Annotated in this window: 49 protein-coding genes, 1 riboswitch and 1 other annotated feature (1 of these 51 running past the window's edge); of the genes, 11 read left to right on the top strand and 38 right to left on the bottom strand. The window is 32.7% G+C overall.

The features are described from left to right. The 16 genes from infC to IDG66_RS08635 all read right to left on the bottom strand — a co-directional run. A protein-coding gene (gene infC, locus IDG66_RS08710) for a translation initiation factor IF-3 (protein ID WP_001791162.1) crosses the window boundary here: on the bottom strand, positions 1-20 show its start. The gene continues 508 nt to the left of window position 1, outside the view; 20 of the gene's 528 nt are visible here — the first part of the coding sequence; the start codon lies at positions 18-20; its stop codon lies off the left edge, out of view. A 28-nt stretch (positions 21-48) separates the two neighbouring features. Further along, positions 49-174: a sequence feature (ribosomal protein L20 leader region), on the bottom strand. Positions 175-248: 74 nt separating this feature from the next. Beyond that, positions 249-1,742 carry an amino acid permease gene (locus IDG66_RS08705; RefSeq protein WP_000049154.1) on the bottom strand — a complete coding sequence of 498 codons (1,494 nt, stop codon included), beginning with the start codon at positions 1,740-1,742 and terminating at the stop codon, positions 249-251. A gap of 144 nt (positions 1,743-1,886) precedes the next feature. Beyond that, a riboswitch (Lysine riboswitch) is annotated at positions 1,887-2,062 on the bottom strand. Positions 2,063-2,167: 105 nt separating this feature from the next. Continuing rightward, entirely contained in the window at positions 2,168-4,105 is a 1,938-nt protein-coding gene (gene thrS, locus IDG66_RS08700) for a threonine--tRNA ligase (RefSeq protein ID WP_000435132.1), read from the bottom strand. A 196-nt stretch (positions 4,106-4,301) separates the two neighbouring features. After that, positions 4,302-4,424 carry a hypothetical protein gene (locus tag IDG66_RS08695; protein ID WP_001790562.1) on the bottom strand — a complete coding sequence of 41 codons (123 nt, stop codon included), beginning with the start codon at positions 4,422-4,424 and terminating at the stop codon, positions 4,302-4,304. 92 nt (positions 4,425-4,516) lie between these two features. Next, the gene (gene dnaI, locus IDG66_RS08690; protein ID WP_000808624.1) at positions 4,517-5,437 is read right to left on the bottom strand and encodes a primosomal protein DnaI; all 921 of its coding nucleotides are present in this window, start codon (positions 5,435-5,437) and stop codon (positions 4,517-4,519) included. Then, on the bottom strand, positions 5,437-6,837 hold the full coding sequence (locus IDG66_RS08685; RefSeq protein WP_000533493.1) for a replication initiation and membrane attachment family protein: 1,401 nt from the start codon (positions 6,835-6,837) through the stop codon (positions 5,437-5,439). Before IDG66_RS08685 ends, dnaI begins: the two co-directional genes overlap by 1 nt. Next, the gene (nrdR, locus tag IDG66_RS08680) at positions 6,838-7,308 is read right to left on the bottom strand and encodes a transcriptional regulator NrdR (protein WP_000650082.1); all 471 of its coding nucleotides are present in this window, start codon (positions 7,306-7,308) and stop codon (positions 6,838-6,840) included. A gap of 210 nt (positions 7,309-7,518) precedes the next feature. After that, positions 7,519-8,544 (bottom strand): type I glyceraldehyde-3-phosphate dehydrogenase, encoded by a 1,026-nt coding sequence (gene gap, locus IDG66_RS08675; RefSeq protein ID WP_000106141.1) that lies wholly within the window; start codon positions 8,542-8,544, stop codon positions 7,519-7,521. 169 nt (positions 8,545-8,713) lie between these two features. Beyond that, the gene (gene coaE / locus IDG66_RS08670) at positions 8,714-9,337 is read right to left on the bottom strand and encodes a dephospho-CoA kinase (RefSeq protein WP_001127167.1); all 624 of its coding nucleotides are present in this window, start codon (positions 9,335-9,337) and stop codon (positions 8,714-8,716) included. A gap of 15 nt (positions 9,338-9,352) precedes the next feature. Further along, on the bottom strand, positions 9,353-10,225 hold the full coding sequence (gene mutM / locus IDG66_RS08665) for a bifunctional DNA-formamidopyrimidine glycosylase/DNA-(apurinic or apyrimidinic site) lyase (RefSeq protein WP_001114452.1): 873 nt from the start codon (positions 10,223-10,225) through the stop codon (positions 9,353-9,355). Between the two features lie 15 nt (positions 10,226-10,240). Then, positions 10,241-12,871 carry a DNA polymerase I gene (gene polA / locus IDG66_RS08660; protein WP_001038308.1) on the bottom strand — a complete coding sequence of 877 codons (2,631 nt, stop codon included), beginning with the start codon at positions 12,869-12,871 and terminating at the stop codon, positions 10,241-10,243. Positions 12,872-13,164: 293 nt separating this feature from the next. Next, positions 13,165-14,652: a hypothetical protein gene (locus IDG66_RS08655; protein WP_000849439.1), complete on the bottom strand. Its 1,488-nt coding sequence runs from the start codon at positions 14,650-14,652 to the stop codon at positions 13,165-13,167. 498 nt (positions 14,653-15,150) lie between these two features. Then, positions 15,151-16,812 carry a two-component system histidine kinase PnpS gene (gene pnpS / locus IDG66_RS08650; RefSeq protein WP_078055714.1) on the bottom strand — a complete coding sequence of 554 codons (1,662 nt, stop codon included), beginning with the start codon at positions 16,810-16,812 and terminating at the stop codon, positions 15,151-15,153. Further along, entirely contained in the window at positions 16,812-17,516 is a 705-nt protein-coding gene (locus IDG66_RS08645; RefSeq protein WP_000080029.1) for a response regulator transcription factor, read from the bottom strand. Before IDG66_RS08645 ends, pnpS begins: the two co-directional genes overlap by 1 nt. 389 nt (positions 17,517-17,905) lie before the next feature. Next, the gene (gene icd, locus IDG66_RS08640) at positions 17,906-19,174 is read right to left on the bottom strand and encodes an NADP-dependent isocitrate dehydrogenase (RefSeq protein WP_000123164.1); all 1,269 of its coding nucleotides are present in this window, start codon (positions 19,172-19,174) and stop codon (positions 17,906-17,908) included. A gap of 48 nt (positions 19,175-19,222) precedes the next feature. Beyond that, positions 19,223-20,344 (bottom strand): citrate synthase, encoded by a 1,122-nt coding sequence (locus IDG66_RS08635; protein ID WP_000829167.1) that lies wholly within the window; start codon positions 20,342-20,344, stop codon positions 19,223-19,225. Between the two features lie 347 nt (positions 20,345-20,691). Between IDG66_RS08635 and IDG66_RS08630 the strand changes: the two genes are divergently transcribed. Further along, positions 20,692-22,053, top strand: coding sequence for an amino acid permease (locus IDG66_RS08630; protein WP_000818525.1), 1,362 nt, complete (start codon positions 20,692-20,694; stop codon positions 22,051-22,053). 347 nt (positions 22,054-22,400) lie between these two features. Here the strand turns inward: IDG66_RS08630 and pyk are convergent, their stop codons facing one another. The 8 genes from pyk to IDG66_RS08590 form a co-directional block, all read right to left on the bottom strand. After that, positions 22,401-24,158, bottom strand: coding sequence for a pyruvate kinase (pyk, locus tag IDG66_RS08625; protein ID WP_001232648.1), 1,758 nt, complete (start codon positions 24,156-24,158; stop codon positions 22,401-22,403). A gap of 21 nt (positions 24,159-24,179) precedes the next feature. Beyond that, a complete protein-coding gene (gene pfkA, locus IDG66_RS08620; RefSeq protein ID WP_000717561.1) occupies positions 24,180-25,148 on the bottom strand; it encodes a 6-phosphofructokinase in 969 nt (322 codons plus the stop codon). 268 nt (positions 25,149-25,416) lie between these two features. Further along, entirely contained in the window at positions 25,417-26,361 is a 945-nt protein-coding gene (locus tag IDG66_RS08615; protein WP_000883645.1) for an acetyl-CoA carboxylase carboxyltransferase subunit alpha, read from the bottom strand. Further along, complete coding sequence (gene accD, locus IDG66_RS08610; protein ID WP_000471572.1) at positions 26,361-27,218, bottom strand: acetyl-CoA carboxylase, carboxyltransferase subunit beta; 858 nt, start codon at positions 27,216-27,218, stop codon at positions 26,361-26,363. Before accD ends, IDG66_RS08615 begins: the two co-directional genes overlap by 1 nt. Before the next feature lie 194 nt (positions 27,219-27,412). Continuing rightward, positions 27,413-28,642, bottom strand: coding sequence for an NADP-dependent malic enzyme (gene ystJ, locus IDG66_RS08605; protein ID WP_000058389.1), 1,230 nt, complete (start codon positions 28,640-28,642; stop codon positions 27,413-27,415). A gap of 449 nt (positions 28,643-29,091) precedes the next feature. Next, positions 29,092-32,289, bottom strand: a complete 3,198-nt coding sequence (locus tag IDG66_RS08600) for a DNA polymerase III subunit alpha (protein WP_000226910.1) — start codon at positions 32,287-32,289, stop codon at positions 29,092-29,094. 20 nt (positions 32,290-32,309) lie between these two features. Beyond that, positions 32,310-33,251: a pApA hydrolase Pde2 gene (gene pde2, locus IDG66_RS08595; protein WP_000626074.1), complete on the bottom strand. Its 942-nt coding sequence runs from the start codon at positions 33,249-33,251 to the stop codon at positions 32,310-32,312. Positions 33,252-33,704: 453 nt separating this feature from the next. After that, positions 33,705-35,003: a CBS domain-containing protein gene (locus IDG66_RS08590; RefSeq protein ID WP_000160435.1), complete on the bottom strand. Its 1,299-nt coding sequence runs from the start codon at positions 35,001-35,003 to the stop codon at positions 33,705-33,707. 204 nt (positions 35,004-35,207) lie between these two features. Here IDG66_RS08590 and IDG66_RS08585 point away from each other — a divergent pair, with 204 nt between their 5' ends. Further along, a complete protein-coding gene (locus tag IDG66_RS08585) occupies positions 35,208-35,621 on the top strand; it encodes a universal stress protein (RefSeq protein ID WP_000277602.1) in 414 nt (137 codons plus the stop codon). 304 nt (positions 35,622-35,925) lie between these two features. Here IDG66_RS08585 and IDG66_RS08580 read toward each other — a convergent pair whose 3' ends face one another. Then, positions 35,926-36,615 carry a metal-dependent hydrolase gene (locus tag IDG66_RS08580; protein ID WP_000777188.1) on the bottom strand — a complete coding sequence of 230 codons (690 nt, stop codon included), beginning with the start codon at positions 36,613-36,615 and terminating at the stop codon, positions 35,926-35,928. A 174-nt stretch (positions 36,616-36,789) separates the two neighbouring features. Here IDG66_RS08580 and IDG66_RS08575 point away from each other — a divergent pair, with 174 nt between their 5' ends. Further along, entirely contained in the window at positions 36,790-37,845 is a 1,056-nt protein-coding gene (locus IDG66_RS08575; protein WP_000161666.1) for a M24 family metallopeptidase, read from the top strand. 93 nt (positions 37,846-37,938) lie between these two features. On the opposite strand, the gene IDG66_RS08570 is transcribed toward IDG66_RS08575, so the two are convergent. After that, the gene (locus IDG66_RS08570; RefSeq protein ID WP_001789984.1) at positions 37,939-38,037 is read right to left on the bottom strand and encodes a hypothetical protein; all 99 of its coding nucleotides are present in this window, start codon (positions 38,035-38,037) and stop codon (positions 37,939-37,941) included. Between the two features lie 123 nt (positions 38,038-38,160). Beyond that, on the bottom strand, positions 38,161-39,279 hold the full coding sequence (gene ald / locus IDG66_RS08565) for an alanine dehydrogenase (protein WP_000689998.1): 1,119 nt from the start codon (positions 39,277-39,279) through the stop codon (positions 38,161-38,163). 140 nt (positions 39,280-39,419) lie between these two features. On the opposite strand from ald, the gene IDG66_RS08560 reads away from it, so the two are divergent. Continuing rightward, complete coding sequence (locus IDG66_RS08560; protein WP_000634175.1) at positions 39,420-39,920, top strand: universal stress protein; 501 nt, start codon at positions 39,420-39,422, stop codon at positions 39,918-39,920. Between the two features lie 245 nt (positions 39,921-40,165). On the opposite strand, the gene IDG66_RS08555 is transcribed toward IDG66_RS08560, so the two are convergent. From IDG66_RS08555 to IDG66_RS08530, 6 genes are all read right to left on the bottom strand, one after another. Continuing rightward, positions 40,166-41,368 (bottom strand): acetate kinase, encoded by a 1,203-nt coding sequence (locus IDG66_RS08555; protein WP_000040069.1) that lies wholly within the window; start codon positions 41,366-41,368, stop codon positions 40,166-40,168. Positions 41,369-41,455: 87 nt separating this feature from the next. Continuing rightward, complete coding sequence (locus tag IDG66_RS08550) at positions 41,456-42,403, bottom strand: class I SAM-dependent methyltransferase (RefSeq protein WP_000840574.1); 948 nt, start codon at positions 42,401-42,403, stop codon at positions 41,456-41,458. A gap of 122 nt (positions 42,404-42,525) precedes the next feature. After that, positions 42,526-43,020: a thiol peroxidase gene (tpx, locus tag IDG66_RS08545; RefSeq protein WP_000136253.1), complete on the bottom strand. Its 495-nt coding sequence runs from the start codon at positions 43,018-43,020 to the stop codon at positions 42,526-42,528. A 97-nt stretch (positions 43,021-43,117) separates the two neighbouring features. Further along, positions 43,118-43,888, bottom strand: coding sequence for a sulfite exporter TauE/SafE family protein (locus IDG66_RS08540; protein WP_000365324.1), 771 nt, complete (start codon positions 43,886-43,888; stop codon positions 43,118-43,120). Positions 43,889-43,931: 43 nt separating this feature from the next. After that, positions 43,932-45,155 (bottom strand): tRNA uracil 4-sulfurtransferase ThiI, encoded by a 1,224-nt coding sequence (gene thiI, locus IDG66_RS08535; protein ID WP_000872657.1) that lies wholly within the window; start codon positions 45,153-45,155, stop codon positions 43,932-43,934. Continuing rightward, entirely contained in the window at positions 45,155-46,303 is a 1,149-nt protein-coding gene (locus tag IDG66_RS08530; protein WP_072419834.1) for a cysteine desulfurase family protein, read from the bottom strand. Before IDG66_RS08530 ends, thiI begins: the two co-directional genes overlap by 1 nt. Positions 46,304-46,451: 148 nt before the next feature. On the opposite strand from IDG66_RS08530, the gene IDG66_RS08525 reads away from it, so the two are divergent. Further along, complete coding sequence (locus IDG66_RS08525; protein WP_001789981.1) at positions 46,452-46,592, top strand: hypothetical protein; 141 nt, start codon at positions 46,452-46,454, stop codon at positions 46,590-46,592. Between the two features lie 73 nt (positions 46,593-46,665). Here the strand turns inward: IDG66_RS08525 and ezrA are convergent, their stop codons facing one another. Continuing rightward, positions 46,666-48,360: a septation ring formation regulator EzrA gene (gene ezrA / locus IDG66_RS08520; protein ID WP_000244865.1), complete on the bottom strand. Its 1,695-nt coding sequence runs from the start codon at positions 48,358-48,360 to the stop codon at positions 46,666-46,668. Positions 48,361-48,496: 136 nt separating this feature from the next. On the opposite strand from ezrA, the gene IDG66_RS08515 reads away from it, so the two are divergent. Continuing rightward, positions 48,497-48,961, top strand: a complete 465-nt coding sequence (locus tag IDG66_RS08515) for a GAF domain-containing protein (protein ID WP_000207848.1) — start codon at positions 48,497-48,499, stop codon at positions 48,959-48,961. Between the two features lie 243 nt (positions 48,962-49,204). Then, positions 49,205-49,807, top strand: coding sequence for a 30S ribosomal protein S4 (rpsD, locus tag IDG66_RS08510; protein ID WP_000090512.1), 603 nt, complete (start codon positions 49,205-49,207; stop codon positions 49,805-49,807). A 215-nt stretch (positions 49,808-50,022) separates the two neighbouring features. On the opposite strand, the gene IDG66_RS08505 is transcribed toward rpsD, so the two are convergent. Then, positions 50,023-50,766 carry a glycerophosphodiester phosphodiesterase gene (locus tag IDG66_RS08505; protein WP_000174285.1) on the bottom strand — a complete coding sequence of 248 codons (744 nt, stop codon included), beginning with the start codon at positions 50,764-50,766 and terminating at the stop codon, positions 50,023-50,025. Positions 50,767-50,845: 79 nt separating this feature from the next. Between IDG66_RS08505 and IDG66_RS08500 the strand changes: the two genes are divergently transcribed. The 4 genes from IDG66_RS08500 to IDG66_RS08485 all read left to right on the top strand — a co-directional run bounded on the left by IDG66_RS08500 (position 50,846) and on the right by IDG66_RS08485 (position 54,346). Beyond that, the gene (locus IDG66_RS08500; RefSeq protein WP_000553929.1) at positions 50,846-51,292 is read left to right on the top strand and encodes an OsmC family protein; all 447 of its coding nucleotides are present in this window, start codon (positions 50,846-50,848) and stop codon (positions 51,290-51,292) included. A gap of 113 nt (positions 51,293-51,405) precedes the next feature. Next, positions 51,406-52,566, top strand: coding sequence for a pyridoxal-phosphate-dependent aminotransferase family protein (locus IDG66_RS08495; RefSeq protein WP_000291417.1), 1,161 nt, complete (start codon positions 51,406-51,408; stop codon positions 52,564-52,566). Beyond that, positions 52,553-54,157, top strand: a complete 1,605-nt coding sequence (serA, locus tag IDG66_RS08490) for a phosphoglycerate dehydrogenase (RefSeq protein WP_000808850.1) — start codon at positions 52,553-52,555, stop codon at positions 54,155-54,157. Before IDG66_RS08495 ends, serA begins: the two co-directional genes overlap by 14 nt. Before the next feature lie 93 nt (positions 54,158-54,250). After that, on the top strand, positions 54,251-54,346 hold the full coding sequence (locus IDG66_RS08485) for a hypothetical protein (RefSeq protein WP_031789489.1): 96 nt from the start codon (positions 54,251-54,253) through the stop codon (positions 54,344-54,346). On the opposite strand, the gene IDG66_RS08480 is transcribed toward IDG66_RS08485, so the two are convergent. From IDG66_RS08480 to IDG66_RS08470, 3 genes are all read right to left on the bottom strand, one after another. Continuing rightward, positions 54,307-55,437, bottom strand: coding sequence for an HAD family hydrolase (locus IDG66_RS08480; RefSeq protein ID WP_000721707.1), 1,131 nt, complete (start codon positions 55,435-55,437; stop codon positions 54,307-54,309). The two genes, IDG66_RS08485 and IDG66_RS08480, sit on opposite strands and share 40 nt — an antisense overlap. 106 nt (positions 55,438-55,543) lie before the next feature. Continuing rightward, positions 55,544-57,010: an N-acetylglucosamine-specific PTS transporter subunit IIBC gene (gene nagE, locus IDG66_RS08475; RefSeq protein ID WP_000276362.1), complete on the bottom strand. Its 1,467-nt coding sequence runs from the start codon at positions 57,008-57,010 to the stop codon at positions 55,544-55,546. 127 nt (positions 57,011-57,137) lie between these two features. After that, positions 57,138-57,671, bottom strand: a 534-nt coding sequence (locus tag IDG66_RS08470; RefSeq protein ID WP_179328766.1) for a lysophospholipid acyltransferase family protein, incomplete at its 5' end; no start/stop codon positions are given.

The raw sequence follows: 57,671 nt of genomic DNA, 5'->3' as shown, positions 1-57,671 counted from the left end.
TCTTTTGCTATGGTTGACACCTCCAAAATTTTTACGAAATTTGCACCAAGCAAAAAGGAAGAGCAGGTATAAAATACCCGCTCTTCCTTATACACAGTTATGTGTAATGTGATTAACCTGCCAACTGCTTTATGCGTCGCTACAGGTGAGAAGCGGGTGCTTCTACTTGGTTCGTTTCGTATTCAACGTTGTTAATCATATCAACAATTCACATTTAAGTCAACACTATAACTGTAATTATTTTTATTTTAACCTTTTATTTCATCCATTGACACGTCTTGACGTAAATCTACTTGTTCTAATGGAATTTTTTTCGTTTTATATCGAAGCTTATGATAAATAAAGAATGCTAAAAATACTGGGATTCCCATATACGTAATTAAGAAGCGACTAAAATTAAAATCTCCTGTTTTAATAAAGTCAACATCTTGACCAATAATTACTACAATACATAAAAAGCCAGCAAATAATGGTCCGAATGGGAATAATTTAGCAGTATATTTTAATTTAGATTTGTCATAATTTTGTTTATCAAATGCTCTTCTAAATCGATAATGACTTACTGCTATACCTACCCAAGCAATAAAACCAGTTAAACCACTTGCTGCAACGATATATTCGTATGCACCTTTTGTAAGGCTTTGTAATACGAAAATTATCACTACAATGATTGCTGTAACGAGTAACGACATATATGGCACACCGTTTTTATTTGTTTTACCAAATGCTTCAAACGCTAATTTATCTTTACTCATTGAATATAGCATTCGAGTTGAAGCATACATACCTGAGTTACCTGCTGATAACACAGACGTTAAAATGACTGCATTCATAAATGATGCTGCAAACGCAAATCCAGCATTTTTAAACACTAATGTGAATGGAGACGTTGCTACATTATCACTACCACCCATTAATGCACTACTATCATAAGGAATTAACATACCGATAACAAAAATGGCTAAAATGTAAAATAATAAAATTCTCCAGAATACTTGTTTAATTGCTTTCGGCACAGCACGTTCAGGATTTTCTGATTCACCAGCCGTAATACCAATTAACTCAGTACCTTGGAATGAGAAACCAGCGATTAAGAATACACCTAGAATTGATAATAAACTTCCTCCTAAGTTGCCACCAAGAATAGGACCTTCACCTTTATTAAATATTTCGAATCCTACAACATGACCACCCATGATTCCGACAATCGTTAATAAACCAATTGCAATGAAAACAATAACTGTAACCACTTTTATCAATGCCAACCAGTATTCACTTTCACCATAGACGCGAACTGATAACGAATTCAGACTAAAAATTATAACTAAGAACAACGCACTCCATGCCCAAGCGGGTATGCCTTGCAATGGTGTCCAATATTGAATGACTTGTGCTGCAATCGTAATATCTGCTGCTACAGTTACTACCCAGTTAAACCAATAGTTCCAACCAAGCGCAAACCCTAAAGATGGATCAACAAATCTTGTAGCATATGTACTAAATGAACCTGATACTGGCAAATACGTAGCCATTTCGCCAAGTGACGTCATTAAGAAAAATACCATTATTCCGATAATTGCGTATCCTATTAATGCACCCAAAGCACCTGCATCATGAATTGCTCCACCAGAAGTTACAAATAAACCTGTACCAATACAACCCCCAATCGCAATCATAGAAATATGACGATCTTTAAGTCCCCTTTTGACAACATTGTTACTTTCATTTTGAACTTTTGACATATAAGCTCCCTTTCCATGTTTTAGAGGCCAAGAAATAAATAACCTTTATTCACTTTCATACCCTTTTTTACAGAACATAGTGATATTAAAAGTAAAAAAGTGGCTACATACCTTTAAGATATGCAACCACTTTGGCAATTATCTATATAAGGTAGCACATCACATTCTGTGACAGTACAGTTCCTATTCGAAAACTGTCCCAATAGATATAATTTATGGTTTATATCTATTTCGGCATCTTTACCTTTCACTTGTTCAACTTATGTACCATAAATACTTCTGACAAGTTACTAATTAAACATGCAACCTCTAACTCAATTTAATATTTTAACTAACTTGTAATATACAGGATTCATCACGCATAATCAACCCTGTGAAACTTGATACGCAATAAAAATTTCAAAGCATTTTATTGCGACAACTGTCTATCTATGTTTTTTTAAACGAATTTCATCAACTAGATTCCAGATAAATTCATCTTTTTCAACTGTTTCTTGGTCTTGCGATCCATATTGACGCACATTCACTTGATTATTTTCAACTTCCTTATCCCCAACTACGATTTGATAAGGTATTTTTTGCATTTGAGCTTCTCTAATTTTATAACCCATTTTTTCATTACGGTCATCAATACTTACACGAACGCCTTGAGATTTCAATTCATCTTGTAATTGGCGCGCATAATCATAATGTAAATCAACGTTAACTGGAATGATTTGAACTTGTTTTGGCGCTAACCAAGTTGGGAATGCACCTTTAGTTTCTTCAGTTAAAAATGCTACAAATCGTTCCATTGTTGATACAACACCACGATGAATAACAACTGGACGATGATGTTCACCATCTTGACCAATATAAGTTAAATCAAAACGTTCTGGTAATAAGAAATCAAGTTGTGCTGTTGATAATGTCTCTTCTTTACCCATCGCTGTTTTAACTTGAACATCTAGTTTCGGACCATAGAATGCCGCTTCACCAATCGCTTCTTCGTACGATAAGCCAAGCTCATCCGCTGCCTCTTTAAGCATATTTTCAGCTTTATTCCACATATCATCATCATCAAAGTACTTTTCTTTATCTTCAGGGTCTCTATAACTTAATCTAAAGCTATAATCCTCGAAACCAAAGTCTTTATACACATCAATAATCATGTTTACAACGCGTTTGAATTCTTCTTTAATTTGATCAGGTCGAACAAAGATATGTGAATCATTTAAAGTCATACCACGAACACGTTGTAATCCTGATACAGCACCACTTGCTTCATATCTATGCATCGTTCCTAGCTCAGCGATACGGATAGGTAATTCACGATATGAATGTGGTTTATTCGCATAAATCATCATATGATGTGGACAGTTCATTGGACGTAATACCATAGATTCAGTTTCATCTAACTGCATTGGTGGGAACATATCTTCTTGATAGTGATCCCAGTGACCAGATGTTTTGTATAAATCAACATTAGCAAGTACTGGTGTATAAACGTGGTCATACCCCATGCTCACCTCTTTATCAACAATGTAACGTTCAATTTCACGTCTAATTGTTGCACCGTTAGGTAACCATAATGGCAAACCAGCACCAACTAATTGGCTATTTGTGAATAATTCTAACTCTTTACCAATTTTACGATGATCACGTTCTTTACGCTCTTCTAACATTTGTAAATGTGCTTTTAATTCTTTTTTATCAAAGAAAGCAGTACCGTATATACGTTGTAACATTTTGTTGTTACTATCTCCACGCCAGTATGCACCTGCTGTAGATAATAGTTTAAACTCTTTAATTTTAGCTGTTGATGGAACGTGAACTCCACGACATAAATCAGTAAAATCACCTTGACTATATAATGTTACATTTTCATCTTCAGGAATCGCGTCGATTAATTCTAATTTGTATTCATCATTGCTGAATAACTCTTTCGCTTCATCTCGTGAAACCACTTTTCGTTCGATTTTCATATTTTCGTTAACGATTTGTTTCATTGTCTTTTCAATTTGTTCAAAGTCATCAGATGAGATGTTTTGGTCAATGTCGAAGTCATAGTAGAATCCACCTTCTATTACAGGACCTACACCAAATTTAACATTACCATATAACCTTTTAATCGCGTGTGCCATTAAATGTGCAGTAGAATGACGTAATACCTCTAACGCTTCTTCACTACCTGGTGTCACAATTTCAATTGATCCATCAGTTTCAAGCGGTTTTGTTAAATCTACAAGTTGCCCGTTAAATTTGCCGGCAACAGCTTTTTTACGTAATCCAGGACTAATTGATTGTGCTATATCTTCAGTAGTAGTACCTTTATCAAACGCCTTTTTATTACCATCTGGAAATTGAATATTAATTTGTTCCATGTTAAACCCTCCTATTTGCTTTATAAATACTTTTATCTGACCTCGTTAAAAAATTGAACAACAATCATCGTTTTAACATTAAACCTATTAACAATAAACAGGGAATTTATGACACCAACAAACATTTATGTCTGAAAAAACAAAAAATCCCGCCCCTATACAAGGGACGAGATCGTCGTGGTACCACCCTAGTTATTTAATACAATTTATGTATTAAATATCTCTGCTTAAGATAACGGTCTTGATCCGGGTATTCATTACAAATACCATAAATGAAGTAGTAATCATCTAATTTATTAACCATATTCTCATCAAACAATGGCTTTCTGTGTAATATTGATTAGATCATCTTGTCTTCAATCATTTAAACGATTTAGATTTGTATTCATTATACACCAATCATTTTAAAATTCAATTGTTTCTGAAATTTTCTCCTGATAAAAAATATGGTGTTGACAAAGATTTGACACGTTCAATAATACGTGCTGCTTTAGTCTTCTCTTCACCATCACGAGTCATCGCTAAATGATGTTCCAATTCACTATAGTCAAAATTAGAACTAAAGAATGTTGGTAATTCATGAACCATTCGATAATGTAGCAAAGGTCCAATTACCTCATCTCTCACCCATGGAGTCACTTCTTCAGCCCCAATATCATCAAGCATTAAAATGTTTGCTTCTCTTACGCGATGTAATTTCTTTTCAAAAGAACCATCTTTAAAGCCACCTTTTAATGTTCTAATAAATTCCGGTAAATAAATAATTGTCGAACGTACCTTCTTAGATTTGAGCTGATTCGCAATTGCACCTAGAATAAAAGATTTACCTGTCCCAAATGGACCATAAAGGTAAAGGCCTTTCACTTGTTCCCCATTAGTTATTGCTGTACAAATATCATCTGCTGCCATAGCTACATCAAGACGGTCTCGTTGATTCATATAAATATCTTTCAATTTGGCATTTAAAGTATCTCGTTGCATATGATGAGATGTAATTAGCTCAGCTTCAAAGCGTTCTTCGTCGTACTTGATTTTACATGGGCATTGTAAATAGCGTATTTTAATTCGGTTATTATCAACATATAACTCAGGCACATGCCCCTTTACGAAATTTGGACAATCAGCAAATTTATGACCGTCATAATGTTTTTGTTGATCTTTATACTCTTGTAACACATTTAAGTCTTCATCAATCATAGCATTCGTTAATTCAGCTCGATGCGCTTCCAAAAATTGCTTAACATCTGGGTCATTGATTACTTCTTTTTTTATCTTTTCTATTCTTTTTTCAAAGTCCTGCGACGTGTTAATTATACTTTTAAATTGCTTCATTATTGACTGTCCTCCTCCCATTTTTTAGATAATTTATCTAGAAATGCTTGTCGATCTTGCTCTAATTGTTGATCATCTACGCTATTATCTTTAGCCGAATCTTCTTCACTAGGTTTATCTCTATTTTCTAACCATTTAGGTGTTTTTTCTTTTGAAATACGATTACGCTGCCCAAAGTATGAACCACGCTTTTGGTAATTTCCGCTAGAACCCTCATTTTTAGGTTGATTAACTTTTTTAGCGTAATTATATGCTTCTTTAGCTGTCTTAATACCTTTTTTCTTCCAATTTGATGCTATTTCTAAAATATACGCTTTAGGAAGTTTCATATCTTCTTTTAACATGACAAATTGCAACAAAATATTAATGACGCCAAAAGACATTTTTTCACGTTCAATTAATTCTTCAACCATTGTCTTTTGCGATATAGTTGGTTCTGATTCAGACCAAGAAGCTAACATATCAATTGGACTCGTTTGTTCAAGTAACTCAAACCATTCATCACTTTGTGGCTTTGGATTCACTTCTGAAGATTTGCCCGTCGAAGATGATGTAGCAGGAGATTTCACCTGTAATTTAGGCATTTGATTTTCGTGTTCCATTAAGTAATACGAGCGTGCTTGTTTACGCATTTCTTCAAAGGATAACTGTTGTCCACTTGTAATTGAATTTAAAATAACATGCTTCATGCCATCTGCTGTTAAACCATATAAAGTCGCGAGTTGTGTTATTAAACGCTTTGCATCTTTGGTAACAATGTCTTGACTAATAAAATGTTTACCTAACATTTGTCTCAACATTTCAAAGTCAAAAGATTCATTTGATAAATCGATACCTTGGTACGGTTCATTAATCGGAATATCACTTGTATCGATATCTATTTTTGTAGACGGCACTTTAAAAACATCAGTAAATTGTCTTGTTACCTGTTTAAATTCACTCAAATCAATTTGTTGATACTCAAAGTATTTCTTCAACTCATGAAATCGACGATGCTCGACTTCACTATATAAAAAGATTGACAACATTGGATCATTAAAAAATAAATGTGCTGAAGGCGGTTGAATTAATTGGTAAACAAATTGTGTTTCTTGTTCATCATGTTTGACAAACGCCTTTAACAATCCAATCGCTTCAAGTAAGTCCATTTGTTGTCTAAACTCTAGTAAATTAATTTTAAGTTCATTCATAAAAATATAATGAGAAAGAATCAATGTTTCATTATGACTTTCTTTAACGAATTGAGTCATAAAATGGTATAAACCCACTGCTTGTGTTCCAATTAGCGGTGTATACAGCCGATTCAATACCTCTAAATGATTCGTATTTAAATCAAAGTGTTGCATAACTTTGAATTGATCCTTTGGTCTTAAGCCGAATTCGAAGGCTTGTCGTCCCATTTAAGCATCACTCCGTTTGTTTTCGCTTAAAATCCCTTGCATCGATGCTAACAATTGATCAACATCTTTAAATTCTTTATAGACTGATGCAAATCTAACATATGAAACTTGATCAACATGCATTAACAAGTTCATAACGTGTTCACCTATATCTCGTGAAGACACTTCCGTATGACCTTCATCTCGTAATTGCCATTCAACCTTGTTTGTTATGTCTTCAAGTTGTTGATATCTAACTGGTCGTTTCTCACAAGAACGCACAAGTCCATTAAGTATCTTTTCTCTTGAAAACTGCTCTCTTGTGCCATCTTTTTTCACAACTATAAGCTGACTAACTTCGATATGTTCAAATGTAGTGAAACGTGTTCCACAATTTTCACATTCTCTTCGTCTTCGAATGGCATTTAATTCATCGGCATGCCTTGAATCTACAACTTTAGATTGTGTAGAATTACATTTCGGGCATTTCATTACATCACCCTCTTTATTTTGATTATGCCTAATTATACTATAAATCTAGAGATGAAAAAAGAATCCCTCAATTTAATTCATTTAACCAAATAATGAAACAATAAAAAACATTATATCGTTACTTATTAAGTAATTTGCATGACAATATTATTGTATTAAAAAATAAAAAACCTAACTCCGAAGTCAGAGTTAGGCTATAAATTAATTGTATTAACTTGCACTTACAGTTTCTTTTGATGTCAAAAGTGCTCCAATTTGCTCAGCAACATCTACAACTCTATTTGAATAACCCCATTCATTATCATACCAAGCAATAACTTTTACTTTATTCCCTGACATGACCATTGTTGATTTTGCATCAATAATAGCTGAATTTGGATTAGTATTAAAATCAACAGACACTAGTGGTTGATGTTCGACTTCTATGATACCTTCTAAACCTGCATTTTCAAAAGCTTGGTTTACTTCTTCTGCAGTTACTTCTTTTTCTAAATCAACAACTAAATCAACGAGCGATACATTCTTTGTTGGTACACGTAATGCCATGCCGTGTAATTTACCTTCTAATTCTGGTAATACTTCTTTTAAAGCTTTCGCCGCACCAGTAGAAGTAGGAATAATGCTTTCATTACATGAACGTGCACGTCTTAAATCTTTATGTGGATTATCAATATTTTTTTGGTCATTTGTAATAGCGTGAACAGTAGTCATTAAACCATTAACTATTCCAAACTGATTATTTAAAACTTTTGCAACTGGACCAATGCAATTAGTAGTACATGAAGCATTACTAAAAATGTCAAATGCTTCTATATCTAATTGGTTATCATTTACGCCTTTAACTACCATTTGAACATGTCCACCTTTTGAAGGACCAGTTAACAAAACTTTTTTGGCACCTGCTTTAATATGTGCGATGGCTTTATCACCATGATTAAATTTACCAGTTGCATCTATAGCAATATCGATATCTAATTCTTTCCATGGCAAGTTTTCAGGATTGCGATCAGCAACCAATTTAATTTTATGATCTCCAACTTGCAATCCATTTTCAATCGGTTCAACTTTTAGATTATATTTTCCATGTGTCGTATCGTAATTGATTAAATGTGCAATTGTTTCGGGTGGATAACTAGCATTTATCGCTACTACATTTAAATTTTTATTTTGTAATGCAATACGTAATACCATTCTTCCAATTCTACCCATACCATTAATTGCAATATTCGTTGACATTAAAAGCACCCCTTGATCTTTATGTGTTATACTTTATGGAATTAGTATAGCATATTATATGAAATTTGAAAGCGTTTTCCGTTGATTTATTTATCTTTTTTATAAAAAATAGTCATTACTTACATACATCAACGCGTACGTAAAGTAATGACTTATTTATAGTGTAATATTAATCTTCTTCTCCGTAATTCGGCTTTTCAATATAACCTTCTTCTTCTAACAATCTCTCAAGGTTTTGTTTTAATTCAAGTTTATCCCCTAAATTATCGATAACATGATCGGCCATTCGGCTTTTTTTATCAATAGAAATTTGGCTATAGACACGTGCTTTCGCATCTTCTAATGACAAATTATTACGTTGCATTAAACGATCCATTTGTATACTTTCAGAAGTGTATACAACCCACACTTCGTCTACTGTATTTTCCAATTCATTTTCAAATAATAATGGAATATCCATGATTACATTATATCCTTGTTTTAAATATTCTTGCTTTTCTTCTTCCATAATATCTCGCACGATAGGATGTATGATAGCATTTAATTCTAAGCGTTTTTCTGGATGATTAAACACTAGATCACCCATATAACGACGATTCATCTCACCATTTTCATCAATTGCTTCATCACCAAAGACTTCTCGTACTTGAGCTAAACCTTTACTCCCCTTTTTAACAGCTTCCCTGGCTGCTTTATCAGCATCTACTACTTTAAAACCGAATACGGATAAGAGTTCTGATACTGTTGATTTTCCTGAGGCGATTCCACCTGTTAGACCAATAACTTTCGGCATAATTTCACTCTTTCTTTATTTTTGACATACTGGACAATAATGACTATTTCTTGTCGCGATGATTTTTGTTTCAATTTGACTTCCACACACTTTGCATACCGGCTGCTTATATACATTAAGATGCAATTGCATCTCACCAGTTTTTCCATCAGCATGACGATAATCTGAAATACTTGTACCGCCATATTTAATACCTTCTTCTAGTACTTCTCTAACATAATAAAAAACCATTTCTTGTTGTTGGTGTGTTAAGTCTTTTACTTTTTTATCTGGTAAAACACCTGCACGAAACAACGCTTCACATGCGTAAATATTTCCACAACCTGCGATTACTTTATGATCCAAAATCACTTGTTTGATTGGTTTATTCTTATTAGACTGTTGATGAATTCGATTTAAATAATACGTCAATGCTTCATTTGAAAAAGGTTCAGGCGCTATTTCTAAAAATGAAGGATAAGATGCTACAGACGCAACATTTCTAATTTCTCCAAAACGACGTATATCTGAATAAATTAACTTTTTGTCATTTGACAACTCAAAAATAACATGCCAATGCTTACGATAATTAGGTATCATAATATCTTCAAGTTCATCTACAATGAAAAAACCGCCCGCCATACCTAAATGACTAATTAATGTACGTTGTTCTCGTTTATTATCTAGCTGAAAAACGATATATTTACTTCTTCGTTCTACATTTGTAATGGTATAGCCTTCCGATAAAGTTTTAAAAGTATCTAATTCAATTCCTTTTATAATTGTTTCCTTGCCTTGAGCTTTACCTTCGATTACTTTATCCGAAAATATAACGTGTTCAATTTTTTGATTTATAACGTAGGGTTCAATTCCTCTTTTTACATGTTCTACTTCTGGTAATTCGGGCATACCATTAACCTCACTTTATTTTGCATCATACCAAGTTGCACCATAACTTGAGTCTACTTTTAATGGAACATCTAATTGCAATGCATTTTCCATTATCTCTTCTACAAATTCACTAAATGAATCTACTTCTGACTTAGGTACTTCAAAAATTAATTCATCGTGTACTTGTAATAATAGTTTAGCTTGATATGTTGTCTCTTTCATTTTTTGAGCAAATTTAACCATTGCCAGTTTAATGATATCTGCAGCACTGCCCTGTATTGGCGTATTCATAGCAGTACGTTCAGCAAAGCCGCGTAAATTAAAGTTACGACTCGTAATATCAGGAATATAGCGTCGACGATGTAGCAATGTTTCCACGTAACCTAAAGCTTTGGCATCTTTTACAATATCAGACATATATTGTTTTACACCTGGGAAACTAGCTAAATAATCATCAATGAATGCTTTTGCTTTTTTACGAGTAATACCTAAACTTTGACTTAAACCATAATCACTTATCCCATAAACAATTCCAAAGTTAACTGCTTTTGCTTGACGACGCATTAAACTATCGACTTGATCAGCTTCTACACCAAATACTTTCATAGCAGTTGCTGTATGAATATCATCGCCGTTGATAAATGCTTCTTTCATACTCTCATCTTGTGTAATGTGTGCTAATACGCGCAATTCAATTTGAGAATAATCTGCTGATAATATAACGCTATCTTTTGAAGTTGGTTTAAAGGCTTTTCTTATTTTACGCCCTTCTTCAAGTCTAACCGGAATATTTTGTAAATTAGGATCTACACTTGATAAACGTCCAGTTTGCGCTAAAGTTTGATTAAAACGTGTATGGATACGTTGATCATCACTAATTACCTTTTGCAATCCTTCAACATAAGTAGACTGTAACTTAGATAATTGACGATATTCTAAAATATAATCAATGATAGGATGTTCACCTTGCAATTGCTCTAAGACATCTACAGCAGTAGAATATCCTGTTTTCGTCTTTTTAATAACAGGTAATTGTAATGTCTCAAACAATACAACACCTAATTGCTTAGGAGAATTTATATTAAAATCTTCACCAGCTGCATCATGGATATTTCGAATCAAGACGTCTAATTTTTCTTGAATTTCTTTTTCCATTTCTTCTAAATCATGAACATCTGTAAATATACCAATTTCTTCCATTTCACTTAAAATCTTAGCTAGCGGTAGCTCTAAATCAGCCAAGAGTTCTACCTGATTGTATTCTTCTAATTGTTTATCCATATTTGGTTTCGCAAAGTAAATTGCATCAGTAATAGAAGCAACATATGGATTTAAAACATCATCTTCAGGTACCTTAAATTTCTTACCTTTTCCATATATACTCACATCGTCTTTCACAAAACTTTGACCGTACAATGAAACAACTGATTGAACATCACTAATCGTACGAGATGGATCAATTATATAACTGGCCAACATAATATCGAAAGAAATATTTTGAATATCAATCCCCAATCTATGTGATGCTACATATGTTTTTTTAGCATCATATACGACTTTTTTCGAATTCGGATTTTCTAACCATGAAACTAGTTCGACATAATTATTTATGTCATCCGCATTAATTACAATATGTTTCTCACCTGTAAATAAAGAGAATTTTAAAATATTATTTCGCAAATAGTTACCACCGTCTAATTCGAAATGGATGGCCGCTTCTTTCAATGAAGTAAAATCAATATTATCAAAAGACGTTTCAATTTCAAATGTCTTTTCTATTGCATCTTCAACGCTTGCTGATTGATCAATGTCAGCCAACAATTGTTTGAATTCTAACTTCTTAAACAATTCGATTTTTTCTTGTTGTTCATCTTGATGAGTCATTAACGTATCTTCAAGTTTTACTTCAATCGGACTATCTACATTAATCGTTGCTAATTCTTTACTCATTAATGCATCTTCTTTGCTATTTTGAAGTTTTTCTTTTAACTTTTTACCTGAAATTTCATCTAAATGTTCATAGACACCTTCTACTGTGTCAAATTGGTTTAGCAATTTTATTGCTGTTTTCTCTCCAACACCTGCAACACCTGGTATATTATCAGAAGTATCTCCCATTAATCCTTTCATATCAATAATTTGATTAGGTGTTAACCCGTTGTATTTTTCCGCAATAAAGTCAGGTGTATAATGATCAACATCAGTAACACCTTTTTTAGTGTAATAAATGGTTACATTATCCGTTGCAAGTTGTGTTAAATCTCGGTCTCCCGTAATAATAATTGTCTGAAATCCCGCTTTATCTGCTTCTTTACTTAAAGTTCCGATAATATCATCTGCCTCATAGTTATCTAATTCATAACGTTTAATATGATAAGCATCTAATAATTGGCGAATATAAGGAAATTGCTCACTTAGTTCAGGCGGCGTTTTCTGGCGTCCACCTTTATATTCACTATATTTTTCATGTCTGAAAGTCGTTTTACCTGCATCAAACGCTACTAAAAAATGATTTGGCTTTTCTTCTTTTAAAATCTTCTCTAGTAACATTGCAAAACCATATACTGCATTGGTATGAATGCCTGCTTTGTTTGATAACAAAGGTAATGCATAAAAAGCTCTAAAACTTAAGCTATTACCATCGATTAATACTAATTTATTCACAATTTTAACCTCCAGAACTAATTTATATATATTTTAGCATATTCGACTGTGATGTCGTAATTAAAGAAACTATCTCATAGAGTATTTATACACGACCTAATTTCAAATAAAACAAGTGCCTATATAGACTTAGCTAAAAAATAAAAAAGACATAATCATGATTGTTCTTGATGAGCACTCCATAAAGTCAGGTTAAAAGTCCAACTTTTGAGATGCACATTATCATTTCATGATTATGTCTACTTTTTAATATTTTTATGCTGCTATTTTAAATTTTTATAGGTAAGAATAAGTTATGAATCGTCTGAACCAAATGGAATATATTTAACTTTGGTCATTTTCGGTAATTCTTCATAATTATTAAACCACTCTTGGTAATTTTTATTGATTGGTGACGGATGATGCATATAATGTTCAAACGGCAATGATTCCACTGTATAAACCTCTTGTCGTGGATGATCTTTAATTTGTTGTTTTAATAACTGAACTCTTTTTTCATGTTCATAATGAACATAAATAAATGCACTAAGATATATCACAGCTAAAACTAGTGATGCACCTTTAATAAAATTAACATTGATTGACTTATATTTCCGAAATTCTTTTAATAAAATAATTAAAATGATTACATGTATCGTATAAACAATCAAAAAATTACCTGGTTCTATTGGAGTAACAATGACTAGTGTCGACGCCGAAACACATATTGCAATAAGTAAGGAATATAAAGTGATTTGTGTTTTACGATCATTAATAGACAAATAAATACCTACAAATATCGAAAACGCAAAGTAACCACATACAATTACGTTCACAAAACCAACCAATCCAATATCTGTATTTTTATTTAATAAAAACTGATTGTAAAATAGTAAATAATAAAGCGGTAAAGTGATAAATCCTATCATAATGATACGACGCTTTAATATTGTTAAATGTACATACCGATCACTTCTAAGCAGTAGATAAATAATAAGCGCTGCAATCATACTTAAAATTATAATCTGACTGAAAATGACACCATATGGAAGTGACGTTGATATCATTTCTGCAAATTTTGAAAAGATACCTTGATTATTTGAAACTTGTTGATATTCTGATCCTTCAAATAAAATTTTGCGATAATTTGGATTGGAAAACATAATGATTGTACCTATAGTAGCAATCATAAATGAAAACAATAATTTATAATTAAGTGTTCGATTTGCAGTAAATTCATATAGAAAAGCTAAAATTAAAATGATACAGTGGAATAATGTCACATTCTCCATAAATAATTGACCGAAGAAGCATAAAACATAGAATAGTACAGTAACACTTACCGGCTGCTTTTCTTTATATATAATTGCATTAATACAATAATAAATAATAAAGAGTGAAATTAGTGTTGATGTCGCATAATTATAAAATCCTGCAAACCAGCCATATGTATCTGCATAAATAGCACTTGGTAAAATTAACATTAAAGAAAATGCTAACAAATAATAGCTTGTCCACGCTTTACAACGTGTAATGTGCATAATCATCCAAATGATGCCCATACTAATGAGACCATATGAAAGCCAACGTAACCAGCTTACATGTACAGCTATAATTTCAAAGATATTTCCGATATAGCGACCATTAAGTGATGCAAATCCTACTTTTAAAATATCAGTATTATAATTGCTAAACCATTGTAAATCATCGTGCATGAGTGGTAGTAAGATACCCATAAAAGTATAAAACAATAATATCGCAATTAATATCAAAGTTGTCTTGTGTAATTGAATTGTTTTCACTTTGCTAATCCTCAAATCTAGTTAAATTTTCCTCAACTTGTAGGTCGAAAAATTAATTCAATATTTTTAATGTATTTCTAATTTTCACCTATGCATGTTTCCTCAATCAAATTAGATAAATAAGGTATTTAATATTACTTTCAACAATTTATCTAAATCGCCCCTCGTCTTTTTCTATGACGAATGATTACACTTGTCTATTCAAGTGTTTAAATTAAGATTTATTTCCGTTCAAATAAAACTTATTACTTTTTAATTAAGCATCTATTTTAAGCGCGTTACTAAAATTTCTTTATTATAATAAATATATTATAAAATTGCTTGATTCACAACAATCTATTACTTATAACTTACAAATCGACATATACAAATGACAAAATTGACAACCGAATTTATTCCACTTCATTAACTCTAATTTAATACCAATAGAGATTTGAACGAAATAAAAAAGCAGCAACAACTTCGTGAAAAATACACGCGCTGTTACCACTTTAATTTTTATTCTTTATAATCTTTTAGAATAACTTTGAACGTTGAGCCTTTGCCAACTTGACTATTCACTTCAATATTGCCTTGGTGGGCCTCTACTATATGCTTTGTAATTGATAATCCAAGACCTGTCCCACCAGAATCTCTACTTCGTGCTTTATCTACTCTATAAAATCTTTCAAAAATACGTTGTTGGTCTTCTAATTTAATACCTATACCAAAATCTTGTACTTCGAAAATGACACGAAAGTCATCTCGATACACACGAACGTTAATATCTCCATCTTCATAAGAATAGTTAATTGCATTCGTTAACAAATTCGTGATAACTTGAGCAATTTTACTTTCTTGTGCTTTAACAATGACATCTTTTTCAATATCAGTATGAATGGAAATATTTTTTTGATTGGCTTGAGTCATCATATTATCAATAATACGCCGCGTTAAATCTGATAAATTCATATAGTCTGTATCTAACTCTGTATGTTGCTCAATATGCGATAAATCTAACAGATCTGTTACTAAAGATTCTATTCGATTTGATTCTTTTAAAATTATGTTTAAAAACATGTCTAATGATTCCGCATCATTTTTTGCACCATCAATAAGCGTTTCAGCAAACCCCTTAATTGAAGTAATAGGTGTTTTTAATTCATGTGAAACATTTGCTACAAACTCACGTCTTAGATTTTCAAGTTGTTTCAGATTTGTTATGTCATGCATCACAACTAAAATCCCTTGCAAACTTTTTTGAGACCTAGTTAAAATCGGAACGCATGAAATATCAAAGTACTTGGCATGGACTTGGTTTATTGCGACTTCCAATTGTTCATAAATAGGTTTTTCAACTTTAAAACTTTCTAAAATTAATTGCTCAATTTCAGTATTAACATAACCGTGATAGCCTACTTGTTCAATATTATGCGAGATGTTGAACTGTTCATAATACGCTTTATTTGCAACAACGATTTTTCCATTTCGATCTATCATTAAAATAGCACTTGGAATATTTTCAATCGTTGTTTTTAAACGGTTGGATTGAATTTTTTGCTCATTATTAAGCTTTTGAAGGCGTCGTGCTAAATCATTGGTAGACACAAAAAGCGCTTTAGTTTCTACAACATTACTTTCAGGTACACGTATGTGATAATAACCATTTGCCAACAATTGTGTTGCATAAGTAACTTCTTGAATGGGACGGATTAATGTACGCTTAAAACTACGGCTTGCAAAATACAGACAAATGAGTACAACTAAACATGTCAAAATAAGATATTTCCACAACGTCCAATGCATTTCTGTAATATCGTTATTGTAACCTTTAATCCATACATGATAACCGTTAACCTTCTTATTAAAAATAAAAAAGTCCCTTTTTTGAATATAGCTATCACTATTTGGGATAGCTTTCAGTTTGCCACTACTAAACACCTTTTTATCATGCTTAGTTATCAATAAATCTATATTTTGCTGTTTTACAATTTCTTTAACTTTATCAATCTCATTATCTTGGACTAAATAAATATATGATCTTGCATCTGTTGCTAGAGCTTGTTCGTGTTTTTCTGATAAAACATATGTGATGGAAGCGTGAATAATAATGCCTAATGTAACAAAACTGATAATTAATATACTGCTTATCAATAACATTAAGCGGTGGTGAAACTTCATCATTGTTCTTTAGGTCTTTCCAATTTATAGCCTAAGCCACGCACAGTTTTAATAAGTTGTGGCTTCTTAGGATTATCTTCTAATTTATCTCTTAAATGACTGATATGTACATCGACAATTCTTGAGTCTCCTGCAAATTCATAATTCCATACCGTATTTAACATATGTTCTCTCGTAATGACTCTGCCTTGTCTTTCTATCAAATAAAGCAAGAGTTCAAATTCTTTCGGTGTTAGCTCCAATAACTCATTATGCTTATATACTTCAAAATAATCGGGTCTAATACGTATCGATCCGATGGTAATATCATCATCAACCTCTTCTACTTCTTTTACAAATTGAGAACGTCTTAAAATGGCTTTCACACGGGCAACAACTTCTCTAGGTGAAAAAGGCTTAGTCATATAGTCATCGGCACCTAATTCTAAACCTAATACCCGATCAAATTCATCATTTTTCGCCGTTAACATTAATATAGGGACTAAATTTTTATTTGTTCTTACAGTCTTACATACGTCAATGCCATCTTTTTTAGGTAGCATAACATCTAAAATAATTAAATCTGGCTGTTCACTTTCTACCTTTTCTAAAGCCTCATCACCATCAAATGCGACAACAACTTCATAACCAGCTGTTTCTAAGTTATATTTAAGTAATGTTACGATTGAATGTTCGTCATCTACTACCAACACTTTTTGCGACATGGTATGCCTCCCTAACTTATAATTATATTTACATTATAACCGAACTATTTATAAAAATAACATCCTACACATTATCTTTACACATTTTTTACATTACTTTACATATAAATAAAATACTTCTTATATTTCCTTCTATCATTTGCATGACTTACTCTGGGACAACGAAATAAACTTTTTGAAAATATCATTTCTATGCCACTACCTATGCATGAGTTTTACTCATTTATTCCTAAGCTTATGTACACAATCGCTTTGTCTAATGTGTAAGAAACACTATATAATCAATCATTAGTTACTCTTTATTATTTCTATCCTGTTGCCAACTTCAATTCATTTAAAAAGGCGAACCTAGCAATTAAAGTTGCTAGACTCACCTATTTTTATTTTGCTTATTTTAAATTTTTAATCAATTCATCTGCAAATGCTGATGTAGAAACTTCTTCAGCACCATCCATTAAACGGGCAAAGTCATAAGTAACAACTTTTGAAGCAATTGTATCTTCAATTGAATCTGTAATCTTATCTGCCGCTTCTTGCCATCCTAAATGTTCTAACATTAATACAGAACTTAAAATTACTGAAGATGGATTCACTTTATTTAAACCTGCATATTTTGGAGCTGTACCATGTGTTGCTTCAAAAATAGCATGACCTGTTTCATAATTAATGTTTGCACCTGGCGCAATACCAATACCACCAACTTGTGCAGCTAAAGCATCTGAAATATAGTCACCATTCAAGTTCATAGTTGCTACAACATCATGCTCAGCTGGACGAGTTAAAATTTGTTGTAAGAAAATGTCAGCAATAGAATCTTTAATGATAATCTTGCCTTCTTTTTCAGCTTTTTCTTGAGCAGCATTAGCAGCATCTCTGCCTTCTTTTTCAACAATTTCGTCATATTGTTGCCAAGTGAATACTTGATCACCAAATTCAGATAATGCTAAATCGTAACCCCACTGCTTAAATGAGCCTTCTGTAAATTTCATAATATTACCTTTATGAACTAAAGTAACTGATTTACGGTTATTATCGATAGCATATTGTATAGCTGCTCTAACTAATCGCTCAGTTCCTTCTTTAGAAACTGGTTTAATACCAATACCTGAAGTTTCTGGGAATCGAATATTTGTCGCACCCATTTCGTTTTGTAAGAAGTCAATTACCTTTTTAACTTCTGTTGTACCTTCTTTAAATTCAATACCAGCATAAATGTCTTCAGTATTTTCACGGAAAATAACCATATCAACATCTTGTGGACGTTTAACAGGTGATGGTACTCCTTTAAACCAACGTACCGGTCTTAAACAAGTAAATAAATCTAATTCTTGGCGTAAAGCCACATTTAATGATCTAATACCACCACCAATTGGTGTTGTTAAAGGTCCTTTAACAGCAATTAAATATTCTTTAATTGTATCAAGTGTTTCTTGAGGTAACCATTCACCAGTTGTATCAAATGCTTTTTGGCCAGCTAGCACTTCTTTCCATTCAATGCGTTTTTCGCCATTATAGGCTTTCTCAACAGCAGCATCTATAACTCGGCTTGCTGCCTTCCAAATATCCGGTCCAATTCCATCACCGATAATAAATGGGATAATTGGTTCATTAGGTACGTTTAATCCTTCAGTTCCTTGAGTAATTTTTTCTGCAGTCATAGTTATTTTACCTCCAAATTTTACATCTTCATTTTTAATTTGTATTGATTATTTTCTTTCTTCAAGCGGGATATACTTACGATTCGTTTCGCCAATATATTTCGCTCTAGGACGCATAATTCTATTATCTTTATATTGTTCTAAAATATGAGCAATCCATCCTGCAGAACGACTTACAGCAAAGATTGGCGTGAATAAGTCATGAGGTATTTCCATACAGTGATAAACACTCGCACTATAAAAATCAACATTAGGAATTAATCCTTTTTCTTCTGCCATACGTTTTTCCATTTTCACTGACATTTCAAATAATTCTTCACGACCAGCGTCTTTCGTAATTTGACGGCTCATTTCTCTTAAATATTTCGCTCTAGGATCACCATCTTTATATACACGATGACCGAAGCCCATTACTTTATCTTTATTAGCAAATTTTTCATCTAAGTAAGCATCAACATTTTCAATTGACCCAATCTCAGATAACATCGTCATAACTTGTTCGTTTGCACCACCATGTAATGGCCCTTTCAGAGAACCTACAGCTGCTACAATACCTGAGTACATATCTGACAATGATGATACCGCACAACGTGCTGTAAATGCAGATGCGTTCAACTCATGATCAGCGTGTAAAATAAGTGCTTTATTGAAGGCTTCTACTTCTATATCTGTTGGTAATTCCCCACGTAACATATATAGGAAGTTTGCCGCATAACTTAAGTCAGGATTAGGCTTAAGTGGTTCTTTATCTTGTCTTACTCGAGCAAACGCTGTAACTAATGATGCTACTTTAGCCTGTATACGCATTGCTCTTTCATAACGATTTTCATCTGATTCATTTTCAGCATCAGGATCAAAATGTGCAATATATGATAATGACGTACGTAATGCTGTCATTGGATGCACGTGATCTGTAACATACTCCTCAAAATGTGTATACACACGAGGATTTAATGTCATGTATTGATTTAATTTCCCTTTTAGATGAGCAAGCTCTTCTTCGTTTGGCAATCTATAGTTCCATAATAGGAAAATAACTTCTTCAAATTGCGCATTTTCAGCTAGATCATCAATATCATAGCCGGCATAAGTCAATTGACTTTCAATAATTGAACTTATTTTAGTCTCCGCTGCGATAACCCCTTCTAAACCTCTTTGTAATTCTGCCATGATAAATTTCCCCTTTACTGTTTCTTTATGAAATGGCTTTCAACTAATATTATAGCTAAACGCATTTCGTTTGTGAAATATAAAAACTGGCATTATATGTGCAACAATTTTTTTGTAAATCTATGTAAATGTCACAGAATAGCCACAAATAGCACCATTAAAGCTTTTTCAAGATGTGAATAATCCATGAATTTTACAATAGAATTAAATTTTCAATTGGTTATTATATATGATTATAAAAACCAAAGTATATTAACATGGAATTTTACACATTTTTACCGAAAATAATTGTATATATCTCAATATAAGTGCATAATAAACATATCTATATTTAAGGGAGATGTATTATGGCTGAAAAATTACAAAGGGAACTGAGCAATCGCCACATACAATTAATTGCAATTGGCGGTGCAATTGGTACAGGCTTATTCTTAGGTGCTGGTCAAACGATTGCATTAACCGGCCCTTCAATTCTATTAACATACATCATTATAGGATTTATGTTATTTATGTTTATGCGAGGTTTAGGAGAAATCATTATACAGAATACTGAATTTAAATCTTTCGCAGATGTAACCAATACATATATTGGGCCTTTTGCAGGATTTGTTACCGGATGGACATACTGGTTCTGTTGGATTATTACAGGTATGGCTGAAGTAACGGCTGTGGCAAAATATGTTAGCTTTTGGTTCCCAGAAATTCCAAACTGGATAAGTGCACTATTTTGTGTACTGTTATTAATGTCATTCAACCTACTTAGCGCAAGACTTTTCGGAGAATTAGAATTTTGGTTCTCTATCATTAAAATAGCGACAATTATTGGTTTAATAGTAGTTGGTTTCGTCATGATTCTATTTGCATTTAAAACTCAATTCGGGCATGCCAGTTTCACAAATTTATATGAACACGGCATATTCGCTAAAGGTGCTTCTGGATTCTTTATGTCTTTCCAAATGGCACTATTCTCATTTGTAGGAATTGAAATGATTGGTGTTACAGCTGGGGAAACAAAAGATCCAGTTAAAACAATTCCAAAAGCAATTAACAGTGTACCCATTAGAATTTTAATATTTTACGTTGGGGCGTTAGCGGTTATCATGTCTATTATCCCTTGGCAGCAAGTTGATCCTGATAACAGTCCATTCGTAAAATTATTCGCATTGATCGGTATTCCGTTTGCTGCGGGCTTGATTAATTTTGTAGTATTAACCGCTGCTGCTTCATCATGTAATAGTGGTATATTCTCAAATAGCCGTATGCTTTTCGGTTTATCAAGTCAACAACAAGCACCTCCGAACTTTTCTAAGACGAATAAATATGGCGTTCCACATGTTGCAATCTTTGCTTCATCAGCATTATTACTTGTGGCAGCATTACTAAACTATATTTTCCCAGATGCGACAAAAGTATTTACGTATGTGACTACCATCTCTACAGTGTTATTTTTAGTTGTATGGGGTCTGATTATCATTGCATATATCAATTATAGTCGTAAAAACCCAGATCTACATAAAAATGCTACGTACAAACTATTAGGTGGTAAATATATGGGCTACTTAATATTTGTATTCTTCATTTTTGTGTTCGGGTTATTATTTATTAATGTTGATACAAGACGTGCAATTTATTTTATTCCGATTTGGTTTATACTTTTAGCATTTATGTACTTAAGATATAAACGTATCGCTGCTAAATCAAATAAATAACAACAAGTTTTACCCCTGTTGAATATACTAAAGTTCAACAGGGGTTTTTATATGCAACTTATAATATTAAATTGCGTACTTGGCTCAAAACTTTTACTTTCTCATCTATTTAATAATGTATCATTTCAGAAATACATCCATACTTCTATTTTATAATAAATTTCCAAAGTAATATGAGTGAAAGTTTGAAGGTGATAATGTACATGTATAAAAGATATAAACATTTATATAGATTGCCATTCATACACTATCATTATCAAATAACCTATTAATTACGTCATAAAATACCAGATGAACCAAAAAACGCCTTTCCATTGTTGATAAATGGAAAGACGTTTTTTTATAAATTATAGTACGTTTGCATATCCTTCAAAGATTTTACCTTGAGCAGCATCAATCGTAACTAACATGTTATTGCTTATGTTTTTAACAGCTTTTTCTACACCTACAACTGTTGGAATACCTTTTTCTAAACCAACAATTGCACTTGGTGATGTAATACCATTTTCTTCTGTAATTAAGCCTAAAGCTTTTTCTACATAAGGTACAAACGTTTCATCGATTGAGTTAGTAACGATAACTTTGTCAGATAAATCTTTACCTTCTAAATCTTTAACAGTTTCAGCAACTAACGTAGTACCAACAACTGATCCACGTCCAATACCTTGACCATTAGCAATTTCGTCACCAACTAGGTGGATTTTCATCATATTAGTAGTTCCAGTTTCACCAGTTGGTACACCAGCAGTAATAATGATTAAATCACCATTAGATACTCTACCAGTTTCAACAGCTGTTGCAACTGCATTGTTTAACAATGCATCTGTACTCTTACGTCCTTTTTTAACTACAGGTTGAACTCCCCAAACAATTGAACATTGACGTGCAGTTTCTTCACTTGGAGTCACTGCAATAATGTCTGAATGCGGACGATATTTAGAGATAGTACGTGCCGTTGAACCACTTTCAGTAGCAGCTACAATTGCTTTAACATTTAAGTTTAAAGCTGTATGTGCAACCGAAATACCGATAGCATTCACTAATGAAGTTTCAACTAATTTAGTACGATCTGACAATAACTTTTTGTAATCTTGGGCTGCTTCAGCTGATACAGCAATATTTCTCATTGTTTTAACAGCTTCTTCAGGATATAAACCAGCAGCAGTTTCACCAGATAACATTACTGCATCTGTACCATCATAGATTGCGTTGGCAACGTCACTAGCTTCTGCACGTGTAGCACGTGGGTTACGTTGCATAGAATCTAACATTTGTGTAGCTGTAATAACTGGTTTACCTAATTTGTTACATTGTCTGATTAAATCTTTTTGAACCATTGGTACTTTTTCAGGTGGAATTTCAACACCCATGTCACCACGTGCAACCATTAAACCATCAGACACTTCAAGAATTTCCGCAATATTATCAATACCTTCTTGGTTTTCAATTTTAGGGAATACTGAAATGTTAGCTTTTTGTTCTTCTAAAATTTCACGAATTTCTAAAACATCACTAGGACGACGTACGAAACTTGCTGCAATGAAGTCAACATTTTCTTTAATACCGAAACGGATATCTTCAGCATCTTTTTCTGTAATACCAGGTAAACTTACTCTTACGCCAGGTAAGTTAACACCTTTTTTGTTTTTAAGCTCACCAGAGTTTAAAATATCACATTTAACTTCTTTTTTAGCATGGTCAATATCTTTAACTTGTAATTCAATTAAGCCATCATCAAGTAAAATGTATGAACCTACTTGAACATCGTTAATTAAGTTTTCATATGTTACTGAGAACTTTTCAGGTGTTCCTTCAACTTCATTCATGCTAACAATAACTTCGTTACCACGTTCAAGTTCAATGATACCGTCTTTCATATTATGCGTACGAATTTCTGGACCTTTTGTATCTAATAAAATTGCTACAATTTTGTCTAATCTTTTAGCTACTTTACGAATTGTATCAATTCTACCTTTATGCTCTTCATGACTACCATGTGAAAAGTTTAATCGTGCAACGTTCATACCAGCATTGATTAATTTCTCAATCATTTCTTCTGATTCTGAAGCTGGTCCAATTGTACATACAATTTTAGTTTTTCTCATTTTATAATTCCTCCTGAAATCTTATATAGATAACTTGTTAGCAAGTTCATATAGACTATAATCAAATTTATGATCTTTACCATCAAAAATTTCATCAAAAGATGTTGCTACAATTTTATTGTTCTTAATTCCAACACCCTTAGCTGTTTCACCTTGCATTAATAAGTCTACCGCATATCCACCTAAACGTGATGCTAAAACTCTATCCGCACCTGTTGGGCTACCACCACGTTGAACGTGACCTAACACAGACACTCTATTATCAACATTGATGTATTGTGATAATTCTTTTTGACAATCTTGCGCAGTCATACAACCTTCTGCTACAAGAACGATTGAGTGTTTCTTACCACGTTTAATACCTTGTTCAATTTTATCAGCTATTTCTTTAATATCTGTTTTCACTTCTGGAACTACAATTGTCTCAGCACCAACTGATAATCCAGCCCATAATGCTAGATCTCCACAATCACGGCCCATTGCTTCAATGATAAATGTTCGTGCGTGACTTGACGCAGTGTCTCTAATTTTGTCGACTAAGCCAATAATCGTATTTAATGCTGTGTCAAATCCAATTGTAAAATCAGTACCATTGATATCATTGTCAATCGTACCAGGAATACCGATAGTTTGAATTTCTTTGCATTCCTCACTGATGCGTTGTGCACCGCGATAACTACCGTCACCACCAATAACTACAAGGCCCTCAATCCCTCTTTTACGTAAGTTTTCGATTGCAACTTTACGTACTTCTTGCTCCTTAAACTCTGGACATCTTGCTGAATACAAGAATGTACCTCCACGCTGAATCGTATCCCCAACTGATCCTAATTCAAGTTTATGAATATCATCATTTAACAATCCTTGGTAACCATGATACACACCATAAACTTCAATTTCATTGTAAATTGCTGTACGAACAACTGCTCTTACGGCAGCATTCATTCCAGGTGAATCTCCACCACTAGTTAAAACTGCAATTTTCTTCATGACGACATACCTTTCTATAACTGATTTATCTTTAACTCTAAATTACCACAAATTGATATGTCATTCCATCAAAACTAATGTATTGAATTGATGTAAACGTTTTAAATATTGAATTTTATTTTAACTTAATTAAAAAAAGATTAGTAGCCACAATTTTGACTACTAATCTTAGTTAAAATTCAGTATCTAAATATTAAATTATTGTTTTAATGTACTTCAATTTATGGTAAAACCCAGTATCGATTTAACATAAAAATGCTCAAGTTGATTATTCTATATAAGAACCGATATTTCTGAATTTTTCAAAGCGATCATTAGCAATTTCATCACGTGATAATGACTCAAGTGAATCTAACTGTGCAACAAACGCTGATTTAATAGCTAAAGCTTGCTGTTCAATATCTTTATGTGCACCGCCAAGTGGTTCAGAAATGACATCATCTATAATACCTAATTGCTTAATATCATGGGCAGTAATTTTCATTGTTTCAGCTGCAATTTTAGCCAAATTACTGTCTTTCCATAATAATGCCGCTGCACCTTCAGGAGATATAACAGAGTAAGTACTATTCTCTAACATCAATACTTTATTGGCAATACCAATACCTAGAGCACCTCCACTGCCACCTTCACCAATGACAATCGCAATAACTGGTACTTTTAGTGAAGCCATCTCAATCAAATTTGTTGCGATAGATTCACTTTGTCCACGTTCTTCCGCAGCTTTACCAGGATATGCACCTTTTGTATCTATAAATGTAAAGATAGGACGATTGAATTTTTCAGCTTGTTTCATTAAACGTAATGCTTTTCGATAACCTTCTGGATGCGCCATACCAAAATTTCGATAAATATTATCTTTTGTATCTTTTCCACGTTGTTGTCCAATAACTGTAACAGCACGACCATTTAAAAAGCCAATACCACCAATCATTGCTGGATCATCTCTAAAATTACGATCACCATGTAGTTCCATAAACGAATCAAAGATATATGGAATATAATCTAGGGTCGTAGGTCTTTCTTGCAAACGCGCAATTTGCACACGATCCCATGGTTTTAGATTTGTATATATTTTTTTAGTTTCTCGTTCCAATGACGCTTCAAGCATGTCAATTTCTTCTTGTAAATCCACATCATTTTTATCTTGAGATTCTTTTAAAGATTCAATTTTATTTCGAATTTCAAAAAGTGGTTTTTCAAAATCTAACATTATTTAGTCACCTCTTGATGGATTTTTAGAATTTCAGACAATGTTTGACGCATATTATTACGATGTACAACTTTATCCAATTGTCCATGCTCTAATAAAAATTCTGCAGTTTGGAAATCATCTGGCAATTTTTCGTTTATTGTCTGTTCAATAACTCGACGACCTGCAAAACCTATCAACGCTTTTGGCTCACTTAAATTTATATCACCAACTGATGCAAAACTTGCAGATACACCACCAGTAGTTGGATGTGTTAAATATGATATATATAATAGTCCAGCGTCAGAATGACGTTTTAAAGATACACTGGTTTTACCCATTTGCATCAAGGAAATAATACCTTCTTGCATACGTGCACCACCACTTGCAGAGAAAAGAATAAATGGTAAACGGTTCTCAGTGCAGTAATCAATGATGCGACATATCTTTTCACCGATAACCGATCCCATACTTCCCATTCTAAAACGTGAATCCATGACAGCAACGCCAAATTTCATACCATCTAGTTGCGCTGTACCAGTCACAACTGCTTCTTTAAGACCTGTCTTTTGTTGGTCCTTTTCAATTTTTTCTAAATAACTTGGAAAATCTAATGGATTCGCAGAGGTCATTCCCTTATCGAATTCTGTAAATGATCCTTCATCAGAAATTGCTTCTATACGTTTATACGCAGTTAAAGCAATATGATGATCACAATTAAAGCACACATTTAAATTTTCAGCTAATTCTTTTGTGTACATAATTTTCTTACACTTTGGACACTTAGTCATAATACCTGCAGGCACATCATTATTTTTAGAGTCTTGTACTGTAAGATATTTCTTTTTCTTTGTTCGATTAAAAAAATCTTTAAACATAGGAAAACCTCCAAATAACCTCTGTTCTAACCATTTAGAGCCTTAAACTGAACTTGACCAGTTAAAAACGGGTTTAAATTTATTTGATTTATATTCGTTTGACTGTTGAATGTTTATCATAAACTTTCATTTTCATCATTTTAATGACTCTTTATTGCTAACTTTTAAGCAATTTAATTAAACGTTAATTATTTTTATTGTAAATCTGTAAGTTTCATTGTTTTATCATACACATCTTGCGGATCAACTTCAATCCTAGCTACTCCAGATTCCATTGCCGCTTTAGCAACATTACGAGCAACTGATGGCGCTACACGTTTATCAAACGGTCCTGGGATACAGTAGTCTTCATTTAATTCAGAACTATCGATTAAATCAGCAATCGCTTCTACAGCTGCCTTTTTCATTTCTTCATTTATATGTGTAGCTTCAACCTCTAATGCACCTCTAAAAATACCAGGGAAAGCTAATACATTATTAATTTGGTTAGGATAGTCTGAACGTCCTGTACCAACAACTCGTGCACCTGCCGCTTTGGCATCATCAGGTATTATTTCAGGATTTGGATTAGCCATTGCAAATATAATTGGATTATCTGCCATACTCTTAACCATATCTTGTGACAGCGCATTAGCTACAGAAACTCCGATAAATACATCTGCGTCTTTTACGACTTCTTCTAAAGACCCTTCAATCTTATCTTTATTTGTCCATTTAGCTACAACATCTTTCGTAGGATTCATACCATATGAACGTCCTTCAAAAATTGCGCCTCTTGAGTCACACATAACCATATTTCTTACACCATACGCGTATAGTAATTTAACAATGGCTATTCCTGCTGCACCAGCACCATTTAGTACAACTTTTATTTTAGCAATATCTTTGTTAACAACTCTCAATGCATTTACCAAACCTGCCATTGTTACAATTGCTGTACCATGTTGATCGTCATGGAATACCGGAATATTAGTTTCTTTTTTCAATCGTTCTTCAATTTCAAAACAACGTGGTGCCGAAATATCCTCTAAATTAATACCACCATAATTAGGTTCTAACAACTTAACTGTTTTAATGATTTCTTCGGTATCAGTTGTATTTAACGCAATAGGCACCCCATTGATACCAGCGAAGCTTTTGAATAATACTGCTTTACCTTCCATTACAGGAATACTTGCTTCAGGTCCAATGTTACCTAAACCTAATACCGCTGTTCCATCAGTAATAACTGCAACTGTATTTCCTTTAATTGTGTAATCATATACTTTTCTTTTATCTTCATAAATATCTTTACACGGTTCAGCAACGCCAGGTGAGTATGCTAAACTTAATTCCTCTTTATTAGTAACTTTTACATTTGGTTTAACTTCTAATTTACCTTGATTACGTTTGTGCATTTCCAATGCTTCATCTCTTAATGACATGAAATCAGCCCCTAATTCAATATTTATTTTTAAAAAATAACTTGGATAAAACGCATTACATTATAAAAGTAAAAATATTGGGTAAATCTGAATGAGTAAGAATTTATGGTTTTGATTATGTAACACAAATAGCGATAAACGATAATAAAATAATATTTATAAAGATACATTAAACCATACTATCTAAAGATATACCTTTAATTATTATAATGGATAGCAAAAACCAATATATCAAAAAGTTATTATTTTTCCGCACGATATATCGACAAAATTCTTTACTCAATTTATGTATACTGCTTTTTGTGCTAATTATTCTTATGGATTAATCAATAATGTAAAGTGAAACTCATAAAAATAATAAGCATAAAAAACTAATATAAACGCAAACTGATGGTTAGAAAATATCTAACCATCAGTTTACTATATCATAATTTATTAGTTGATAAAAGTTATATAAGCCTAATATCACTAGGGTTAAAGGATTGTATAAAATTATTAAACATACTATCTTTTTGATTAATATAGCCTAAAGTAGTCATTTGTTTAATCGTTTCATCATAAAAGGATAACACAACATCATTAGCATTCTCTTTCGTAGCTTTAATCATCTCTTCAAACATATCTATTTGTGATTTATTTCTAATTATAATTTGTTTGGCAAATGCTAATTTTTGTTCTTCAAAAGTGGCTAATGTCTGAATCTCATTTATAATTAGTTGACGTTGTTGCTTTCTATGGTCAAATTTCCCGCTAACTATAAACAAGTCATTATGTGATAACAACTCTTCGTACTTTTTAAACTGATTAGGGAAAATCACACCATCTAAAGTTTCAATGCCATCATTTAATGTGACGAATGCCATATTTTGACCATTTTTAGTTCGAATTTGTTTAACTTTATCAAACTGTACTAATATAGGTTTATTATTCTGCGCGTTACTCAATTTAAATATCGTTAAATATTGTTTGGCAACAAACTTTTTATCTACTGGGTGTTGCGAAACATAAAATCCTAAATATTCTTTTTCGTACTGACTAATAAGTGCATCAGGCAATTCTTCTTTATCTTCATACATCTGTTTTGGCGTTAAAATATCAAATAAAAAACCATCTTGTTCAATGTTTAAATCGCCATCCAACACTTGATCAATAGCTTGCAACAACGTTGAACGTGTTTTACCAAAAGCATCAAACGCTCCCACTAAAATCAGTGCTTCAAGTAACTTTCTCGTTTTGACTCTCTTCGGTATACGTCTAGCAAAATCAAAGAAATCTTTAAATTTGCCGTTCTGATAACGTTCATCAACAATCACTTTCACACTTTGATAACCAACACCTTTAATTGTACCAATTGATAAATAAATGCCTTCTTGGGAAGGTTTATAAAACCAATGACTTTCGTTAATGTTCGGTGGCAATATAGTGATACCTTGTTTTTTTGCTTCTTCTATCATTTGAGCAGTTTTCTTCTCACTTCCAATAACATTACTTAAAATATTTGCGTAAAAATAATTTGGATAATGGACTTTTAAAAAGCTCATAATGTATGCAATTTTAGAATAGCTGACAGCATGTGCTCTAGGAAAACCATAATCTGCAAATTTCAGAATCAAATCAAATATTTGCTTACTAATGTCTTCGTGATAACCATTTTGCTTTGCACCTTCTATAAAATGTTGACGCTCACTTTCAAGAACAGCTCTATTTTTTTTACTCATTGCTCTTCTTAAAATATCCGCTTCACCATAACTGAAGTTTGCAAATGTGCTCGCTATTTGCATAATTTGCTCTTGATAAATAATAACACCGTAAGTATTTTTTAATATCGGTTCTAAATGCGGATGTAAATATTGAACTTTGCTTGGATCATGTCTTCTTGTAATGTAAGTTGGAATTTCTTCCATTGGACCTGGTCTATACAAAGAAGTTACAGCCACAATATCTTCAAAGTGTTCCGGCTTTAATTTTTTTAATACACTTCTTACACCGTCAGACTCTAATTGGAATATGCCAGTCGTATCTCCTTGCGACAACAATTCAAACACTTTTTGATCATCGAACGGAATCTTTTCGATATCAATATTAATACCTAAATCTTTTTTGACTTGTGTTAAGATTTGATGAATAATCGATAAGTTTCTCAAACCTAGAAAATCTATTTTTAATAACCCAATACGTTCGGCTTCAGTCATTGTCCATTGCGTTAATAATCCTGTATCCCCTTTCGTTAAAGGGGCATATTCATATAATGGATGGTCATTAATAATAATTCCTGCCGCATGTGTAGATGTATGTCTTGGTAAACCTTCTAACTTTTTACAAATACTGAACCAGCGTTCATGTCGATGGTTTCGATGTACAAACTTTTTAAAATCGTCAATTTGATATGCTTCATCAAGTGTAATTCCTAATTTATGTGGGATTAAACTTGAAATTTCATTTAATGTAACTTCATCAAACCCCATAATTCTTCCAACATCTCTAGCAACTGCTCTTGCAAGCAGATGACCGAAAGTCACAATTCCAGATACATGTAGCTCGCCATATTTTTCTTGGACGTACTGAATGACCCTTTCTCGGCGTGTATCTTCAAAGTCAATATCAATATCAGGCATTGTTACACGTTCTGGGTTTAAAAAACGTTCAAATAATAGATTGAATTTAATAGGATCAATCGTTGTAATTCCCAATAAATAACTGACCAGTGAGCCAGCTGAAGAACCACGACCAGGACCTACCATCACATCATTCGTTTTCGCATAATGGATTAAATCACTTACTATTAAGAAATAATCTTCAAAACCCATATTAGTAATAACTTTATACTCATATTTCAATCGCTCTAAATAGACGTCATAATTAAGTTCTAATTTTTTCAATTGTGTAACTAAGACACGCCACAAATATTTTTTAGCTGATTCATCATTAGGTGTCTCATATTGAGGAAGTAGAGATTGATGATATTTTAATTCTGCATCACACTTTTGAGCTATAACATCAACCTGCGTTAAATATTCTTGGTTAATATCTAATTGATTAATTTCCTTTTCAGTTAAAAAATGTGCACCAAAATCTTCTTGATCATGAATTAAGTCTAATTTTGTATTGTCTCTAATAGCTGCTAATGCAGAAATCGTATCGGCATCTTGACGTGTTTGGTAACAAACATTTTGAATCCAAACATGTTTTCTACCTTGAATCGAAATACTAAGGTGGTCCATATATGTGTCATTATGGGTTTCAAACACTTGTACAATATCACGATGTTGATCACCGACTTTTTTAAAAATGATAATCATATTGTTAGAAAATCGTTTTAATAATTCAAACGACACATGTTCTAATGCATTCATTTTTATTTCCGATGATAGTTGATACAAATCTTTTAATCCATCATTATTTTTAGCTAGAACAACTGTTTCGACTGTATTTAATCCATTTGTCACATATATTGTCATACCAAAAATCGGTTTAATGTTATTTGCTATACATGCATCATAAAATTTAGGAAAACCATACAATACATTGGTGTCAGTTATGGCAAGTGCATCAACATTTTCAGACACAGCAAGTCTTACGGCATCTTCTATTTTTAAGCTTGAATTTAACAAATCATAAGCCGTATGAATATTTAAATATGCCACCATGATTGAATGGCCCCTTTCTATTAGTTAAGTTTTGTGCGTAAAGCTGTAGCAAGTTGCTCAAATTCATCCCAGCTGTCCACTGAAACTCCTGACGCATTCGGATGACCACCGCCACCAAAATCTTGCGCAATATCATTAATAATCAATTGCCCTTTAGAACGTAATCGACATCTGATTTCATTACCTTCATCGACTGCAAATACCCATATTTTCAAGCCTTTGATGTCAGCAATTGTATTAACAAACTGAGATGCTTCATTTGGCTGAATACCGAATTGCTCCAATACATCTTCAGTTATTTTAACTTGGCAGAATCCATCATCCATAAGTTCGAAATGTTGTAAAACATAACCTTGAAACGGCAACATTTTTGGGTCCTTCTCCATCATTTTATTTAAAAGCGCATTATGATCAATATCATGCCCAATTAACTTTCCAGCAATTTCCATAGTATGTTCTGAGGTATTGTTAAAAAGGAATCGCCCAGTATCACCGACGATACCAAGATATAAAACGCTCGCGATATCTTTATTAACAATTGCTTCATCATTAAAATGTGAGATTAAATCGTAAATGATTTCACTTGTAGATGACGCGTTCGTATTAACTAAATTAATATCACCATACTGATCAACTGCAGGATGATGATCTATTTTAATAAGTTTACGACCTGTACTATAACGTTCATCGTCAATTCGTGGAGCATTGGCAGTATCACATACAATTACAAGCGCATCTTGATATGTTTTATCATCAATGTTATCTAACTCTCCAATAAAACTTAATGATGATTCCGCTTCACCCACTGCAAATACTTGCTTTTGCGGAAATTTCTGCTGAATATAGTATTTTAAACCAAGTTGTGAACCATATGCATCAGGATCTGGTCTAACATGTCTGTGTATAATAATTGTATCGTTGTCTTCGATACATTTCATAATTTCATTCAAAGTACTAATCATTTTCATACTCCCTTTTTTAGAAAAGTTGCTTAATTTAAGCATTAGTCTATATCAAAATATCTAAATTATAAAAATTGTTACTACCATATTAAACTATTTGCCCGTTTTAATTATTTAGATATATATATTTTCATACTATTTAGTTCATAACGATTATAGGACATCAAGCAATATTATACTAGCAACAGTTGACCAAATAAAAATGCACAAATAACAAGCTTTATTTAATTCAGGGGCCACAACATAGAGAAATTGGACCCCCAATTTCTACAAACAATGCAAGTTGGGGTGGGGCCCCAACATAGAGAATTTCGAAAAGAAATTCTACAGACCATGCAAGTTGGGGTGGGCCCCAACATAGAAGCTGACGTAATGTCAGCTTACTATAATGTTCAAGTTGGGCCCCAACGTTTGTGCGAAATCTATCTTATGCCTATTTTCTCTGCTAAGTTCCTATACTTCGTCAAACATTTGGCATATCACGAGAGCGCTCGCTACTTTGTCGTTTTGACTATGCATGTTCACTTCTATTTTGGCGAAGTTTCTTCCGACGTCTAGTATGCCAAAGCGCACTGTTATATGTGATTCAATAGGTACTGTTTTAATATACACGATATTTAAGTTCTCTATCATGACATTACCTTTTTTAAATTTACGCATTTCATATTGTATTGTTTCTTCTATAATACTTACAAATGCCGCTTTACTTACTGTTCCGTAATGATTGATTAAAAGTGGTGAAACTTCTACTGTAATTCCATCTTGATTCATTGTTATATATTTGGCGATTTGATCGTTAATTGTTTCACCCATCTGAGGCTGTCTTCCTAAAAGTTGCATAGACTTTAAAACATCTTGTCTATTAATCACACCCACTGTCTTTTTATTACTCGAAACGACAGGAATCAATTCAATACCTTCCCAAATCATCATATGCGCACAACTTGCTACTGTACTCATAGCATTTACATAAATAGGATTTCGCGTCATCACTTTATCTATTTCGTCGTCGTCCTTTGTATTAATCATCTCTCGACTTGTTACAATACCTACTAATTTATAAGACTCATTGACTACCGGAAATCTTGTATGGCCAGTTCGATTCGCCATACGCTTATAATCTGCTATTTTCATCGTATCAAACAGCACAGATAAATCATCTAATGGCGTCATTATATCTTGAACTATTAAGATATCTTTTCGTATTTTCTGATTAAAAAGTGCTTTGTTGATAATATTTGCAACTAGAAATGTATCATAACTTGATGATAGAACAGGTAAATCATGTTCATTCGCAAAATTAATAACTTTATTAGATGGCTTAAATCCACCAGTAATTAATATAGCCGTACCTCTTTTTAAAGCTTCAATCTGCACATCTTCACGATTTCCGACAATCAATAATGTCTTTGGACCAATATATTTTAAAATATCTTTGAGTTCCATTGCTCCAATTGCAAATTTAGATACCATCTTAGTGATACCTTTATTGCCACCTAACACTTGGCCATCAATAATATTGACAATTTCATTAAAAGTTAAATGTTCAATTTCATTACGATTACGTTTTTCGATTCGAACCGTACCAACACGATCTATCGTTGCGACCATGCCCATTTTATCAGCATCTTTAATTGCACGATATGCTGTCCCTTCAGATACGTTTAAAAATTTAGCGATTTTACGCACCGAAATTTTAGAGCCTATAGATAACGATTCAATATAATCTAAAATTTGTTCATGTTTTGTCATTCTTTACCTCTTCTTTTCGAACAGTATTAACTACATTATAACTTTATTTTGGATAAAAAGCATTGAAGTGAAATGAAATAATGATCGTTTCACCTATTTTATTTTTTGAAAATATACAACAAACACAAAGATCACAAAATCTTTAATTTTAAATGGAAAAATCCATTATTATTTATTAGAATGTAAGTGAGGAGGGATGTACTAATGTATAAAAATATATTACTTGGTGTAGACACTCAGTTAAAAAATGAAAAAGCACTAAAAGAAGTGTCTAAATTAGCTGGCGAAGGTACAGTCGTAACAGTTTTAAACGCAATCAGCGAACAAGATGCTCAAGCATCAATTAAAGCAGGTGTTCATTTAAACAAACTTACTGAAGAACGAAGCAAGCGATTGGAAAAAACACGCAAAGCTTTAGAAGATTATGGTATTGATTATGACCAAATAATTGTTCGTGGTAATGCAAAAGAAGAACTATTAAAACATGCTAATAGCGGTAAATACGAAATTGTTGTTTTAAGTAACCGTAAAGCAGAAGACAAAAAGAAATTTGTACTTGGAAGTGTCAGCCACAAAGTAGCAAAACGTGCGACTATCCCTGTATTAATCGTTAAATAAAATTTTTATCCAGAATCACAAATAATCTTTCAATCATGATGCAGTCTCAAACGACTGAGTAAATACAAGAAACGATTATGACTGTGGTTCTGGATTTTTTATATCGTAGTAAATTTATAATCAATGTCTAATTGTATAAAACTAAAATTACGAGAGTAGGTCAGAAATGATAAAGAACCACTGATGTCCCCCGTCCACGTCGTAACTGAATCAGTAGAATATAAAAACACCCACTAAAAATATGCAGACGATAACTTCCACATAGATTAGCGAGGTGTTTTTTAGTGTAAAATCTATATTCTATTTAAAACTGAACAGATTCACCTGGTTTTAAAATTTGCACGTCCCCTACATTAACAGCATCTTTAAATTGTTGTGGATCTTGTTCGATTAATGGGAATGTATCATAATGAATCGGTACAGAAATTTTTGGTTTAATAAATTCATTAATAGCATAACTTGCATCATCAATACCCATCGTAAAATTATCTCCAATTGGTACAAAACATACATCAACTGGATGACGTTTCGCAATAAGTGACATGTCACTAAACAGACCTGTATCACCAGTATGATAAATTGTTTTTCCTTCAACTTCAAACACGATACCCATTGGCATACCTAAATAAACTGGAATACCATTTTCATGTGTAAAACTTGAACTATGAAATGCTTGAACAAATTTAACGCTTCCGAAATCAAAGTTTGCTTTACCACCAATATTCATACCATGAACATTTTCAACACCGTGATATGAAGAAAGATAGTCAGCCATTTCTGCACTTCCAATTACTGTTGCTCCTGTTTTCTTTGCTAGTTCCACAACATCACCAAAATGATCAAAATGACCGTGCGTTAAAACGATATAGTCTACCTGCACTGTTTCAATATTCAAATCACACTTAGGGTTATTTGAAATAAACGGATCTACGATAACCTTTTTGTTGTTCCCTTCTAAATAAATCGTTGATTGACCATGAAATGATAACTTCATTTGAGCATCCTCCTATCAATTACTATATAAATTTAGTACCCTTTTGCCACTTAATTATAACAAATTCTCAAATTTTAAAAATTGAAAATCTAGTTAATGTATTAGCTCGATTTTGAAATCTAATAATAATTGGCATAAAATGGAAGTAATATTATGTTGAGGAGTGTTTATAAAATGACAAAAATATCAAAAATAATAGACGAATTGAACAATCAACAAGCTGATGCAGCATGGATTACAACACCGTTGAATGTATATTATTTTACTGGATACCGTAGCGAACCCCATGAAAGATTATTTGCATTATTGATTAAGAAAGATGGTAAACAAGTACTATTTTGTCCAAAAATGGAAGTCGAAGAAGTCAAAGCATCACCTTTCACAGGTGAAATCGTTGGATATTTAGACACTGAAAACCCTTTTTCACTTTATCCTCAAACAATCAATAAATTACTAATTGAAAGCGAGCACTTAACAGTAGCACGCCAAAAACAATTAATCTCTGGTTTCAATGTCAATTCATTCGGAGATGTTGATTTAACAATCAAACAATTGAGAAATATTAAATCCGAAGATGAAATTAGCAAAATACGTAAAGCTGCTGAGTTAGCAGATAAGTGTATCGAAATAGGTGTTTCTTATTTAAAAGAAGGTGTGACTGAACGTGAAGTAGTCAACCATATTGAGCAAACTATCAAACAATATGGCGTCAATGAAATGAGTTTTGATACGATGGTTTTATTTGGAGATCATGCCGCATCACCTCATGGCACACCAGGAGATCGCAGATTAAAAAGCAATGAATATGTACTATTTGATTTAGGTGTAATTTATGAGCATTATTGTAGCGATATGACACGTACTATTAAATTTGGTGAACCTAGCAAAGAAGCACAAGAAATTTATAATATTGTATTAGAAGCAGAAACATCTGCAATCCAAGCAATTAAACCTGGAATACCATTAAAAGATATCGATCATATCGCTAGAAATATTATTTCAGAAAAAGGTTATGGTGAATATTTCCCTCATCGCTTAGGTCATGGCCTAGGATTACAAGAACATGAATATCAAGATGTTTCAAGTACTAATTCTAATTTGTTAGAAGCTGGCATGGTTATTACAATCGAACCAGGTATTTATGTACCTGGTGTTGCAGGTGTAAGAATTGAAGATGACATACTTGTCACTAATGAAGGATATGAAGTATTAACACATTACGAAAAATAAGGAGTGGGATAAAAATGAAAAGCTTGTTACAAGCGCATTCTCATTCAGTCAAACACTGCCAATATAACATTGTAGCGCCTAAGACATAAATTTTTATCCAAGTCTAAATGCAATATGTAACAAACAAGCTAGAAACACATATGCAGGTATGTTCATCAGTAACATGTAATGAATCAAATCAATATCATTCATGTTCGATGATTTCTTCGCATTGTTTCTAGCTTTAATTTATCATTATTTAATTTTAATAACCAAGGAGATGATAACGTCATTCTTTAGTACGCTGTAATCCATTCCCTTTTCATCAAATTCAAATTATAATTGTAATGCTTCTTCTACAGATTTATATTCCATTTCAAATGCCTCTGCAACGCCTTTATTGGTTACGTGACCTTTGTAAGTATTTAAACCTAATGATAATGGTTGATTTGATTTAAATGCTTCTCTATACCCTTTATTAGCTAGCATGAGCGCATAAGGTAGCGTAGCATTATTTAAAGCTAACGTCGAAGTACGCGGTACTGCACCTGGCATATTTGCAACTGCATAATGAACCACACCATGCTTAATATATGTAGGATCATCATGTGTCGTAATTTTATCAGTTGTTTCAAAAATACCGCCTTGATCAATAGCAATGTCAATAATAACTGACCCATTTTTCATTTGTTTAATCATGTCTTCTGTTACAAGTCTTGGCGCTTTAGCACCTGGAATTAAAACTGCACCTATTACTAAATCACTTTGTTTAACATACAACTCAATATTCAACGGATTTGACATAATTGTATGTACACGTCCACCGAATAAATCATCTAATTGTTGTAAACGCTTTGGATTAACATCTAAAATCGTAACATCTGCACCTAGTCCTAGTGCAATTTTAGCTGCATTTGTTCCTGCTTGACCACCACCGATAATAGTTACTTTACCCTTAGGTACTCCTGGGACACCACCTAGTAGAATTCCCATACCACCATTAAGTTTTTGTAGGAACTCTGCGCCAACTTGAGCTGACATTCTTCCTGCTACCTCACTCATTGGTGATAACAATGGTAAAGATCGGTCTGGTAACTGCACAGTCTCATATGCAATACTAATTACTTTTCTATCTATCAAAGCTTGTGTTAATTTTTCTTCATTTGCTAAATGAAGATAAGTGAATAATACAAGCCCTTCTTTAAAATATGGATATTCAGATTCAAGTGGTTCTTTAACTTTAATAACCATATCCACATCCCAAACTTTTGCTTGTTCAGCAACAATCTCAGCACCTGCTTCTTTGTAATCTACATCTTCAAAGAATGATCCTGAACCCGCATTTGTTTCCACTAAAACAGTATGCCCACTTTCTACTAAAGCGTGCACACCACTTGGTGATAAACCAACACGATTTTCATTATTTTTAATCTCCCTTGGTATACCAATTTTCATACCATCCACCTCCATAATCATCTTAACGCGAACATTTTGAAAGCGCAATCAAAAATCCACAAAATTGTAAAGGTTATTACACTGACTTTTCCGAAAATTGTGGTAAAATATAATTAAGAAAGAACAAGGAGGCACTTACTATGATTACTTACAAAAATATTTTAATCGCAGTTGACGGTTCACATGAAGCGGAATGGGCATTTAACAGAGCAGTTGGTGTTGCTAAACGTAACGATGCGAAGTTAACAATTGTGAATGTAATTGATTCAAGAACGTATTCTTCTTATGAAGTTTATGATGCTCAATTTACTGAAAAATCTAAGCATTTTGCAGAAGAATTATTAAATGGTTATAAAGAAGTAGCTACTAACGCTGGTGTTAAAGATGTAGAAACGCGTCTAGAGTTTGGCTCTCCTAAATCTATCATTCCTAAAAAGCTTGCACATGAAATTAATGCAGACTTGATTATGAGTGGTACATCAGGCTTAAATGCCGTGGAAAGATTTATTGTTGGTTCTGTATCAGAATCTATCGTTCGTCATGCGCCATGTGACGTGTTAGTTGTTCGTACTGAAGAGTTACCAGCAGACTTCCAACCACAAGTTGCAACAACTCAATTACGTGAAAAATATCAAAATTAAATATAGATGATCATTAGATAACTACTTGATCATTATGAACCAAGTGCAACTTTCTGCACTTGGTTTTTTATTGTTTATAAATAAAACTCACTTAATAATGTTTTCATAATCTTCTTCGACTACTTAATTCTTTAAGATATTCGTGAAAAGAGACATTACACTAGTTAATTTTCAAACAATACAAAAAGCGTCTACCTCCTACATATAATTGTAGCGGAGATAGACGCTTAATATTTATTTAAAAATTATTTTAAACCACCGAATGTCATAACATCACGGGCAATCATACTTTCTTCATCTGTTGGAATAACGACAACTTTAACTGGTGAATGAGGATAGTTAATAAATCCTTCTTTACCACGTAGTAAGTTTTCATTTTTCTTAGGATCCCAGTAAACACCCATAAATTCTAAGCCTTCAAGAACTTTCGCACGAATTTCTACTGAGTTTTCACCGATACCTGCTGTAAATACGATAACATCAACACCATGCATTCTCGCAGCATATGATCCAATATATTTGTGAATTTTAGAAGCAAATACATCTAAAGCCATTTGTGAACGTGCTTTACCTGATTCAGCTTCTTCTGATAAGTCACGTAAATCACTAGATGTACCTGATAATCCTAATAAACCTGATTCTTTGTTTAAGATTTCCAATACTTGTTCAGCAGTTTTACCTGTTTTTTCCATAATAAATGGAATTAAAGCAGGGTCAATATTACCAGAACGAGTACCCATTGTTACACCAGCAAGTGGTGTGAAGCCCATTGATGTATCAATAGATTTACCGCCATCGATAGCTGCAATTGATGCTCCATTACCAATGTGACATGAAATAATACGTAAATCTTCAATTGGCTTATCTAACATTTCTGCCGCTCTTTGTGATACAAATTTATGGCTTGTACCATGGAAACCATACTTACGAATGCCATAATCTTTATAATAATGATATGGCAAGCTATATAGATATGCTTTTTCAGGCATTGTTTGATGGAATGCTGTATCAAAAATTGCCACATGAGGGATATTTGGTAATAATTTACGGAAAGCACGAATACCCATCAAGTTAGCTGGGTTGTGAAGCGGTGCTAATTCGCTTAATTCTTCAATTTCCTTTTCAACCTCATCAGTAATAGCTACTGATTCAGGGAATTTTTCACCACCATGTACAACACGGTGACCTGTTCCATCGATATCGTTAATATCATTAATAATATTGTGCGCTTTAAAAGCATCCAACATGATATCAACTGCCTCAACGTGATCCTTGATATCTTGTACTGTTTTAACTTTTTCCCCGTTGACTTCAATTGTAAAAATTGAATCCTTCAATCCGATTCTTTCTACTAAACCTTTTGTTACTAATTCCTCTTCAGGCATTCTAATTAATTGAAATTTTAATGATGAACTACCAGCATTGATAGCCAAGATTAATTTTGACATAAGTAATGATCCTCCATCGTTTGCTTTTTATACTATTTCATTTTTCATTTTATCATTCATACAGTTTTATGACTATACTATTACAGATTATTTTTTAGGACGATTTGTGTCCATCCACTGATTTAACTCTGTCATAAATCCTTGAAATTGTGAAGGAATTTTGAAATCAGGAATATTTGCCAATAATACTTCAACTGGCTTTGTTTCACCCGATTTTTTCTTTTGTAAAATTAATATAGATTTTCGCGCTTTTTCATTTTTAAATAAAGTTGGTGGTAAATTTAAAAATGCTTGCATCTCTGTCTCTGTTGCAATATATTTTTCAAGCTGTTTTACATGTTCACCTGTAAAAATATTACTTGGTACCACTAGAAAGGCATATCCAGCATCTTTTAATGCATTTATTGCTTGTTCTATTAATAAATAATGTGAATAACTATGTCCTTCTTCAAAACCTAGCTTAAACTCCTTACTTCTTTCATCAATTGGATAATAGCCTACTGGAAAATCACCAATAACGATATCTGCTTCTTCTAATGGTAGTGGCATGATGGCATCTTGAGGATACACATCGAAAGGAATTTCTAAGAAGTTTGCTAAATGTACACTAACACGTGATAAAACTGGATCAACTTCAATTAAATGATGCATAACCGCAATTTCAGGTAACACTTCTTTTACAGTAGCACTTAAATGACCGGCACCACTTGCAATATCAACAATATGTAATTCTTCTTGGTTGTTCATAAAACGCTCAACTAAAAATCCTAGTATCAATCCAATTGAATCTGGTGTAATTTGATGATTTGCTTGTATCTTTTCTTCCTGCATTAAACTTAAATATGCAAATTGGAATGCTTTACGTCGATCTTGTAACGTCGATTGTTCTAACAATCCTCTTTCATTGGTATATACTTGTTCCATTGCTAGCCCAAGATTTTCAATAAAACTTTGGCCATTTTCATTATTTAATGTTTTAGCTTTTTCATCTAATGTATGAAACAAGCGTTCCATAATTGTTTGTTGTTCTGCCATATTCGTCCCTCTCCAATAAAAAGTGCCCATAGGTCTTAGCAATCATAGAAAACAATTCTATTTTAATGCTGTTGACAACGATGGACACGATGTATACATTTTAAGATTTATCTCTTTAATGATTAAATATTTTTGTATGCAGCTAAAGCAGCATCAAAATCTGGGAAATCAGTACCTTCACTAACGATTTCTTTATAAACAACTTTATTATCTGCATCTAATACAAATACTGCACGAGCTAATAAGCGAAGTTCTTCCATAACAACGCCATAGTTTTCACCAAATGATAAGTCACGGTGGTCACTTAATGTAATGACATTGTCTAAACCTGCTGAAGCGCACCATCTTTTTTGTGCGAATGGTAAGTCTGCTGAAATTGTAAGCACAATCCCCTCTTCTTTAGAAGCATCAGAGTTGAATTTGCGAGTCTGCTGATCACAAACACCTGTATCAATTGATGGTACCACACTAATTAATTTCTTTTTACCAGCATAATCTGCTAATGTTACTTGATTTAAGTCATTATCTAACACTGTAAAATCAGGTGCAAAATCACCTTCATTAATTTGTTGACCTTTTAAGTGGATTGGTCCACCTTTGAATGTTATTTCAGTCATATACTTGACCTCCTGCATTTTAAAATTCTAACTACATCATACGACAATTTATGGTTTGATTACAATTTTCATGCTTTAATCAAAAGCAAATTTAATTTTATACAAATTGTTGAATATAATCAAAAGCATTTTTTAAAATTAAAATAGCAGTAATAATAATAAATAATACTTTTACATAGCCAACACCTTGTTTGATAGCAAAATGTGCCCCAGTATATGACCCAGCAATCATGCTTGTAGCCATTATTAAACCTATTACATAATCTACTTGTCCTAATACCATAAATAATACAAGCGCACCTATATTAGAAGCAAAGTTCAAAACTTTAGCATTTCCTGCTGCACTTAAAAAATCAAAACCAAAGACTAACAATACAAAAAGCATAAATGAACCTGTTCCCCCACCTACAAATCCATCATAAAAGCCGATTAATATAAAAAGTGCTGCAAATAGTATGGCTTTCTTAAATGTAAATTGAGTAAACGTACGTGTATTGCCCCAATCTTTTTTAAGTAATGTGAATATAAACACCGACGAAAGTGCAATAATGATTAAAGGTTTCAATATTTGTGACGGAACCATCGTTGCAATATATGCGCCACATGCAGATGCCAAAAATACAAAACCAAATAATTTGGCAACAACATATAAGTCCACTTTACCGGACCTTATAAACTTTATCGTACTAGTTAAAGAACCAAATGAACTTGCCAATTTATTTGTACCTAAAGCCACAGATGGTGGTAGACCGATTGCTAATAATGCTGGCGTAGAAATTAAACCGCCACCCCCTACAACCGAATCTATAAACGCCGCGATAAAACCAAATAAAATTATGATTATAATCATCGTTAAGTTCAAATCCATAGTTTAACATCCCCTTATGTTTAAATTTACTCTAGGATTTTATTTATAAAAAGTCATTTATTAATTGGTTTGTTTGCTGTTCTTTAATAGTTTTATAATCACTAGTTATTTCAAGTGTTTCAATATTTTCAACAGCACGATTAATCATCTCTTCAAAATCAAAGACGCTTTCATATTGAACTACCTTATCAAAGTTTGGTTCGGTTACTGGATTTTTAGGGGTGAAAATTGTACAACAATCTTCAAATGGTTGAATAGATGTTTCAAATGTACCAATTTCTTTCGATTTAATAATAATTTCTTCTTTATCGTAAGTTAATAAAGGACGTAATACAGGAGTAGAAGTTACATTATTAATTGCATACATGCTATGAAGTGTTTGACTGGCTACCTGCCCTAGGTTTTCACCATTTACAATAGCTAAAGCCCCTATTTGATGTACTAATTTATCAGCAACACGCATCATCATACGTCTCGTTGAAGTCATTGTATATCTTGGATGTACAACTTTATTTACCTGTTTTTGCAATTCTGTAAATGGTACAATATGCAATTTAATTGGTCCAACACGTTCAGCTAAAATACGTGTCAATTCAATAACTTTTTCTTTTGCTTGATCACTTGTAAATGGTGGACTATGGAAATGAATCGCTTCAATTGTTACGCCACGTCTCATCACTTCCATCCCAGCAACTGGTGAGTCTATACCGCCTGAAAGCATTAGTAACGTCTTACCACCAGTACCAACTGGTAATCCACCTGAACCCGGAACAACTTCTTCATACATATAAATTGCATCTAATCTAACTTCCACTCGAATTTCATGATCTGGACGTTTGACATTCACTGAAATATTGTCGAAGTGCTTCAATATTGCACCACCCAATTCACGCTGTAATTCATACGTATCCATTGGGAAATTTTTATCGGCACGCTTCACATCAATTTTAAATGTGCTGTTTTCTTCAAATTGCTGCGCAAATTTAATTGCCGCTGCACTCATTGCCTCTATTGTTTTTTCTACTTTTAATACTGGACTAATAGATTTAATACCGAAAATTTTTGATAATCGATATGTTATTTCATTTATATCTGCATGGTCTTCAAGTTCAATATACATACGATCTCGTTTGCCTTTAACGACAAACCCATCAAGTCCTTTTAATGACTTATTTACATTATTTCTTAATTGATTTACAAATTTTTTTCTATTTGAACCCTTTAATGTTAACTCCCCGTATCTAACAAGCAAGTGATCATACTTCATTATTTTAGCAACTCCTTAATTTCCTCATAAATGATGATAAATATTTCTTTAAACCTTGCTATATCTTCTTTAGTTGTAGTAGCCCCAAATGATAATCTTATACTACCTTCAATAGATTTGTCTGATAATCCCATTGCAGCCAATACTTCATTTAATTTATTACGTTTAGATGAACAAGCACTCGTCGTAGATATCATAATGTCATATTTTGAAAAAGCATTAACTAATACTTCACCTTTTACGCCAGGAAAACTAATATTTAAAACGAATGGTGAACCAGAAGTTGAAGAATTAATATAAACTCCATGATATTTATTTAAAAATTGACGGACGTCATTATTTAACACAGTAACAAATGCATTCAATGCTTCAAAGTTTTCATTAGCTATCTTCATCGCTTTAACCATTGCAATATCATTTGGCAAATTAACTGTTCCACTTCTAACGCCATATTCTTGACCACCACCATGGACAGTTGGTTCAACATTTTGAATGTGATTTACAAGTAAGACGCCTTGGCCTTTTAAACCATTAAACTTGTGTCCACTTAAACTAATACTATCTATGTTATTGAGATCCATTGAAATTTTGCCGAATGCTTGAACCGCATCTACATGAAAATGTGCCTTAGGATAATTTTTTATAACTTTAGCCATTTGTGGAATAGGCTGTATTTGTCCAGTTACATTATTTACATACATACATGTTACTAAACCGACTTTGTCTGACATTAATTCTTTGAAGTGTTCTAAGTTAATACTGCCATCTTTCTTTACATCAACATATTTAACTTTAAATCCTTCGTGTGCTTCCAAATATCTTACAACCTCTAATACGGACGGATGCTCTAACACGGATGTAATTATTTCCTTCGCTGTATCAAATTTACGATAGGCAATACCTTTTAAAGCAAGATTATTGGATTCAGTTGCACCACTAGTGAATACAACATCATAATTTGTTTTTGAATTAATCATTGCATTAATTTGGGCTTTTGCTTGTTGTAGTAATTGATTTGCCTGCAAACCAGCTTTATGCGGACTATTCGGATTATAATACATTGATTGATTTACTTTTAAATAAGTATCTAACACTTCTTCAAATGCTTTCGTCGTTGCCGCATTATCTAGATATATCAAAATAAACACTTCTCTTTCATTAATCATCAATCGTTAAAATTGTTTTACTCAAGCATTATACTATTATCCGACAAAAAATAAAGGTTATAGCGCAAAATAATCTTATTTCTACTTATTAAATAAAAATTAGACTATTTCACTCTATTTAAACAGCTGTGTGATTATGCTTTTTTCACTACTTATATTAATTAAAACAACACATTTGATTACGTTTATCTTTAAACAATTGCTATTTATATTTATTGTCCCTTTCATTTATCCATATAAAAAAGAAGCTAGACAACGTATCGTTGGCTAACTTCAATTATTAAACTCATCAGTCCAATTTGACAGAGTGCTCATATTATTTAAGTATAACTACATACTAGTTTCTATTGCTTAATAACTTCTTCTTCAATATGTTTAGTAACACCTGGCTCAACACTTTCAAGAGCTTGCTCTGCAATTTCAATCGCACGCTTATAGCGATTATTTTTAAATAATCGTTCAGCTTCATTTAAGCTCTTATCAACATTGCTATAGTCCTTACGATATCTATTTCCATATTGAATTAATTTCTCTGCATAAACAGCATTAACAAGAACATCATTTGCTTCATCTTCAAATGTATTCATTTGAATCACAATTTTAGACACTTTATCTTTTAACTGTTTAACGTGTATTGGACGTTCACTAAATTGTTCGTTAACATCACGAACTTCATGATCAATTTCATTTTTCATGATGATAAACCTTTCAGGAACGCTTGTTAAGTTAGAAGCAAGTAATCGACGATACACTTCTTCTTTCTTCGATTGGACTCGTAGCAGATTGTCTTCTGCTTCTGCTTCATCTTCACGCAATTGAATCAGATGATTTTGTAGCTTTTCTTGTTTGTCATTAATAACTGTGACATGATCTTCTAAATATTGTAAATTATCCTGAACCTCGCTATATCGCACAGCAGATTTAGACATTTCTTTTAAAATATCATCATATACAGAAATTAAACTTTGAATTTCATTTTCAAATTGACGAACACTTTGAGCATCAGATTCATTTATATAGTAGTTTTCACGTACATATTCAATTTCTGTTTGCAATGTATAATTCATGTCTTTAGCTTTGAATAAGTTATCCGTAATGATATCTTTTGTTTCTTCGACATCATTTTTAGCTTTAACTTCATGTTCAATTAAATCATACATGTCATCTAACTTATCATTGATATTAGCTAGTTTATCATTAGCTTCTTCTAATTCTAAGCGGCTAATTAATGGTTCAACGAAACTAAGCTCTGTTTTTAAGCTTTGTAATGTACTGTCTACTTTTACGTGATCCAGATCATACCCTTCAACTTTAAGATCACGGCAACCATATTTTAAATCTTGGAATTGACCAGGTAATTCTTTTTGAGTTTCTCTAATTAATTCTGGTATTTCTTCCATATAAGATCTTAGCTGTTTCATTTGTTCATTCAAGGCAGCTATATGGTTGTGCGCTTGTACATAATTACCATCAGCTTTTAGTACTTCATATTGCTCTAACCTTGGCTCAAACTTTTCAATTTCAGTTTCAAGTAGACTTGCTGCCTCACCAAATTGATGACGATTTGCTAAAACATCACGTTTCATTTCACGATAATCAACCTTACATTTGTCATATAATTCATCATTATCTTTGTATAACGCAATAATTTCATTTACATCTTCTAATTGTTGCTGATAGCTTTGTTCGTAACTATCCATCAACTCATTTGCATCATCAATTTCACTTTGAGATGCGTTGAAACTAAATTTATCTAATAAAGCCTCAGCATTATGGATTTTTTCTTCCACAGGAGCTAGATACTTATTTGTACTTTCTACGTTGTCCTTTTTCATTGCATCGTATTTCGTTTTTGTTTCACCTTTTAAATTCAACTTAGATAATTGTGCAAGGTTTTGATCAAAAGGTAACGTCTCAATTTCATTTTTACGTTCGATTGCTTTTTCAATAATTTGTCGTTTATTTGAACGTAAATAGAATAATACACCTACAGCAATCAATATAATCACAATTATTGCCAAAATGATATATAACACCATATGCTTCTCCTCCTAATTTATCATTACTATTATAACGTAATTTTGCTTAAGGATAAATTATAAAATGAATTTATTGCCATAATATTTTCGAAATTCTATACTATTATAAAATCTATAAAAATAAGAGGTTTTAAATATGACAACAATTAACCCAACAAACTACACATTATTAAAGAAACAAGCAGCAAGCCTTATTGAAGATGAACATCATATGATTGCTATTTTAAGTAACATGTCTGCCTTATTAAATGATAATCTAGATCAAATTAATTGGGTCGGCTTTTACTTATTGGAACAAAATGAACTTATACTTGGACCTTTCCAAGGACACCCCGCTTGTGTCCACATTCCAATTGGAAAAGGTGTATGTGGTACAGCCGTTTCAGAACGTCGTACACAAGTTGTAGCTGATGTCCATCAATTCGAAGGACATATCGCTTGTGATGCTAATAGTAAGTCTGAGATTGTCGTTCCAATTTTCAAAGATGATAAAATTATCGGCGTCTTAGATATCGATGCCCCTATAACTGATCGATTTGATGACAATGACAAAGAACATCTTGAAGCAATTGTTAAAATTATTGAAAAGCAACTCGCATAAAAGGTCATCAGCATTTTCAATAAAGTGTTGACAGTTAGCAGGAAAATGTTACAATAATCTTTGTGTGAATTAACGAAAGTAGCAGTTGTATATTATTGAGCGCTATGTTGTTCCCAATGCGGACGTGTCACGTAACTGTCGCTATAAGGTGAAGACACATAAAACAATATATCTTAGTAAGCATGCAACACTCTTTTTTGTTTATTCATAACAACAAAAAAGAATTAAAGGAGGAGTCTTATTATGGCTCGATTCAGAGGTTCAAACTGGAAAAAATCTCGTCGTTTAGGTATCTCTTTAAGCGGTACTGGTAAAGAATTAGAAAAACGTCCTTACGCACCAGGACAACATGGTCCAAACCAACGTAAAAAATTATCAGAATATGGTTTACAATTACGTGAAAAACAAAAATTACGTTACTTATATGGAATGACTGAAAGACAATTCCGTAACACATTTGACATCGCTGGTAAAAAATTCGGTGTACACGGTGAAAACTTCATGATCTTATTAGCAAGTCGTTTAGACGCTGTTGTTTATTCATTAGGTTTAGCTCGTACTCGTCGTCAAGCACGTCAATTAGTTAACCACGGTCATATCTTAGTAGATGGTAAACGTGTTGATATTCCATCTTATTCTGTTAAACCTGGTCAAACAATTTCAGTTCGTGAAAAATCTCAAAAATTAAACATCATCGTTGAATCAGTTGAAATCAACAATTTCGTACCTGAGTACTTAAACTTTGATGCTGACAGCTTAACTGGTACTTTCGTACGTTTACCAGAACGTAGCGAATTACCTGCTGAAATTAACGAACAATTAATCGTTGAGTACTACTCAAGATAATACGTTCAATACAAACACCCACAATTGTGGGTGTTTTTTTTATTAATTTAAAAATGATAGATTCAAAATTATATGGAGCTACCCTATTTTACAATCAACTTAGAATTTACAAGTCTTATTTGTTTAATTATCTTTAGTATTTCATCATTAGTTTTTAAAATTATCAATTGCGATATACGAATCCTCATCCCTCTATCAAATTACCATTCATCGTCTCACTTAATAAATAATTTCGGATTATCTGTAATTAATCCATCTACACCCATTTGTCTTAATTTTTCTCCAGTTTTCAATTTATTAACTGTGTATGGCATAACCTGTAATTGATGATGATGTGCTTTATCAACAAATTTTCTGGTCACTAATGCATAATTAGGATTAACATAACTAGCAATTTGAGCAATTCTTGAAAAGTTTGGCTTTTTATACCAATAATTACGTTTACTACAAAGCACACCTAATTCATATATACTGCCCAATGTGTTTAACTTTTCGATGCATTCGATATCAAAAGATTGTATAACTACTTGTGTCGCATCGACTTTCTTTTCTTCCAAAAATGCCAGCAATTTACATTCTATTTCTGGATATAAATTCGGACTTTTCAATTCAATCAATAGCTTTTTATCATACTTTAAGCATAATGAAAGTACTTCATCTAACGTGGGTATTCGTTCTCCCTTAAAAGCAACATCTTTATAACTACCAAAATCAAATGATTTTAATTGCGATAATGTGTAATCAGAAATACGCCCCTTACCATCCGATGTTCTATCAATTGTTTCATCATGTATCACAACAAAATGTTGGTCTTTGGTCAAATGAACATCTATTTCTAACATAGCAACATTGAGCCCCATTACCTCTCGATAACCGACCATTGTATTTTCAGGAAAATCACTCGGCAATCCACGGTGCGAAACAATTTGTAATTCATCTTTCAGTTTATTCAGAGTCATTGATAAGTCACCTTTCTGTTAAACTTTGATAAACTATTCTAAAATTAAACTATCACAATTATATTGGAGGTTAAAGCAATTGCATCAACATGACTTTAAAGTCCAAACTTCTTGGCAAGGTGGTCGTAACAATGTCGGAAACGTTCAAGGCGACATACTTTCAGAGAATATTTCTATACCTGCTTCCTTAGGTGGTGTTGGTTTAGGAACAAATCCCGATGAATTGTTAGTATCAGCCGCTTCATCATGTTATATCATCTCATTAGCAGCTACTCTTGAACGTGCAAAGTTCACAGATATTTCAATTGAACAACAATCGATTGGAACAGCTTGTTTAAATAACGGAAAATTCAGTATGTCAAAAATTGTGCACCATCCTCAAATTCAAATTCCAAGTGATCAAATAGCACAATTAGAAAAGCGATTACCAAAATTGATAACAATTGCAGATAATAATTGCATGATTTCAAATGCTGTAAGAAATAATGTGGACATAAAAATTTATCCCATCATTCAGGCCAAATAAAATCTTTAAGTGATAACGTTTGTTCGACAATATAGCGTTATCACTTTTTTAGGCTTTTAAATTTTCAGAAAATTTGCTAAAATAGTGAAATCTTATTTATAGGAGGCATATAAATGTATTATCATCAACCGTTGTTATTAACACCTGGCCCAACCCCTGTACCTGATGCCATTATGAGAGAAATTCAAGCACCTATGGTTGGTCATCGTTCTAAAGATTTTGAAGACATCGCACAACAAGCATTTCAAGGTCTAAAGCCAATATTTGGGAGTCAAAATGATGTACTTATTTTAACATCTAGCGGTACAAGCGTCTTGGAGGCTAGTATGTTGAACATTGTAAACCCTGAAGATCACTTCGTTGTCATTGTTTCAGGTGCCTTTGGTAACCGATTTAAACAAATTGCACAAACTTATTACAAAAATGTGCATATTTATGACGTAACATGGGGAGAAGCTGTAGATGTCAAAGATTTCATCAATTTCCTTTCAACTTTAAATGTTGAAGTGAAAGCAGTATTTAGTCAATATTGCGAAACATCTACGACAGTGCTACACCCTATTCACGAGTTAGGAAATGCCATCAATCAATTTAATAGTAATATTTATTTTGTAGTTGACGGCGTAAGTTGCATTGGTGCTGTTGATGTTGACATTAACAAAGATAAAATTGATGTACTTGTTTCTGGTAGTCAAAAAGCAATTATGTTACCTCCAGGATTAGCTTTTGTAGCTTATAGCCACCGTGCAAAAGAACGTTTCAAAGAAGTAACTACGCCAAAATTTTATCTAGACTTAAATAAATACATTTCGTCACAAGCTGACAATTCTACACCGTTCACACCAAATGTGTCTTTATTTAGAGGTGTAAATGCATACGTTGAAACCGTAAAAGCAGAAGGTTTCAATCACGTAATAGCACGACACTATGCAATTAGAAATGCATTAAGAAGCGCCTTAAAAGCATTAGATTTAACTTTATTAGTCAATGATAAAGATGCATCTCCAACGGTTACAGCATTCAAACCTAATACAAATGATGAAGTGAAAATAATCAAAGATGAACTTAAAAATCGGTTTAAAATAACAATTGCTGGTGGTCAAGGCCATCTTAAAGGTCAAATTTTAAGAATTGGTCATATGGGGAAAATTAGTCCTTTCGATATTTTATCGGTAGTATCTGCTTTAGAAATTATTTTAACTGAACACCGTAAAGTTAACTATATCGGTAAAGGTATATCAAAATATATGGAGGTTATTCATGAAGCAATTTAATGTACTCGTTGCAGATCCCATATCAAAAGATGGTATCAAAGCATTATTAGATCACGAACAATTCAATGTAGATATTCAAACTGGCTTGTCCGAAGAAGCATTAATCAAAATTATACCTTCATACCATGCTTTAATCGTTCGTAGTCAAACTACGGTTACTGAAAATATCATAAATGCTGCTGATTCTTTAAAAGTAATCGCACGCGCCGGTGTTGGTGTAGATAATATTAATATTAATGCTGCAACATTAAAAGGTATTTTAGTTATTAATGCCCCAGATGGTAATACGATTTCAGCTACTGAACATACACTGGCAATGTTATTATCAATGGCACGAAATATTCCGCAAGCACACCAATCACTTACAAATAAAGAATGGAATCGAAATGCATTTAAAGGTACTGAGCTTTATCATAAAACATTAGGTGTCATTGGTGCTGGTAGAATTGGTTTAGGTGTTGCTAAACGTGCGCAAAGTTTCGGAATGAAAATACTAGCTTTTGACCCTTACTTAACGGATGAAAAAGCAAAATCTTTAAGCATTACGAAGGCAACAGTTGATGAGATTGCCCAACATTCTGATTTCGTTACATTACATACACCACTAACACCTAAAACAAAAGGCTTAATTAATGCTGACTTTTTTGCCAAAGCAAAACCTAGTTTGCAAATAATCAATGTGGCACGTGGTGGTATTATTGATGAAAAGGCGCTAATAAAAGCATTAGACGAAGGACAAATTAGTCGGGCAGCTATCGATGTGTTTGAACATGAACCTGCAACTGACTCGCCTCTTGTTGCACATGATAAAATTATTGTTACACCTCATTTGGGTGCTTCAACAGTCGAAGCTCAAGAAAAAGTGGCAATTTCTGTTTCAAATGAAATCATCGAAATTTTAATTGATGGTACTGTAACGCATGCAGTGAATGCACCTAAAATGGACTTAAGCAATATAGATGATACTGTAAAATCATTCATCAATTTAAGCCAAACAGTTGGTGAATTAGCTATTCAATTAATGTACAATGCACCAAGCTCTATTAAAATTACGTACGGTGGCGACTTAGCCTCTATTGATAGTAGTTTATTAACACGTACAATTATTACTCATATTTTAAAAGATGATCTTGGTCCTGAAGTCAATATTATCAATGCTCTAATGTTGTTAAATCAACAACAAGTGACATTAAATATTGAAAATAATAAAGCAGAGACAGGTTTTAGTAACTACTTAGAGGTAGAACTATCAAACGATAGCGATTCCGTTAAAGTTGGCGCTTCTGTCTTTACAGGTTTCGGTCCAAGAATTGTTAGAATTAATAATTTTTCTGTAGACTTAAAGCCAAATCAATATCAAATTGTGTCATATCATAATGATACTCCAGGTATGGTAGGAAAAACTGGCGCATTGTTAGGTAAATACAATATCAACATTGCATCTATGACTTTAGGTAGAACTGAAGCGGGCGGAGATGCGCTAATGATTTTATCCGTTGATCAACCTGTTTCAAACAATATAATTGATGAACTTAAACAAGTTGGTGAATACAATCAAATTTTCACAACTGAATTGACGGTACAGTCATAAACAATTTATGTAAATTCAAAATGCCAAGAAGACATTGGATTACTTCCATTGCTTCTTGGCATTTTTTCATTATTAATTTCATTGTAACTCAATATGAAACCTTTGGTTCAATCATTCACTTCAAGTTGTGCTGTCAAACAACAATCAAATTACAAATTATCTAGTACACCTCTAAGTTCACCTAAATGATTAATAACATAGTCGGCATGATGCGCTTCTAACTCACCTGCAGCATCCTTACCTTTTAAACCTGTTAATGTTCCAATAAACGTTGCACCTATTTTTTGAGCACTTAATAAGTCAGCTAACGAATCGCCTACTATAAATACGTCATCTTTATTTACAATGTTATCTTGCTTATTGATATAAGATTCATATTTATCGCGATTATTACCATATAAAGCTGCGATATAACTAAAAGGATTCGGCTTTCCTAATGGTCGTGCTTGCGGATACATATTCTCTGCTTCTAAAACATCACTTGCTGTTGCAATAAAATCAGCTTCAAAATATGGTAACAATCCTAAATTTTCAAATGGCACAACAGTCTCAGTATAAGGACGACCTGTTGCAATACCTAATTCGAAACCAGCACCTTTTAAATCATTCAGAAGTACCTTAACTTCATCTACTGGTCTCAAAATAATTTCTTGATAAATATAACCTGTCTTAAAAGTAGTTCGTGCTATTTTCTTTTCAACATCTTCATACAACTTCGATCCTAAATACCATTCTTGATAAACTTCTTGCGCTAACGTCCATAATGCACCCTTCAAACTAAATAAAGTAGCATCCGAAACATGTAACTCTGTTGTTGCAAACTCTTCCAAAGCAGCATAAATATTATTTTTACCAACTTTTACATTATCCAAAAATTGTAAAGGTAGTTGTTCATTTAAATTAAAACAGTCTGCTAAGTTTGTGCTTATATTTTGCAACTTCAATTCGACAGGCTCATCTTGATACATGAATGCCTCAATTTCATCATGTGATAACTTTTTCAAAATATCAATTAAATGAATACTAAAAACGATAAATAACATATCCCAATTTGAATTTAGCCCTAGCGATTTTAATTTGTTTAAAATCTTATCTTTTTGAAAAATTCGATTCCTAATGTCTTGTATATCGTTATCAGTCAAAGTTTCCCAATCTATATGTGAATGAAGACCTAAATAACACTTATCCATTAATAATTCATATACCGTTAATGCAGAGACATCGAAACAACGTTCTTCACTTAAAAAAACGCCATCAACATCAAATAAAATTTTCTTCACAATCCCCACTCCATTTCTGAAAATTCAGATATAAATCATTCTACTATTTGACTAAAAAAAGCGCAAACCCTATTGAAGTTGGATTTGCGCTTTAGCTGTTTAAATTTTATAAATGTTTTTCAATTTCATCAGCAACCTGCTGTACGTGTGTACCGACAATAACTTGAGTTGAATGTTTACCATTAACAGTAACACCAACTGCACCGGCGTTTTTAATCTTCTGTTGATCAATAATAGATGTGTCTTTTAACTCTAGACGCAACCTTGTTGCACAATTAGTTAAATTAACAATATTCTCTTGACCACCTAAACCTTCTAATATTTGTATAGCATGTTGATGATATTTACTTTGTTTAATATCATTTTCACCAGGAGCAATATTATCTTTTACAACTGTTGGATCAACTAATTCATTTTCACCTCTACCAATCGTATTCAAGTTAAATACTTGGATTACTACACGGAAAATCACATAGTATAAGATGAAAAATACAACACCTTGAACAAGCAACATCAATGGATGATTTGATACCGGATTAATTAGTGATAACACATAATCTATCAAACCTGCACTAAATGAAAATCCAGCTGTCCAATGGAATGTAGCTGCGATAAATAAAGATAATCCTGTTAATAACGCATGAACAACATATAAGATTGGCGCAACAAACATAAATGCAAACTCAATCGGCTCTGTAACACCAACGAAAAATGCTGCAACTGAACTCGCTAGGAACCAACCGTAAACTTGTTTTTTCTGAGTCGTTTTAGCTGTATGATACATTGCTAACGCAGCCGCTGGAATACCGAACATCATGATTGGGAAGAATCCCGCTTGATAGCGTCCTGTAATACCTTTTATAGCATCTTTGCCACTTTGGAATTTACCAATATCATTAATACCAATCGTATCAAACCAGAACACACTATTCAGTGCATGATGTAATCCTGTAGGAATTAATAGTCTGTTAGCAACACCATATATGAAAGCACCAAACGATCCTAAACCAACTATAGATTCACCAAATTTTACAATCCATGAATAAAGTAGTGGCCATAAGAATAACAATATGACAACTAAAAATGTACAGTAAAATGCAGTCATAATTGGAACTAGACGTTTACCACTAAAAAATGATAATGCTAATGGTAATTCTATTTCACTAAACTTATTGTATGCATAAGCTGCTATTAAACCTATTACAATACCAACAAAGACATTGCCATTATTCATCTTTTCAAAAGCTGAATTTATTTCCGAAGCTTTCATTCCTAATAAAGGCGCTAATTTCATTGGTGATAATACAACTGTAACTAAAAAATATCCTAACGTAGCTGCAAGCGCGACTGCACCATCATTTTTCTTTGCCATTCCTATAGCTACACCAATTGCAAATAAAATACCTAATTGCTCTAAAATCGTAGTACCTACCGTAGTAAAGAACATTGCGATTTTCGGCGTCGCATGAAGTGCATTTAACGTATTACCAATTCCGGCAATAATTGCTGCAGCCGGTAAAATGGCAACTGGTAACATTAACGAACGCCCTAAATTTTGGAAAAATTTATACATTGAATGTCATCCTTCTTAAAATAAGGTAGAAATATAAAGATTACTAATGTAACTAGAATAACTACTTCGATACTCCGTTATAGTCACCTAGGCTTACTAACCAGCTATATTTCTACCTCAAGTTATTTTATAAACTTTTTACAATTTCATGCAATTCTTGTTGTAACTTTGCTGTTCGTGTTTCAATCTCTTTTGTAATATAATCGATACGCTCGTTTCGTTTTAAATCTTTAGGTAAATCGTTAATATCGATTGGTTTACCAATATTTATGTATGCTTGTCCTGTTAAAAGACCGTGAATCTTAGTAGGACCAACATAAGCAACAGGTAATATTGGTGACTTACTTAACATTGCAATTGTTGAAGCACCACGTTTCAAAGGTGCACCTTCTTGCGATGTGCGAGAACCTGTTGGGAAGATACCAACTGTCTTATTATCTTTCAACAAATTGATTGGGCGTTTTAAAGTACTAGGTCCTGGATTTTCACGATCTACAGGAAATGCATTTAAAGACGTTAAAAATTTACCAATCCATTTATTTTTGAATAATTCTTTTTTAGCCATATAATGAATTTGATTAGGATATAATGCCATACCTAGCATAATGACTTCGTTATAACTTTCATGCGTACAAGTTACGACATATTTACTATCCTTAGG

It is taken from the genome of Staphylococcus sp. EG-SA-18, assembly GCF_017151825.1.
Taxonomy (GTDB): domain Bacteria; phylum Bacillota; class Bacilli; order Staphylococcales; family Staphylococcaceae; genus Staphylococcus; species Staphylococcus aureus.
The sequence above is the reverse complement of the archived record's forward strand: the minus strand, read 5'-3'. Positions and strand labels throughout refer to the sequence as shown.

Coding starts and splice junctions, on each gene's coding strand:
- IDG66_RS08705 (WP_000049154.1), bottom strand. CDS start 1,742: ATGTCAAAAGTTCAAAATGAAAGTAACAATGTTGTCAAAAGGGGACTT.
- thrS (WP_000435132.1), bottom strand. CDS start 4,105: ATGGAACAAATTAATATTCAATTTCCAGATGGTAATAAAAAGGCGTTT.
- dnaI (WP_000808624.1), bottom strand. CDS start 5,437: ATGAAGCAATTTAAAAGTATAATTAACACGTCGCAGGACTTTGAAAAA.
- IDG66_RS08685 (WP_000533493.1), bottom strand. CDS start 6,837: ATGGGACGACAAGCCTTCGAATTCGGCTTAAGACCAAAGGATCAATTC.
- nrdR (WP_000650082.1), bottom strand. CDS start 7,308: ATGAAATGCCCGAAATGTAATTCTACACAATCTAAAGTTGTAGATTCA.
- gap (WP_000106141.1), bottom strand. CDS start 8,544: ATGTCAACGAATATTGCAATTAATGGTATGGGTAGAATTGGAAGAATG.
- coaE (WP_001127167.1), bottom strand. CDS start 9,337: ATGCCGAAAGTTATTGGTCTAACAGGTGGAATCGCCTCAGGAAAATCA.
- mutM (WP_001114452.1), bottom strand. CDS start 10,225: ATGCCCGAATTACCAGAAGTAGAACATGTAAAAAGAGGAATTGAACCC.
- pnpS (WP_078055714.1), bottom strand. CDS start 16,812: ATGAAGTTTCACCACCGCTTAATGTTATTGATAAGCAGTATATTAATT.
- IDG66_RS08645 (WP_000080029.1), bottom strand. CDS start 17,516: ATGTCGCAAAAAGTGTTGGTAGTAGATGACGAACATTCAATCGTAACA.
- icd (WP_000123164.1), bottom strand. CDS start 19,174: ATGACTGCAGAAAAAATTACTCAAGGAACTGAAGGATTAAACGTACCT.
- IDG66_RS08635 (WP_000829167.1), bottom strand. CDS start 20,344: ATGGCAGAATTACAAAGAGGTTTAGAAGGGGTTATCGCAGCGGAGACT.
- IDG66_RS08630 (WP_000818525.1), top strand. CDS start 20,692: ATGGCTGAAAAATTACAAAGGGAACTGAGCAATCGCCACATACAATTA.
- pyk (WP_001232648.1), bottom strand. CDS start 24,158: ATGAGAAAAACTAAAATTGTATGTACAATTGGACCAGCTTCAGAATCA.
- pfkA (WP_000717561.1), bottom strand. CDS start 25,148: ATGAAGAAAATTGCAGTTTTAACTAGTGGTGGAGATTCACCTGGAATG.
- IDG66_RS08615 (WP_000883645.1), bottom strand. CDS start 26,361: ATGTTAGATTTTGAAAAACCACTTTTTGAAATTCGAAATAAAATTGAA.
- accD (WP_000471572.1), bottom strand. CDS start 27,218: ATGTTTAAAGATTTTTTTAATCGAACAAAGAAAAAGAAATATCTTACA.
- ystJ (WP_000058389.1), bottom strand. CDS start 28,642: ATGTCATTAAGAGATGAAGCATTGGAAATGCACAAACGTAATCAAGGT.
- IDG66_RS08600 (WP_000226910.1), bottom strand. CDS start 32,289: ATGGTGGCATATTTAAATATTCATACGGCTTATGATTTGTTAAATTCA.
- pde2 (WP_000626074.1), bottom strand. CDS start 33,251: ATGATTAGTACTTTGAATGAAATTATGAAATGTATCGAAGACAACGAT.
- IDG66_RS08590 (WP_000160435.1), bottom strand. CDS start 35,003: ATGACAAAACATGAACAAATTTTAGATTATATTGAATCGTTATCTATA.
- IDG66_RS08585 (WP_000277602.1), top strand. CDS start 35,208: ATGTATAAAAATATATTACTTGGTGTAGACACTCAGTTAAAAAATGAA.
- IDG66_RS08580 (WP_000777188.1), bottom strand. CDS start 36,615: ATGAAGTTATCATTTCATGGTCAATCAACGATTTATTTAGAAGGGAAC.
- IDG66_RS08575 (WP_000161666.1), top strand. CDS start 36,790: ATGACAAAAATATCAAAAATAATAGACGAATTGAACAATCAACAAGCT.
- IDG66_RS08570 (WP_001789984.1), bottom strand. CDS start 38,037: ATGAATGATATTGATTTGATTCATTACATGTTACTGATGAACATACCT.
- ald (WP_000689998.1), bottom strand. CDS start 39,279: ATGAAAATTGGTATACCAAGGGAGATTAAAAATAATGAAAATCGTGTT.
- IDG66_RS08560 (WP_000634175.1), top strand. CDS start 39,420: ATGATTACTTACAAAAATATTTTAATCGCAGTTGACGGTTCACATGAA.
- IDG66_RS08555 (WP_000040069.1), bottom strand. CDS start 41,368: ATGTCAAAATTAATCTTGGCTATCAATGCTGGTAGTTCATCATTAAAA.
- IDG66_RS08550 (WP_000840574.1), bottom strand. CDS start 42,403: ATGGCAGAACAACAAACAATTATGGAACGCTTGTTTCATACATTAGAT.
- tpx (WP_000136253.1), bottom strand. CDS start 43,020: ATGACTGAAATAACATTCAAAGGTGGACCAATCCACTTAAAAGGTCAA.
- IDG66_RS08540 (WP_000365324.1), bottom strand. CDS start 43,888: ATGGATTTGAACTTAACGATGATTATAATCATAATTTTATTTGGTTTT.
- thiI (WP_000872657.1), bottom strand. CDS start 45,155: ATGAAGTATGATCACTTGCTTGTTAGATACGGGGAGTTAACATTAAAG.
- ezrA (WP_000244865.1), bottom strand. CDS start 48,360: ATGGTGTTATATATCATTTTGGCAATAATTGTGATTATATTGATTGCT.
- IDG66_RS08515 (WP_000207848.1), top strand. CDS start 48,497: ATGACAACAATTAACCCAACAAACTACACATTATTAAAGAAACAAGCA.
- rpsD (WP_000090512.1), top strand. CDS start 49,205: ATGGCTCGATTCAGAGGTTCAAACTGGAAAAAATCTCGTCGTTTAGGT.
- IDG66_RS08505 (WP_000174285.1), bottom strand. CDS start 50,766: ATGACTCTGAATAAACTGAAAGATGAATTACAAATTGTTTCGCACCGT.
- IDG66_RS08495 (WP_000291417.1), top strand. CDS start 51,406: ATGTATTATCATCAACCGTTGTTATTAACACCTGGCCCAACCCCTGTA.
- serA (WP_000808850.1), top strand. CDS start 52,553: ATGAAGCAATTTAATGTACTCGTTGCAGATCCCATATCAAAAGATGGT.
- IDG66_RS08485 (WP_031789489.1), top strand. CDS start 54,251: ATGAAACCTTTGGTTCAATCATTCACTTCAAGTTGTGCTGTCAAACAA.
- nagE (WP_000276362.1), bottom strand. CDS start 57,010: ATGTATAAATTTTTCCAAAATTTAGGGCGTTCGTTAATGTTACCAGTT.